The organism is Paraburkholderia unamae, assembly GCF_003268775.1.
In the GTDB taxonomy this organism is placed as follows: domain Bacteria; phylum Pseudomonadota; class Gammaproteobacteria; order Burkholderiales; family Burkholderiaceae; genus Paraburkholderia; species Paraburkholderia unamae.
Window position 1 is genome coordinate 1 of the sequence record NZ_QLSU01000035.1, and the last position, 57,198, is coordinate 57,198.

49 protein-coding genes are annotated in these 57,198 nt (G+C 65.2%); 22 read left to right on the forward strand and 27 right to left on the reverse strand.

All coding sequences use genetic code 11. The features are described 5' to 3' along the window. Positions 1–488: 488 nt before the first annotated feature. From hutC to C7401_RS37025, 3 genes are all read right to left on the reverse strand, one after another. On the reverse strand, positions 489–1,202 hold the full coding sequence (hutC, locus tag C7401_RS37015) for a histidine utilization transcriptional repressor HutC (protein WP_224039368.1): 714 nt from the start codon (positions 1,200–1,202) through the stop codon (positions 489–491). Between the two features lie 381 nt (positions 1,203–1,583). Then, positions 1,584–2,999, reverse strand: a complete 1,416-nt coding sequence (locus C7401_RS37020; protein WP_112177003.1) for a sensor histidine kinase — start codon at positions 2,997–2,999, stop codon at positions 1,584–1,586. Positions 3,000–3,017: 18 nt separating this feature from the next. After that, positions 3,018–3,695 carry a response regulator gene (locus tag C7401_RS37025; protein WP_112177004.1) on the reverse strand — a complete coding sequence of 226 codons (678 nt, stop codon included), beginning with the start codon at positions 3,693–3,695 and terminating at the stop codon, positions 3,018–3,020. Positions 3,696–3,907: 212 nt separating this feature from the next. Between C7401_RS37025 and C7401_RS37030 the strand changes: the two genes are divergently transcribed. From C7401_RS37030 to C7401_RS37040, 3 genes are read left to right on the forward strand one after another with little or no spacing between them, the layout of a single operon-like run. Further along, positions 3,908–4,927: an ABC transporter substrate-binding protein gene (locus C7401_RS37030; RefSeq protein WP_112177005.1), complete on the forward strand. Its 1,020-nt coding sequence runs from the start codon at positions 3,908–3,910 to the stop codon at positions 4,925–4,927. A 37-nt stretch (positions 4,928–4,964) separates the two neighbouring features. After that, a complete protein-coding gene (locus C7401_RS37035) occupies positions 4,965–5,759 on the forward strand; it encodes an ABC transporter ATP-binding protein (RefSeq protein WP_112177006.1) in 795 nt (264 codons plus the stop codon). A gap of 14 nt (positions 5,760–5,773) precedes the next feature. Next, positions 5,774–6,637, forward strand: a complete 864-nt coding sequence (locus C7401_RS37040; RefSeq protein ID WP_112177007.1) for an ABC transporter permease — start codon at positions 5,774–5,776, stop codon at positions 6,635–6,637. A 110-nt stretch (positions 6,638–6,747) separates the two neighbouring features. On the opposite strand, the gene C7401_RS37045 is transcribed toward C7401_RS37040, so the two are convergent. Continuing rightward, positions 6,748–7,404, reverse strand: a complete 657-nt coding sequence (locus C7401_RS37045) for a peroxiredoxin (RefSeq protein WP_112177008.1) — start codon at positions 7,402–7,404, stop codon at positions 6,748–6,750. A gap of 502 nt (positions 7,405–7,906) precedes the next feature. On the opposite strand from C7401_RS37045, the gene C7401_RS37050 reads away from it, so the two are divergent. From C7401_RS37050 to C7401_RS37065, 4 genes are all read left to right on the forward strand, one after another. Then, positions 7,907–9,298, forward strand: coding sequence for a short-chain fatty acid transporter (locus C7401_RS37050; protein ID WP_112177009.1), 1,392 nt, complete (start codon positions 7,907–7,909; stop codon positions 9,296–9,298). A gap of 170 nt (positions 9,299–9,468) precedes the next feature. Further along, positions 9,469–10,050 (forward strand): ankyrin repeat domain-containing protein, encoded by a 582-nt coding sequence (locus C7401_RS37055; RefSeq protein WP_112177010.1) that lies wholly within the window; start codon positions 9,469–9,471, stop codon positions 10,048–10,050. Positions 10,051–10,343: 293 nt separating this feature from the next. Beyond that, positions 10,344–10,709 carry a hypothetical protein gene (locus tag C7401_RS37060; RefSeq protein ID WP_112177011.1) on the forward strand — a complete coding sequence of 122 codons (366 nt, stop codon included), beginning with the start codon at positions 10,344–10,346 and terminating at the stop codon, positions 10,707–10,709. Positions 10,710–10,887: 178 nt separating this feature from the next. Continuing rightward, positions 10,888–11,112, forward strand: coding sequence for a hypothetical protein (locus C7401_RS37065; RefSeq protein WP_112177012.1), 225 nt, complete (start codon positions 10,888–10,890; stop codon positions 11,110–11,112). A 112-nt stretch (positions 11,113–11,224) separates the two neighbouring features. Here C7401_RS37065 and C7401_RS37070 read toward each other — a convergent pair whose 3' ends face one another. The 6 genes from C7401_RS37070 to C7401_RS37095 all read right to left on the reverse strand — a co-directional run bounded on the left by C7401_RS37070 (position 11,225) and on the right by C7401_RS37095 (position 20,997). Then, positions 11,225–12,667, reverse strand: a complete 1,443-nt coding sequence (locus C7401_RS37070) for an efflux transporter outer membrane subunit (protein ID WP_181565786.1) — start codon at positions 12,665–12,667, stop codon at positions 11,225–11,227. Positions 12,668–12,670: 3 nt separating this feature from the next. Then, positions 12,671–15,835 carry an efflux RND transporter permease subunit gene (locus C7401_RS37075; RefSeq protein WP_112177013.1) on the reverse strand — a complete coding sequence of 1,055 codons (3,165 nt, stop codon included), beginning with the start codon at positions 15,833–15,835 and terminating at the stop codon, positions 12,671–12,673. Positions 15,836–15,838: 3 nt separating this feature from the next. Further along, positions 15,839–17,497 (reverse strand): efflux RND transporter periplasmic adaptor subunit, encoded by a 1,659-nt coding sequence (locus tag C7401_RS46015; protein WP_112177014.1) that lies wholly within the window; start codon positions 17,495–17,497, stop codon positions 15,839–15,841. A gap of 358 nt (positions 17,498–17,855) precedes the next feature. Continuing rightward, complete coding sequence (locus C7401_RS37085) at positions 17,856–18,176, reverse strand: hypothetical protein (protein WP_112177015.1); 321 nt, start codon at positions 18,174–18,176, stop codon at positions 17,856–17,858. A gap of 248 nt (positions 18,177–18,424) precedes the next feature. Next, on the reverse strand, positions 18,425–19,750 hold the full coding sequence (locus C7401_RS37090) for an MFS transporter (RefSeq protein WP_112177016.1): 1,326 nt from the start codon (positions 19,748–19,750) through the stop codon (positions 18,425–18,427). Positions 19,751–19,821: 71 nt separating this feature from the next. After that, the gene (locus C7401_RS37095) at positions 19,822–20,997 is read right to left on the reverse strand and encodes a M20 aminoacylase family protein (protein WP_112177017.1); all 1,176 of its coding nucleotides are present in this window, start codon (positions 20,995–20,997) and stop codon (positions 19,822–19,824) included. Positions 20,998–21,127: 130 nt separating this feature from the next. On the opposite strand from C7401_RS37095, the gene C7401_RS37100 reads away from it, so the two are divergent. After that, positions 21,128–22,078 (forward strand): LysR substrate-binding domain-containing protein, encoded by a 951-nt coding sequence (locus C7401_RS37100; protein WP_112177018.1) that lies wholly within the window; start codon positions 21,128–21,130, stop codon positions 22,076–22,078. A 592-nt stretch (positions 22,079–22,670) separates the two neighbouring features. On the opposite strand, the gene bamA is transcribed toward C7401_RS37100, so the two are convergent. From bamA to C7401_RS37115, 3 genes are all read right to left on the reverse strand, one after another. Next, positions 22,671–24,986 carry an outer membrane protein assembly factor BamA gene (bamA, locus tag C7401_RS37105; RefSeq protein WP_112177019.1) on the reverse strand — a complete coding sequence of 772 codons (2,316 nt, stop codon included), beginning with the start codon at positions 24,984–24,986 and terminating at the stop codon, positions 22,671–22,673. 162 nt (positions 24,987–25,148) lie between these two features. Further along, on the reverse strand, positions 25,149–25,547 hold the full coding sequence (locus C7401_RS37110) for a hypothetical protein (protein WP_112177020.1): 399 nt from the start codon (positions 25,545–25,547) through the stop codon (positions 25,149–25,151). 287 nt (positions 25,548–25,834) lie between these two features. After that, positions 25,835–26,587 carry a hypothetical protein gene (locus C7401_RS37115; RefSeq protein ID WP_112177021.1) on the reverse strand — a complete coding sequence of 251 codons (753 nt, stop codon included), beginning with the start codon at positions 26,585–26,587 and terminating at the stop codon, positions 25,835–25,837. Between the two features lie 71 nt (positions 26,588–26,658). Between C7401_RS37115 and C7401_RS37120 the strand changes: the two genes are divergently transcribed. After that, positions 26,659–27,714, forward strand: a complete 1,056-nt coding sequence (locus C7401_RS37120) for a phytoene/squalene synthase family protein (protein ID WP_112177078.1) — start codon at positions 26,659–26,661, stop codon at positions 27,712–27,714. A gap of 67 nt (positions 27,715–27,781) precedes the next feature. On the opposite strand, the gene mmsB is transcribed toward C7401_RS37120, so the two are convergent. Together mmsB and C7401_RS37130 are read right to left on the reverse strand one after the other, a co-directional pair. Then, the gene (mmsB, locus tag C7401_RS37125) at positions 27,782–28,672 is read right to left on the reverse strand and encodes a 3-hydroxyisobutyrate dehydrogenase (protein WP_112177022.1); all 891 of its coding nucleotides are present in this window, start codon (positions 28,670–28,672) and stop codon (positions 27,782–27,784) included. Between the two features lie 52 nt (positions 28,673–28,724). Then, positions 28,725–30,251, reverse strand: a complete 1,527-nt coding sequence (locus C7401_RS37130; protein ID WP_112177023.1) for a CoA-acylating methylmalonate-semialdehyde dehydrogenase — start codon at positions 30,249–30,251, stop codon at positions 28,725–28,727. 314 nt (positions 30,252–30,565) lie between these two features. On the opposite strand from C7401_RS37130, the gene C7401_RS37135 reads away from it, so the two are divergent. Continuing rightward, positions 30,566–31,519, forward strand: a complete 954-nt coding sequence (locus C7401_RS37135) for a LysR family transcriptional regulator (RefSeq protein WP_112177024.1) — start codon at positions 30,566–30,568, stop codon at positions 31,517–31,519. Between the two features lie 196 nt (positions 31,520–31,715). On the opposite strand, the gene C7401_RS37140 is transcribed toward C7401_RS37135, so the two are convergent. Continuing rightward, positions 31,716–32,123, reverse strand: a complete 408-nt coding sequence (locus C7401_RS37140) for a BON domain-containing protein (RefSeq protein WP_112177025.1) — start codon at positions 32,121–32,123, stop codon at positions 31,716–31,718. A gap of 514 nt (positions 32,124–32,637) precedes the next feature. After that, entirely contained in the window at positions 32,638–33,519 is an 882-nt protein-coding gene (locus tag C7401_RS37145; RefSeq protein WP_112177026.1) for a LysR substrate-binding domain-containing protein, read from the reverse strand. 112 nt (positions 33,520–33,631) lie between these two features. On the opposite strand from C7401_RS37145, the gene C7401_RS37150 reads away from it, so the two are divergent. From C7401_RS37150 to C7401_RS45190, 7 genes are all read left to right on the forward strand, one after another. Beyond that, positions 33,632–34,879 carry an MFS transporter gene (locus C7401_RS37150; RefSeq protein ID WP_112177027.1) on the forward strand — a complete coding sequence of 416 codons (1,248 nt, stop codon included), beginning with the start codon at positions 33,632–33,634 and terminating at the stop codon, positions 34,877–34,879. A 266-nt stretch (positions 34,880–35,145) separates the two neighbouring features. Further along, entirely contained in the window at positions 35,146–36,210 is a 1,065-nt protein-coding gene (locus tag C7401_RS37155) for an ABC transporter substrate-binding protein (RefSeq protein ID WP_112177028.1), read from the forward strand. A 21-nt stretch (positions 36,211–36,231) separates the two neighbouring features. After that, positions 36,232–37,107: an ABC transporter permease gene (locus C7401_RS37160; RefSeq protein ID WP_112177029.1), complete on the forward strand. Its 876-nt coding sequence runs from the start codon at positions 36,232–36,234 to the stop codon at positions 37,105–37,107. A gap of 37 nt (positions 37,108–37,144) precedes the next feature. Further along, on the forward strand, positions 37,145–37,975 hold the full coding sequence (locus C7401_RS37165) for an ABC transporter permease (protein ID WP_112177030.1): 831 nt from the start codon (positions 37,145–37,147) through the stop codon (positions 37,973–37,975). A 40-nt stretch (positions 37,976–38,015) separates the two neighbouring features. Beyond that, the gene (locus C7401_RS37170) at positions 38,016–38,846 is read left to right on the forward strand and encodes an ABC transporter ATP-binding protein (protein WP_112177031.1); all 831 of its coding nucleotides are present in this window, start codon (positions 38,016–38,018) and stop codon (positions 38,844–38,846) included. 349 nt (positions 38,847–39,195) lie between these two features. Further along, positions 39,196–39,897 carry a carbonic anhydrase gene (locus tag C7401_RS37175; RefSeq protein WP_112177032.1) on the forward strand — a complete coding sequence of 234 codons (702 nt, stop codon included), beginning with the start codon at positions 39,196–39,198 and terminating at the stop codon, positions 39,895–39,897. Between the two features lie 572 nt (positions 39,898–40,469). Beyond that, complete coding sequence (locus C7401_RS45190; RefSeq protein ID WP_165841885.1) at positions 40,470–40,646, forward strand: hypothetical protein; 177 nt, start codon at positions 40,470–40,472, stop codon at positions 40,644–40,646. Between the two features lie 47 nt (positions 40,647–40,693). On the opposite strand, the gene C7401_RS37180 is transcribed toward C7401_RS45190, so the two are convergent. Next, on the reverse strand, positions 40,694–41,719 hold the full coding sequence (locus tag C7401_RS37180) for an aldo/keto reductase (protein WP_112177033.1): 1,026 nt from the start codon (positions 41,717–41,719) through the stop codon (positions 40,694–40,696). 296 nt (positions 41,720–42,015) lie between these two features. Between C7401_RS37180 and C7401_RS37185 the strand changes: the two genes are divergently transcribed. Then, positions 42,016–43,443: a DHA2 family efflux MFS transporter permease subunit gene (locus tag C7401_RS37185; RefSeq protein ID WP_112177034.1), complete on the forward strand. Its 1,428-nt coding sequence runs from the start codon at positions 42,016–42,018 to the stop codon at positions 43,441–43,443. Positions 43,444–43,506: 63 nt separating this feature from the next. On the opposite strand, the gene C7401_RS37190 is transcribed toward C7401_RS37185, so the two are convergent. Then, positions 43,507–44,535, reverse strand: a complete 1,029-nt coding sequence (locus C7401_RS37190; protein ID WP_112177035.1) for a VTT domain-containing protein — start codon at positions 44,533–44,535, stop codon at positions 43,507–43,509. Between the two features lie 227 nt (positions 44,536–44,762). Between C7401_RS37190 and C7401_RS37195 the strand changes: the two genes are divergently transcribed. From C7401_RS37195 to C7401_RS37205, 3 genes are all read left to right on the forward strand, one after another. Beyond that, a complete protein-coding gene (locus C7401_RS37195) occupies positions 44,763–45,584 on the forward strand; it encodes a helix-turn-helix transcriptional regulator (RefSeq protein ID WP_112177036.1) in 822 nt (273 codons plus the stop codon). Positions 45,585–45,860: 276 nt separating this feature from the next. After that, the gene (locus tag C7401_RS37200; RefSeq protein ID WP_112177037.1) at positions 45,861–47,573 is read left to right on the forward strand and encodes an FAD-dependent oxidoreductase; all 1,713 of its coding nucleotides are present in this window, start codon (positions 45,861–45,863) and stop codon (positions 47,571–47,573) included. A gap of 33 nt (positions 47,574–47,606) precedes the next feature. Then, complete coding sequence (locus tag C7401_RS37205; RefSeq protein WP_112177038.1) at positions 47,607–47,798, forward strand: hypothetical protein; 192 nt, start codon at positions 47,607–47,609, stop codon at positions 47,796–47,798. A gap of 42 nt (positions 47,799–47,840) precedes the next feature. Here C7401_RS37205 and C7401_RS37210 read toward each other — a convergent pair whose 3' ends face one another. From C7401_RS37210 to C7401_RS37240, 7 genes are all read right to left on the reverse strand, one after another. Further along, on the reverse strand, positions 47,841–48,374 hold the full coding sequence (locus tag C7401_RS37210) for a helix-turn-helix transcriptional regulator (RefSeq protein WP_112177039.1): 534 nt from the start codon (positions 48,372–48,374) through the stop codon (positions 47,841–47,843). A gap of 327 nt (positions 48,375–48,701) precedes the next feature. After that, complete coding sequence (ggt, locus tag C7401_RS37215; protein ID WP_112177040.1) at positions 48,702–50,435, reverse strand: gamma-glutamyltransferase; 1,734 nt, start codon at positions 50,433–50,435, stop codon at positions 48,702–48,704. A gap of 66 nt (positions 50,436–50,501) precedes the next feature. Next, positions 50,502–51,905: an MFS transporter gene (locus C7401_RS37220; RefSeq protein WP_112177041.1), complete on the reverse strand. Its 1,404-nt coding sequence runs from the start codon at positions 51,903–51,905 to the stop codon at positions 50,502–50,504. Between the two features lie 197 nt (positions 51,906–52,102). Next, positions 52,103–52,882, reverse strand: coding sequence for a phosphocholine cytidylyltransferase family protein (locus C7401_RS37225; protein WP_112177042.1), 780 nt, complete (start codon positions 52,880–52,882; stop codon positions 52,103–52,105). Positions 52,883–52,910: 28 nt separating this feature from the next. Beyond that, complete coding sequence (locus C7401_RS37230) at positions 52,911–53,921, reverse strand: flippase-like domain-containing protein (RefSeq protein WP_112177043.1); 1,011 nt, start codon at positions 53,919–53,921, stop codon at positions 52,911–52,913. After that, positions 53,918–54,727, reverse strand: coding sequence for a HalD/BesD family halogenase (locus C7401_RS37235; protein ID WP_112177044.1), 810 nt, complete (start codon positions 54,725–54,727; stop codon positions 53,918–53,920). Before C7401_RS37235 ends, C7401_RS37230 begins: the two co-directional genes overlap by 4 nt. After that, positions 54,724–55,425, reverse strand: a complete 702-nt coding sequence (locus tag C7401_RS37240) for a CDP-alcohol phosphatidyltransferase family protein (RefSeq protein ID WP_112177045.1) — start codon at positions 55,423–55,425, stop codon at positions 54,724–54,726. Before C7401_RS37240 ends, C7401_RS37235 begins: the two co-directional genes overlap by 4 nt. 220 nt (positions 55,426–55,645) lie before the next feature. On the opposite strand from C7401_RS37240, the gene C7401_RS37245 reads away from it, so the two are divergent. Further along, positions 55,646–56,080, forward strand: a complete 435-nt coding sequence (locus C7401_RS37245) for a hypothetical protein (RefSeq protein WP_112177046.1) — start codon at positions 55,646–55,648, stop codon at positions 56,078–56,080. A 72-nt stretch (positions 56,081–56,152) separates the two neighbouring features. On the opposite strand, the gene C7401_RS37250 is transcribed toward C7401_RS37245, so the two are convergent. Further along, entirely contained in the window at positions 56,153–56,680 is a 528-nt protein-coding gene (locus C7401_RS37250; RefSeq protein ID WP_181565787.1) for a hypothetical protein, read from the reverse strand. Positions 56,681–57,198 lie beyond the last annotated feature (518 nt).

A 57,198-nucleotide genomic window follows, 5' to 3' on the forward strand; every position in this document is an offset into this window, starting at 1 on the left:
GCGAGCCAGGTCTTGCAGACCTTCTCCGGACCGCGCGGCGCGCGGATCGTGCGGGTCGGGTCGAGGCGGGGATCGGTGAAGTTCGGGTGGTTCATGGCGTTCGTTCGAGTCGGAATGGCTTAAAGGACGGCGCTCGCACCCGCGTATTGCCCCTGAGGCGATGAGCGCTGCAACGTGGACTAAGTCTAACGCTGCCAAGTTGTATATACAACTCGTTTCGATCAAAGCAAGGTTAGTAGTTACCCTGGACAAATTTCGGGGATTTTCCCGGCTAACGCGATGCGTTTGGGAACATGACGCACGAAATCTTGACTAGACAAGAAAGCGCCAATCGAGCAAAGGCGTGACGAACCGCGCGCACGTGCGCGCGGGCTCAAGGGACGGGGGAATCGGGGAAGGGAAACGAAACGTTTCGCGCTACGCGGCGAAACGCCCGCCAGAGGCAGGAGGCAAAACGTGGATCGAGGCAACGAGCGGCGCGCGCCCCGTCAAACCGTGCCCGCCAGGTGAAACCGCGAAGCCGGATGCCACAGGCGCACCGACGTCGCCACATGACGCCCCACCCACGTGCGCCGCAGCAACAGCAGGCACGGCTCGCCGATCTCCATCTCCAGATATTGCCGCACCCGGGCGTCGGGCTTTTGAGCGTAGATGCGGAACTCCGCGCGCTGGATCGGCGCGAGTCGCACCATGTAGTGATTGGGTGTTTCGGCCGTGAAATCCTGTGCGAGATACTCCGGAAAGACCTCGGGGTTCACATAGCGGTCTTCGTACTGGATCGGCTCGCCTTCTTCGCTATGCACGATACGCGAGTGAAACACCGGGCCCGTGCCCAGTTCCAGCGCGGCGATCGCGTTCGGATCGTCGCTCGCCTCCAGCGCCAGCACGCGCGCCGAGTGGCGATGGCCGCGCGCCGCGATTTCATCGGCGATATTGCGGATTTGCAGCACGGTGGATTCGTACTGACGCGGCGCCACGTAGGTGCCCGAGCCGCGCACGCGGTTGAGCACGCCTTCGGCCATCAGTTCGCGCAGCGCGCGCGACACGGTCATGCGCGCCACGCCGAATTCCTTCACCAGCTCCGTTTCGGAGGGCACCACGTCGCCGGGCCGCAAGGCGCCGCTTTCGATCTGCGCGAGCACGTGGCGCTTGATCTGCTCATAGGCCGGCATCGGGGCACTGCGGACCGTCTTCTTTTGCATGGTCTCGATCTTCGAATGAACGGGAAGTTGCCGAAGCGACGCCCGCCTGGCGCCGCGCGGCCGTCCGCCTTGGCGGCGGCCCACATTGTACCGCCCCTTAAAGCGCGTCCGGACCGGGGCCTTGCGCAGGTCACCCGTCACAGGCCGAGTCCGCCCCGATGCGGCGAACGCACAAGGCTCGCGCGTGAGCCTCGAAAACGGCGGCGCGCGCGACCTCGCCGTCATGCACACGAGCACACCGCTTTCAGGCGGCCAAGCGCACCAACGGGTTCGGACTCGTGGGCATCGAAGCGGAATCGCAAGGCTATACCGCGGGAAAGGCACAGGTCGGCGTGAAGCAGCGCGGATAGGCGCGGTGCACCGAAGCCCACACCGGGGCGCTCACGCCAGGGCCGCGGCCTCGGCAAGCGCGCCTTGCCAGCGCGCGAGCGCCACGCATGCGCGCACGCCCCGCCCATCCGCGCCGGGGCTCAGGCTCACCACGCCGCGATGCGACTGCGCGATCTCGCGCACGATCGCGAGGCCCAGGCCCGTGCCTTCGGTGTCGACGGCAGCGCGGAAAAACGGCTCGAACACGCGCGCGCGCGTTTCCGCGGGAATGCCGCGGCCGTTGTCGAGCACTTCGAGCGTGACCGCCTCGTCGCTCGCCCGCACCGACACCGTCACGTGGCCGCCGGCCGGCGTATAGCGCAGCGCGTTGTCCACGAGGTTGCTGACCATCGCGCGCAGCAGTTCGCGATGCCCCGCCACGACCGCCACGCCCTGCTCCCCCGGCAGTTCCGCACCGAGATCGATGCCACGCGTCTGCGCGAGCAGCGCGAGCACCTCGACCACTTCGCGCGCGAGTTGCGCCATATCGACGGGCGCGGCCGGCACGCGCGCCGGGTCGAGCGCTTCGGCCTGCGCGAGCAGCAGCAACTGGTTCGTGAGCGCGACCATCGAGCGGTTGCTCACATGCATGGCCGCCAGCACTTCGTCGAGCACGGGATCGACGGCCTTTTGCTGGCGCGCGTACTGGAGTTGCGTGCCGAGCAGCGTGAGCGGCGTGCGTAGCTGGTGCGCGGCATCCGCGATAAAGCGGCGCTGCGCCGCCGCCTGCGCCGAGAGCCGCGCAATGCATTGATTGATGGCCTCCACCACGGGCCGCAGTTCGGCGTGCAGCCCTTCGGCGCGAACGGGTTCGAGGTGCGAAGGATCGCGGTCGGCCACGTCGTTCTTGAGCTTCATGAGCGGACGCAGCTCGAACGTCAGGCCGATGCACGCCAGCGCCACCGCGAGCATGACCATGCCGATCTGGCGCAGCAGTTGCGGGCGCCACAGCGCCGTGGCCATCGCGTCGCGCGAGCGCTCGGTCTTGCCCACCGACACGCGCACGCGCCATACGCGGCCGTTGTCGTACATGGAGCGCACCACGCTCCCGACGCGCACGGCCTGGTCGCGCAGCGCGGCGTCATACCACACGGGCGCATCGACGGCGGGCGGCGAGCCCGCATGCGGGAAATCGGGCATGCCTGCGAGCAGCGAGCCACCCTCCACGCGCACGTTGTAGAACACCTGGTCCTGTTGCGGCGAGGCGAAGAGTTCGAGCGCCGCGGGCGGCACGTCGGCGCGCAACGCGCCGTCGGCCCATTGCACGGAACCGGCGATCATGCGCGCGGACGACAGCAGCAGCCCGTCCTGCACGAGATCGGCGGTATGGCGCGCGGCGCGATACTCGGAGGTCGCCGTGAGGCTCACATAGAGCGCGAGCGGCACGAGCATCCACCACAGCAGGCGAATCCGCAGGCTACCCGTCATGGCGGCACGCGCTCGTCGTCATAGCGTTTCGTCCTTGCGGCGCAAAAGATAACCCAGGCCGCGCAACGTGACGATCACGGCCGAACTGCCCTCCAGCTTCTTGCGCAGCCGCGAGACGTAGATCTCGATGGCGTCCTCGCTCGGTTCGTCGGCGAGCGTGAAGATCGCATCGACGAGCGCGGCCTTCGAAACCGTCTGCCCGAGGCGCAGCGCCAGCGTTTCGAGCACCGTGCGCTCGCGCGGCGTCACGTTCAGCGGCGCGCCCTTGAGCGCGAACTGGCGCGTGTTCAGATCGAACACGAGGTCGCCGCAACCGATTTCGTTCGCGCGCGCGGGCGTCTGCCGCCGGATCAGCACCTTGATGCGCGCCACCAGTTCGCGCACCTCGAAGGGCTTGACGAGATAGTCGTCGGCGCCCGCGCCGAGCAGTTCCACCTTCTCGTCGATCGAGCCGCTCGCCGTGAGCACCATCACGGGCGTCGCGTCGCCGCGCTGGCGCAGCCGGCGCAGCACGTTCTTGCCCGAGAGCTTCGGCAGATTGAGGTCGAGCAGCACAACGTCGTAACGACTGGCTTGCAGCAACTGGTCGGCGGCCTCGCCGTCCTGCACGGCGTCGAAGGCGAACGCCTGCTCCTCCAGCGTCTTGACGAGCCAGTGCGCGAGCGTGGGATTGTCTTCGATCAGCAGCAACTTCATGGGCGGTGAGCGGGGCCGGTGTGCGGCCAGTATGGGGCGAAGGTTTCGGGGAGTCGATTGTGCCGTCGCAAACGTGACGCCGCCCTGCGGGTTAACACGGACGATTTTGCAAGGTGTTAGAAGGCTGGCAGAAGGCTTACGGTTTTTATAATCGGCTCCATTCACCAAAAAGCGCCCGCATGCACGGCGCACCACCTTCAGGAGACTCCACCATGCCTACCCTGCGCCAGATCGCCGCTGTATCGAGTGTCGCGTTCGCCCTTGCCGCCGGTTCCACGGCCGCTCACGCGGAAAAGATCACGATCATGGTTGGCGGCGCCACCAAGATCATCTATCTCCCCGCCAAACTGACCGAACAGCTCGGCTACTTCAAGGACGAAGGCCTCGACGTCGAAATCCAGTCGCAGCCGGCCGGCGTGGACGCGGAGAACGAGCTGCTCGCGGGCGCGGTGCAAGGCGTGGTGGGCTTCTACGATCACACCATCGACCTTCAGAGCAAGGGCAAGGAAATCCAGACGCTCGTGGTGTTCGGCCAGGTGCCGGGCGAAGTGGAAATGGTGTCGAACGCGGCGGCGGCCACGGTGAAGAGCATGGCCGACGTGAAGGGCAAGACGCTCGGCGTGACGGGCCTCGGCTCCTCCACGAGCTTCCTCACGCAATACCTCGCGCAACGCGCGGGCGTGCCCTCGAACCAGTACACGCTGCTGCCCGTGGGCGCGGACAACACCTTTATCGCGGCGATCAAGCAGAACCGCATCGACGCGGGCATGACCACGGAGCCGACCGTCTCGCGCCTGCTGCAAACCGGCGACGCCAAGGTGCTCGTGGACATGCGCACGCTCGAAGGCACGCGCGCGGCGCTCGGCGGCACCTACCCCGCTTCGAGCTTCTACGTGCAGCGCGCCTGGGCGCAGTCGCACAAGGACGACGCGACGAAACTGGCGCACGCGTTCTCGCGCACGCTCAATTTCATCGCCACGCATAGCGCCGAGGAAATCGCCGCGAAGATGCCGAAGGACTACTACGGCAACAACAAGGATCTCTACGTGGCCGCGCTGAAGTCCTCGCTGCCGATGTTCACGAAGGACGGCCGCATGCCCGCGGACGGCCCGGATACGGTGCTCAAGGTGCTCTCGGCGTTCAATCCTTCGGTGAAGGGCAAGCACATCGACCTCGCCAAGACGTACTCGAACGACTACTTGCCGGCCGCGACCGCCACGGCGTCGAAGTAAGCATCAGGATCGGCCCCACGTTCAGCCCAACGAGACCATGACTTCCTCCTACACCCAAGGCACGCCGGCCATCGAGCTGCGCAACGTTTCGTGCCGCTTCATCTCGCCCGACGGCAAGGCGACCGTCGCCCTGCGCGACTTCAGCATGTCGGTCGCGCGCGGCGAGTTCGTCGCGATCGTCGGGCCCACGGGCTGCGGCAAATCCACCACGCTCAGCATGATCACGGGCCTGCTCAAACCCACCACGGGCGAAGTGCGCGTGATGGGCGCGCCCGTGAACGGCATCGACCCGCGCATCGGCTTCGTGTTCCAGGCCGACGCCGTGTTCCCGTGGCGTTCGGTCCTCGACAACGTGGCGGCCGGTCCGCTCTATCGCGGCCGCTCGAAGTCGGCGGCCTACGACGAAGCCAACGAATGGCTGCGCCGCGTGGGCCTCGCCAACTTCGGCAAGCATTACCCGCATCAGCTTTCGGGCGGCATGCGCAAGCGCGTGGCGCTCGCGCAGACCTTCATCAACAAGCCCGAAATCTTGCTGATGGACGAGCCGTTTTCGGCGCTCGACATGCAAACGCGCACGCTCATGCAGGACGAGTTGCTGCAACTGTGGGGCGGCACCGGGTCGGTCGTGTTCGTCACGCACGATCTCGAAGAAGCCATTGCGCTCGCCGACCGCGTGTTCGTGCTCACCGCGCGCCCGGCCACGCTCAAGAAGGTCTACGAGATCGATCTGCCGCGCCCGCGCGTGACGTCCGAAATCCGCTATGCACCGCACTTCGTCGAACTGTCGCGCCAGATCTGGCACGACCTGCGCGAAGAAGTGCAGATCGCCTGACACCGGAGTTGAATATGTCCACCCCGCAACAAACCTTGCCGCAAGGCCTCGATACCGCCTCGCTCGACGCCGTCGAGCGCGCCGCGCAAAAGCGCATTCGTCAGCGCAATCTGCTCGTCATCGCGCTGCGCATTCTCGTGCTCGTCGTCGTGCTCGGCGGCTGGGAACTCGCCGCGCGCCTCAAATGGATCGACCCGTTCTTCTTCTCGATGCCCACGGCCATCTTCGACCAGATCATCGACTGGTTCGTGAACGGCACCTCGCAAGGGCCGCTGCTCACGCAGGTGTGGGTCACGCTGGAGGAAACCGGCCTCGGCTTCATCATCGGTTCGGTGGCCGGCGTGTTCTGCGGCATCGTGCTCGGCCGCAACAAGCTGCTCTCCGACGTGTTCAGCCTCTACATCAAGATCGCCAACTCGATTCCGCGCGTGGTGCTCGGCTCGGTGTTCGTGATCGCGCTGGGTCTCGGCATGGCGTCGAAAGTGGCGCTCGCCGTGGTGATGGTGTTCTTCGTGGTGTTCGCCAATGCGTTCCAGGGCGTGCGCGAAGCCGACCGCTACATGATCGCCAATGCGCAGATTCTCGGCGCGTCGCGCCGCCAGGTGACCACTTCGGTCGTGATTCCCTCGGCGCTTTCGTGGATTCTCGCAAGCCTGCACGTGAGCTTCGGCTTCGCGCTGGTCGGCGCCGTGGTGGGCGAATTCCTCGGCTCGAAGCAAGGCATCGGTCTCTTGATTTCGACGGCGCAAGGCGCGTTCAACGCGAGCGGCGTGTTCGCCGCGATGATCGTGCTGGCCGTGGTCGCGCTCGCCGCCGACTATCTGCTCACGGCGCTCGAGCATCGTCTGCTCAAGTGGCGGCCCACGCCTTCGAACTGATTCAGCCGGCTTCCCCTGTCCGGACCGCGTGAGACGCGAGAGCTTGCCTGGTCCGTGATCCGCGGCGCACTGCCAGTGCGCCGCGTTTTTTTTGCCTGGCGCGCCAAAATTTACTTCGGCTGCTCGACCGTGCGCAGATACGGCTTGAGCGTCTTGAAGCCCTGCGGATACTTCTGCTTCGCCGCCTCGTCGGAAACCGAAGTCGGGATAATGACGTCGTCGCCCGGCTTCCAGTTCACCGGCGTCGCCACCGTGTGCTTCGCGGTGAGTTGCAACGAATCGAGCAGGCGCAGCACCTCGTCGAAGTTACGGCCCGAACTCATCGGGTAGACGAACATCGCCTTCACCTTCTTGTCCGGCCCGATGAGGAACACCGCGCGTATCGTGGCGTTGTCGACCGCCGTGCGCGGGCTCGCGCCGCTCGCGTTCGGGTGAATCATGTCGTAGAGCTTGGCGACGTTCAGGTCCTTGTCTCCAATCATCGGATAGTTGACGGCGCTACCCTGCGTTTCCTCGATGTCCTTCGCCCACCTCGCATGATCGTCCACCGGGTCGATGCTCAGGCCGATGATCTTCGTGTTGCGCTTGTCGAATTCCGGCTTGAGCTTCGCCATATAGCCGAGTTCCGTCGTGCAGACGGGCGTGAAGTCTTTCGGGTGCGAAAACAGAATGGCCCAGTGGTCGCCAATCCATTCGTGGAAGTTGATCTTGCCTTCGGTGGTCTCCGCGGTGAAATCGGGTGCCTCTTCTCCAATTCGAATCGTCATCTTCAGTCTCCTGAATGCAGTGATTTACAGATCGAGAGGGTCTGCGTGCGTGCGAAAAGTGCGACTCGCTTTTGCATTTTAGGTAGTTCGCGTGAAGCTTTCGGTATTTCTTTCTGATTTCATAAAAATTACAAATATCATACATACCACCCTTATTTTCTGCGAAAAGGCCGGCATCGCCGCGCTATTGCATCCTTGACATCCACGGAGCATGAAGCGAATAATGCGTCGTTCGATAAACGAAACCGTGTTCGTGTATAGAACACGAGAATAATGAGAACGGGCTGGCCGTCCGAGCACGCAAGCTGCGCGCGAGGGCGTGATATGAACCCGCTGCGCCGGGGCGGCACCGCCTCTCGCACATGGAGGAGCGCCGCACCTGCCTTCCCGTGCCCTGCTCGAGCTGCCCGCCAGCCGCGCGGCGCCGGGCGCATTCGCAAGCCACGCCTCCTGTCCGCTCCGGCCAGCCCGTAGCCGCACGCTACGAACACGCTGAAAGAGCATGAAAAGAGACCTCCAGAATCAAGCGCACGACTCCCGCCAGGGCGTCGTCGGCGCCCTCGTGTATGTGTTCGAACGGGTCATGCCCGACCCCTTCGTCCTGTCCATCTGCCTCACCTTCTTCGTTGCGGTGCTCGCGCTGCTGATCGCGCCGCACGGCAACATCCCCACGGTGCTCAGTTCCTGGTACGAGGGCACCTTCGGCATTCTCGGCTTCGCGCTGCAAATGATCCTGATCCTCGCCACCGGCTACGCCATTGCCGAGGCGCCCGTGATCCAGCGCGTGCTGCGCGCGCTCGCGGCCAAGGCGCAAACGCCGGCGCGCGCCGCGCTGCTGGTGTTTCCCGTGGTTGCCGTCGCCGCGTGGCTGAACTGGGGCCTGGGCCTGATCGTGGGCGCGCTGCTCTCGCGCGAAATCGCGCGGCGCGTGAACGTGGATTTCGCATGGCTCGTGGCGGGCAGCTATTCGGCGTGGTCGATCTGCAATAGCGGGCTCTCCAGCTCCATCGCCCTCTCGCAGGCTTCGCCCGGCAATGCGCTCAATCTCGTGGAAAAAGCCACCGGCCACGTGATCCCGCTCAGCCAGACCGTGTTCGCGCCGTTCGTCTTTATCCCCACCGTGCTCGTGGTGGTCGTGATGACGTTCATCTTCATCCGCATGCATCCGAAGCCGGAGCACGTGGCGGCCTTCAGCCAGGCGGCCGAAGCCGAAGCCAGCGACGCCGGCGCCGGCGACGACCCGCACGCGCGCATCGGCGACGGCTCGCCCTCGTTCGCCTCGCGCCTCGAACAATCGATGCTCGGCACGCTGTTGCTGATCGTGCTCGGCGCGGGCTACCTCGCGATGGAATGGAGCGAAAAGGGTTTCGATCTCGACATCAACACGACGATCCTGATCTTCCTGCTGATCGGCCTCGCGCTCCAGCGCACGCCCATCGCCTACGCGAACGCCATTCGCCGCGCCGCGCGCCAGACCGGCTCGATGCTGCTCCAGTACCCCGTGTACGGCGGCATCATGGGCATGATGAAGGGCACCGGCCTCGCCTCGATGATCGCCAAGGCCTTCGTGACGATCGCCACGCCGCTCTCGCTGCCGATCTGGAGCTATCTGAGCTCGCTCATCATCACGCTGCTGGTGCCGAGCGCGGGCGGCCACTGGGCCGTGCAGGGGCCGTTCGTGCTGCCCGCCGCGCTGAGCCTGCACGCCTCCGTGCCGCGCACCGCCATGGGCGTGGCGATGGCCGAGAACGTCTCGAACATGCTGCAACCGTTCTGGGCCGTGCCGATCGTCGCGATCGCAGGCATCCGCATTCAACGCGTGATGGGTTATACCGCCGTCACGTTCGCCGTTTCGCTCGTGATCTACGCCGTCGCGCTCTGGCTCGTGCCCTGAGCGTCCGCACATTCGCGGTCGGGAAAGGCGCTGCTCAGGCAGCGCTTTTTTTTTGCCCGGCACGCAACAGCGCACTAAGCTCGCGATTCACGAAGATCGGCGACAATGAGCGGGCCTCGACGGCGGCACGCCGCCCCGATTCTGTGTGCGATTCCAATCCGGAGACTGCCATGACCGCCAGCGCGCCGCCTTCCTCAACCTCCTCTTCGTCGTTTTCCGCATCGTCCGGAAGCGGCGGCGACGACGTCGATCCGCGCCTCGTCGAATTCGCGCGCCAGGTGTTCGACACCGCGCGCCGCGGCGAAGCGGCCACGCTCGCCACGCTCATCGACCAGGGCCTGCCGCCCAACCTGCGCAACGAAAAAGGCGACAGCCTCGTGATGCTCGCGAGCTATCACGGCCACGCCGCCGCCGTGCGCGCGCTCGTGCAGCGCGGCGCGGACCCCAACCTGCGCAACGACAACGGCCAGACGCCGCTCGCAGGCGCGGCGTTCAAGGGCTACGCCGAGGTGGTCGCCGCCCTGCTCGAAAACGGCGCCGATGTGGAAGGCGCCTCGCCCGACGGCCGCACGGCGCTGATGGTCGCCGCCATGTTCAACCGCGGCGACATCGTGGAACTGCTGCTCGCGCGAGGCGCGAACGCCGCGGCGCGCGACGCCTCGGGCAACAGCGCACTCGACGTGGCTCACGCCATGGGCGCGGCCGACACGGCCGCCCGCCTCGCCCAACTCGCAGGCGGCAAAGGCGCGTAGTTCACACGCCCCTTCACACGCCCCTTCGCACGCCCCCGCGAATGCCCACCCGAACAGGGCGCGATCCGCGCCCTCGTTTCCGCAAAGCGCATAACAACGTGCGCCTTCCTGGTGTCACTCCTGGTTTGCATACGACGCGCCGCCAGGCGACTCTATTCATGCAGGTATAACTTGTGCGTGCAACGCCGGTGCGGGGCAGGCGGTTTTCCGCAAGGCGTGATATCGTTTTGTCATCGGATTCGAAGCCTGCGAGCACCCGTCAATCGAACTCTGTTACTTTCGCGAGCGTCGCCATGAGTGATGTACGCCACCATCTGAGTCCGCGCGATCGCGTGGAAATGCTTTGCTGGCTCACCTGCGGGAGCCTCGGAGCCTACTATCTGAACGAGTCCTGGCCCAACGCGGCCTTTCACGTGCAGGCCGCGCACAAGTGGCTGGACCGTCACGCGCGCGAGGCCGACTGGCTTGCGATCGCGCGGCTCGCGGCCATGGCGCAGGACATCGCGCAGCAGCACGCGTGGTTCGTCGACGCCGTGTGGGCGCGCGACGCGGTGGAAGAGATTCTCGACACCGACGACCTGAACTACCAGGCCAAGCTCGTCCTGCAAGTGCTCAAGGACTGCGAACGAGCGCTCGCCGACCGTCGCCCCGCCGACTAATCACGCAACCGGTCGCCATCGGTCGCGTTCGATTGCATTCGTGAGTAGCGCGCGCGCCGGTTTGAACCGGCGCACGTTTCTCCATCACTTGATGGATGCGGCGCGCGTTTCATCCGAACATACTTCCGCTTGCAGCGCTGGCGCTTTGCCGGCCGCTCGTCCATGCGGGAGCGTTACGATGACTCGTTACCACGCCCTGACGTTCGCCGCCGCGCTGCTTGCGTTCGCGTCGGCGAGCCCCGTCGCGCTGGCGCAAGCCGGTGGCCATGCAACCGCCCTCAATGCCGCCCGGCCCATGCAGATGCAGAAAGTCGCGAAGAGCAATCAAAAAGGTGTGCAAACCGCGAAAGCCACGAAACCGGCGCCGCAATCGCTGCGCTGGCTGCTCTCCGATACACCCTGAAGTTGCCTCTAGGTTGCCCCGAAGTTTCCCCGCCATTGCCATGAAGCAAGCCGGCGCGTACGCGCCAGGCTCGCCCGCCGCCACTCCACCTCGCAACGAGGCCGCCGCGTCGTCAAGACTGCGGCGGCTTCGCGTTGTCCGCCGCGGGCGGCGGCGCCGGCGTCCAGCCGTAACCCAGCGCCTTGTAGAGGTTCACGATCTGCGCCAGCTCCTGGTCCTGGAGCGACGACTGCTGCAATTGCGCGTTGAAGAGACTGCGCTCGGCGTCGAGCACTTCCAGGTAGCTCGTATAGCCGCCCTCGTAGAGGTCGCGCGCCACCGATGAATATTCGGTGAGCGCCCCCACCTGGCGCGTCGTCGAGTCCAGTTGATCGCGTGTGCGCGCCACGCCCACGAGCGCGTTTTCGACATCGGCGAAGGCCTGCTGGATCGTCTGCTCGTAGCTGAAGAGGGCTTCCTGCTGCACCGCCTCCGCCTGATGGACGCCGCCCGCGATCGCACCGCCCTGGAAAATCGGCTGCGTGATCGCGCCCGCGAACGACCAGACGCGCGCGGGACCGGTCCACAACCCGGAGAGCGCCGTGCTCGCCGCGCCGAACAGGCCCGTGAGCGAGATCTGCGGGAAATACAGCGCGCGCGCCGCGCCGATCGACGCATTGGCCGAGATGAGCGTTTGTTCGGCTTGCAGAATATCGGGGCGGCGCTCCAGCAAAGTCGAGGGCAGACCGGCCGGGATGGCGGGCGCGGTCAGTTCCGTGATCGACTTGCCGCGCGGAATCGGCCCCGGATTCTGCCCCAGCAGCAGCGAGATTGCGTCTTCCTGCGTCGCGATTTGCTGCTGGATCGAAAACACGGAAGTCTGCGCCGATTCGTACTCCGATTGCGCCTGGCTCACCTGGAGTCTCGACACGACGCCGCCCGCATAACGCTCGTTGAAGAGATCGAGCGCGCCCTTGCGGCTTTCGAGCGTGGCCTGCGCGATGAGGAGCTGGTTGTCGAAGTCGCGCAGTTGCAGATAGGACGTCGCCACGTTCGCGATGATGGCGATGCGCGTGGCCTGCTGCGCGGACTGCGTGGCCAGATAATCGGCGCGTGCGGCTTCGGTGAGGCGCCGCAGGTGGCCGAACAGATCGAGCTCCCAGGACACCGCGCCATTGAGTTGCACCTGGTTGCCGACCGACGGCGGATAACCCGGCGCGATGGCGCCCCGGCTACGCGACGCGCCGAAATTCGCCGAGACCTGCGGGAACAGGCCCGCGCGCGTGACGACGTAACGCCCGTAGAACTCTTCGACCCGCGCGGCCGCGATGGCGAGATCCTTGTTCTGCGCGAGCGCCTTGGCAACGAGGTCGTTGAGCACCGGGTCGTTGAACTGCGTCCACCAGTCGAGCGAGGTGTCCACCGCCTCGGCTTGCGGCGAGGCGTAGCGGAACGACGAAGGCGTCTCGACCGCCGGGCGATGATAGTCGGGGCCGACCGCGCAGGCGCCAAGGAAGGCCGTGGCGGCGATCAGCGCGAGCGGGCGCAGCGTGCTGCAATGCAGACAGTTTTTCATCGCTTAGCCCTCCTGAGAAGGCGGCGCCGCGGGCGGCGTGCTGGCATCCGGCGTGGCGGCCGGCTTCTTGCGCGACGAAAGCGTTTCGAGTCCCCAGAAGAACATCGGGATAAAGAACAACGCGATCACGGTGGCGCCGAGCATGCCCGCGATCACCCCGGTGCCGAGCGAGCGCCGGCTCGCGGCGGAAGCGCCGCTGGCGATCGCAAGCGGCACGCAGCCCAGAATGAACGCGAGAGACGTCATGATAATCGGCCGCAGACGCAGCTTCGCCGCATGCAGCGCCGCTTCATACGGCGACATGTTCTCCTTCTCGCGCATCTCCACGGCAAACTCGAAGATCAGAATGGCGTTCTTCGCCGCGAGCGCGATCAGCACGGTCAAGCCGATCTGGAAGTACACGTCGTTTTCCATGCCCCGCAGCAAGATACCCACCAGCGCCCCGAAAATCGCGAACGGCACGGCCAGCAGCACGCCGATCGGCAGCGACCACTTCTCGTACTGCGCCGCGAGAATGAGGAACACCATCAGCAGCGCAAAGCCGAACACGAGCGCCGCCGTCGAGCCGGCCTTTTTCTCTTCGTACGCCTGCCCGCTCCATTCATAGCTGTAGCCTTCGCCCAGCACTTCCTTCGAAATCTCCTCCATCGCCGCGATGGCCTCGCCCGAGCTGTGGCCCGGTGCCGCGTCGCCGGTGATCTTCGCCGCCGGGAAGTTGTTGAAGCGGTTCACGATGTCAGGCCCCGGCACGAAGCGCGAGGTCGTCACGGCCTTGATCGGCACCATGTCGCCGCTGCGGTTGCGCACATAGATCTGCTGGATGTCGTCCGGGCTCAAGCGGTATTGCGGCTCCGCCTGGATGATCACCTGGAAGAGACGGCTGCCCTTCGGGAACTGGCTCACGTACAAGGACCCGAACATCGTCTGGAGTGCCGAATAGATGTCCTGAACCGGAACGCCGAGTGTTTCCGCGCGCTCGCGGTCCACTTCCACGAGCAACTGACGCGAATTCGTGTTGATGGTCGAATTCACGCCGCGCAGCGCCGGGTTCTGCCGCGCCTTCGCAATGACCTGGCGAACCTTGTCTTCGAGTTGCTGATAAGTGCCGTCGCCGGTGCTTTGCAACCAGAACTCGAAGCCGCCCGTCGTGCCGAGACCCGGAATGGATGGTGGATTGAGCGGCACGACCACGCCGTCCTTGAACTGGGAAAAGGCCTTGGTGGCGTCCCGGATCAAGTCTTGCGCAGTGCCGTTCTCGCCGCGATCCTTGAAGCCCTTGAGCGTGACGAACAACGTGCCTGCATTCGCCTTGTACTGCGAGTCGATCAGGCTGTAGCCGATCGGCGCCGCAACGGAACTCACGGCAGGCTGTTTCGAGAACCAGTCCTCAGCCTTCTTCGAGAGGTCGCCGGTGCGGTCCAGACTCGCCGCGTCGGGCATCACGACCGCGCCGAACAGATAGCCCTGATCCTCCACGGGCAGGAATGACGAGGGAATATGTTTGAAGAGGCCAACCGTCGCTATCAGCATCACCGCGATCAGGCCGATGGAGAGGATCACGCGGCGTATCGCCGTCTGCACCCAGCTGCCATAGCCGTTGGTCAGGCTCTCGAACTTCTCGTTGAACCAGCGGAAAAAGCGGTTCTTCTTCTGCTCGCCCGGCTTGAGCAGAATGGCCGCGAGCGCGGGCGAAAGCGTGAGCGCGACGATACCCGAGAGCACCACCGAGACCGCGATCGTCACGGCGAACTGCTTGTAGAGCTGCCCCGTGATGCCCGAGAGAAACGCCACGGGGATGAACACCGCGAGCAGCACCAGCACGATCGCCACCACCGGCCCGCTCACTTCGTCCATCGCGCGTTTGGCCGCCTCCTTCGGTGGCAGCTTGAACTCGCTCATGTTGCGCTCGACGTTTTCGATCACCACGATCGCGTCGTCCACCACGATACCGATCGCTAACACCATGCCGAACAAGGTGAGCATGTTGATCGAGAAGCCGAACGCCGACATGCCGATGAACGCGCCGATGATCGACACCGGCACCGCGAGCAGCGGCACGAGCGTCGCCCGGAAGCTCTGGAGGAAGATGTACACCACGATGATCACGAGAATCACCGCGTCGCGCAGCGTATGGACCACCTCGTTGATCGACTCGTGCACGAACTCGGTCGTATCGAGCGCGACTTCATACTTGAGGCCCGGCGGAAAGCTCTTGTTCAACTGCTCAAGGGTCTGCCGCACCTGCTTGGCCACTTGCAGCGCGTTCGCGCCCGGCTGCTGGTACACGGCGAGCAGTGTGGCCGTCTTGCCGTTGTAGCGGCCGCGCAGCGTGTAGTCTTTCGAGCCCAGTTCCGCATGCCCGATGTCCTTGATGCGCACGATCGCCGCATCGCCCGACGCCGCCTTCAGGATGATGTTGTCGAATTCGGACGGCTCCGTGAGACGCCCTTTCGTGGCCACCGGGAAGGTCTGGTTGACCGGCGCGTTGGTGGGCGCCTGACCCAGTCGGCCCGCCGAGAACTGCTGGTTCTGCTGCGCGATCGCGTTCTGCACGTCGGACACGGTAATGCCGAGCTTCGCCATGCGGTCGGGCTTGAGCCACACGCGCATCGCATAGTCAGCAGAACCGAAGATCGACGCCTGGTTCGCGCCCGGAATGCGCTTGAGCGCGTCGAGCACGTAGACGTTCGCGTAGTTCGCCACGTAAGCCGCATCGTAGGAGTTATCGGGCGAATAGATCGCGATCACCATCATGAACGCCGACGAGCGCTTCTGCACCGACACGCCTTGCGCCGTCACCGCATCGGGCAGGAACGGCAGCGCGAGGTTCACGCGGTTTTGCACGTCCACCTGGGCGAGCGACGGATCGGTGCCGATATTGAAGTACACCGTGAGCGTCATGTTGCCCGTCGAGGAGCTCGACGAGTTCATGTACATCATGTTGTCCGCGCCGTTGACCTGCTGTTCGATCGGCGCGGCCACGTTCTGCGCGACGATATCGGCGCTCGCGCCCGGATACGTGCCGCTCACCGTGATGGTAGGCGGCGCGATGTCCGGGAACTGGGCGATCGGCAGGTTGAACATCGCCACGAGACCCGCGACGACGAGCACGATCGAGACCACCGACGCGAAAATCGGCCGGTCAATGAAGAAGTGGGAGAACTTCATCGTTCAGCCTCCCGCAGCGGGCGAGAACGTGACGTCCACGCGGCGGGATTTCTCCGGCGGATCGGATGCGACGATCTGCGCCGGTTTGCGCATCTCGATGCGCTCGGTTTTCACGCCAGCCACGACCAGCGCGGCGCGCACGGTCTCCGCCCGCGCCTTGGCGAGGCGCGCGTTCGCGGCCTGCGAGCCGCTCGAATCGGTGTAGCCGGAAATCACCACGCGCACGCCCGGCTCGTCGACGAGACGGCGCGCCACGCCCGCGAGCGCATCCGCCGACTGGGCGTCGAGACTCGCGCTGCCCGTTGCGAAGTAAAGCGCGGTGTGCTCGCCCAGCACGTCGGGCGTACCCGAAGCGGCGGCCGCTTGAGCGCCGTTCGCGCCCGCCTTGGCTTGCGCGCCGGCTTGAGCGTCGGCTTGCGCATTCGCGTTCGCCGCAGCCGCGCCGGAAGCGCCGGAAGCGCCGGCCGCGCCCGCTTGCGCCGCGCCGCCTGCGCCGCCGTCAGCCGCGCCGAGATTCACGGTCGCGGGGGGCGTCTCCACGAGATTCGCCTTGACCGGCACGCCGGGCATGAGCCGCAGCGTATTGTCGATGACGACCTGATCGCCTGCATGCAAGCCCGACTTGATCACCCAGGCATTGCCGTTCCACTCGCCGGTTTCCACGGCGCGCTGCTGCGCCTTGTTGTCCTTGTCGACGGTCCACACGTACGCGCCGCGCGGGCCCTGCTGCACCGCCGACTGCGGCACGGCCACGGCGGAAGCGCGCTGCGCGCCCAGCAGCTTGATGCGCACGAACTGGCCCGGCCGCAGCGACCCGGTGGGGTTGGGCATGTCCGCGCGAATCAGGTACGTGCCCGTTTCCGAGCTGAGCGAGGCGTCGGTGAACGAGATATGGCCGCGTTGCGGGTAGATGCTGCCGTCGGCGAGCACGATCACCGCTTCGAGCTTGCCGACCGGCGGCAGCTTGAGCGTGCCGTTCTGCGTTTGCGTGCGCAGATCGAGCATCTCGTTCTCGGAGAGCGAGAAGTTGATCCACATGGGATCGAGCTTGGCGACGTAGGTCAGCAGGCTATTGGTTGCGTCGAGATACGAGCCGTCCTGCTTCTTCGCGAAGCTGGAGAGCCCGGTCACGGGCGCGACGATGGTCGTATAGCCGAGGTTGAGCGACGCGGTAATGACATTCGCGCGCGCGCCTTCCACGGCGGCGGCCGCCGCCTGCTCCTGCCCGACCGAATCGTCGAGATCCTTCTGGCTCAACGCGTTCTTCGCGACCAGCGGGCGCACGCGGTTCAGGTTGGCCTGCGCGGTTTGAAGCCGCGCCTTCTGCTGCGCCAGCTCGGCCTTCGCGGCATCGAGCTGGGCCTCGAAAGGCTTGCGGTCCATGACGAACATGACGTCGCCCTGATGGACCAGCGTGCCTTCCTGATACACGCGCTTTTCCAAAAAGCCGTTCACGCGCGAGCGGACTTCGACCTGCTGCGAACTTTGCGTCTGCCCGACGTACTCGAATACCACCGGCACGTCGCGCAGTGCGACTTTGATGACGTCGACGTTCGCCGCCGGGCGCGCCGCAGCCTCAGGTTTGTTTTCATTACATCCGACAACCACTGCGAACATCCACAACGACAGGCACAGACGGACTACCCGGTTTCCGCGTGTCATGCTCTTCTCCGTTATCGACGATCTGCGCTGGACCGACGAAACCAAGCCAGGCGCGCGTGCGATGGCGTTCATCGCAATACTGACTTGGTGCTCGATCAGATACTACTGTTTTTCGAGACAACGCAGAATCAGTGTGGCCGGAAATTTGTACGCGATGAGACAGTCTGCGTGCGCCTGGCAACAGTGGGCCGATTCGTTTCGATATCCGAAATGGTGAATGACGAATCGTTCGCTAACGTTATTCGTCAGCGCGGCGCGGCGGGAGAAAACGGAGGAAAAAAAAGCAACCGCCAGCGCGATGTGGCGGATGCAAAAAAATCATGACCGCAGCGTGTCAGGCGGCGTTTCAGGCGACATTTCAGGCGGCGCGTTCGAGCCGGCGCACGGCGCCGAATTCCGCGCACGAGAGCGTGCGCATGAGCAACGCCATGGCCTCGGCCACGCGGCGGCGATCGAGTTCGACGTGCAGGCAGGCGAGATCGCTACGGCGATCGATGTCGATCGTATGCACGCCGAGCGCGCCGCCAACGAGCGCATGCAGCGTGCATCGCGCGAGTTGCGCTTCGCGCGTCGGCACGCGCACGACCAGTTGCACGGTCGCGCGATGCGCCGTGGGTTGGCGCGCGTTGCGCAGGGAAAGAATGGGACGCGATTTGGGGGAATTCAGGGCGGCTTTCACCTCGGAAGTCGCGCCGGAAGCCGCGCTAGTGCGGGAACCTCGGGAAGACGAGCCTTGCGGGACGAGTGACGGCATACGTGTGGTGCGCAACGCCACCCTTTCGGGCGGCACGCTTGAGTGGGACACGAACCGATTCTAGGCAGCGCGGCGTAAACGATTCATCAATAAACGCGGTGGCCGCGCTAAAAGTGCATAGCGAGTGCATAGCGGCCACCGCGTCGTGCCGGGAGTTCCCGCAACGGCCGCGCTCAGTCGAGCGGACGGCCCGCCGGCTCGCGAATGAGCGGCAGCGCGAGCAGCGAGATCGCCCCGCAGCCGATCAGATACCACGCGGGCGCGAGCGGGTTGTCGAGCAGCTTGATGAGCCAGGTGGCGAAGAACTGCGCGAAGCCGCCGAAGATCGACACGCCCAAGCAATAGACGATGGACATGCCCGTCACGCGAATCGACTGAGGAAAGAGTTCGGGCAGCATCACGATGTTGGGCACTGCCGTGAACGCCACGATCGCGCCGAGCACGGCCACGACCGAGAGCACCGTCGCGACGGTCGGCGCGGCGTGGATGATCATGAATGCCGGATAGATCACGGCGATCAGCGCCACGCGCGAAACGCCCATGACCCACTTGCGGCCCAGGCGGTCGGACAGCATGCCCGCGAACGGCGAGCACACGGCCGTGACGAGCGCCGCGACCAGCGCCGCGCTCATGCCGACCGACATCGGCAGACCGAGAATCTTGATCGCGTAGGTCGACATATAGAACAGCACGATATAGTTCGCCGCCGTGCCGCCGATCGTCGTGACGACGCCCGCGACGAGCGCCGTGCGGTGACGCCCGAAAATCTCGCGCAGCGGGCGCGCCATGTCGGCCACGGGCTCGGTGTCTTCCACATCGACGGGATGCGCAAGCGTTTCGTCGAGATGGCGGCGGATATACACGCCCACGGGCACGACCAGCATGCCGATCACGAACGGCACACGCCAGCCCCAGCTTTCGAGCGCCGCCTGCGAGAGCGTGGTGGACAGCGCCACGCCGAGGAGTGCGCCGCACACCGTGTTGAGCCCCTGGCTCACGAACTGCCAGCTGCCGTAGAAGCCGCGCGAGCGGTCGTCGGCGTATTCGAGCAGCAGCGAGGTCGCGGCGCCCACTTCGCCGCCCACCGCGAAGCCCTGCACGAGACGCGCGAACAGGATCAGCGCGGGCGCGGCCAGGCCGATCTGCGCGTAGGTGGGCGCGAACGCGATGAGCGCCGAGCCGAGTGCCATGAGCCAGAGCGTGAGCGTCATGGCGGCCTTGCGGCCCACGCGGTCGGCGAACGCGCCGATCACCACGCCGCCTATCGGCCGCACCACGAAACCCACGCCGAAGCTGCCCACGGCGAGCATCAACTGGTTCAGCGACCCGTGCACCGGAAAATACAGCGAGCCGATGATCGAGGCGAAGAAGCTGTAGACGGTAAAGTCGAAGAACTCCAGCCCGTTGCCGAGCGTGATCGCAAAGATCGCCTTCGCGCGCGAACGGCGCGTTGGTATGGGGGCCGCCGCGGCTTGCGCCTGTATCGAGCTGGCGTTCATCGTCTGTCTCCTCGTGTCTCTCTCGTAGCGTATGAATCCGTGGCAAAGCGCGGATGCGCGGGTTGCAACCGTCAGCCGCGCAGGAAGCGCTCGGCGAGTTGCACCCAGTAGGCCGCGCCCGTGGCGAGGCAATCGTCGTTGAAGTCGTAACCGGGGTTGTGCACCATGCAGCCGCCCTCCCCGTCGCCGTTGCCGATGATGAGGTAGCTGCCGGGGCAGCGCTCCAGCAGGAACGAAAAGTCCTCGCTGCCGGTGAGCGGGTCCATGTTGTGGATCAGGCCTTCGTCGCCCAGCCAGTCGCGCGCGACCTCCTGCGCGAACGCGGTCATGGCCTCGTCGTTCACGAGCACCGGATAGCGGCGCTGGTAGTCGATGCGGGCCGTCGCGCCATAAGCGCTTGCCTGCGCGTGCACGAGCGCCGTGATGCGCTCCTGCAACAGGTCGCGCACTTCGGGGCGCAGCGCGCGCACCGAGAGCCGCATTTGCGCGGTTTGCGGAATCACGTTGGGAGCGTCGCCCGAATGGATCGCGCCCACGGTGACGATCGCCATGTCGAGCGGCGGCACGTTGCGCGACACGATGGTCTGCAAGGCGAGCACGACGTTCGCGCACACCACGACCGGGTCGATCGCCTTGTGCGGCACCGCGCCATGGCCGCCGCGCCCGTCGATGTCGATGATGACGGTGTCCGACGACGCCATGAACGGCCCCGCGCGAAAACCGAGCTTGCCCGTGGGAAAGCCGGGCATGTTGTGCATCGCGAAAACCGCGTCGCAGGGAAAACGCTCGAACAGGCCTTCGTCGAGCATGCGCTTCGCGCCGCCCAGACCTTCTTCGGCGGGCTGGAACAGCAGATGCAGCGTGCCGTTGAAGTTGCGCGACTGCGCAAGATGCTTCGCCGCCGCGAGCAGCATGGCGGTGTGACCATCGTGGCCGCACGCGTGCATCTTGCCGGGAATGCGGCTCTCGTAGTCGAGGCCGGTGGCCTCCTGAATGGGCAGCGCGTCCATATCGGCGCGCAGGCCGAGACGGCGCGCGCCGTCGCCCACCTTGAGCGTGCCCACGACGCCCGTGCCGCCCAAACCACGATGCACCTCGTAGCCCCATTCCTTGAGCCGCTGCGCGACGAGGTCGCTCGTGACGAACTCTTCGAAGCCCAGTTCGGGGTGCGCGTGGATCTCGTGGCGCAGCGCGATCATCTCTTCTTCGATCGCGGCGATTGCGGCCGGGATTGCCATCGTGTTCATGCATCGTCTCCAGAGCAAAAGGCAATATGCGGGATTGCCGAATCGCTTGAGGATAATGACGTCGCTTTTACACGGACAGCCCTAAAATGGTTGGCCCGCCAACCAGAAGTGCGCACTCGGGTTATCCCTTATGAAGTTCCACCAGTTCCGGGCGCTCGTCGCCATGGCCGATACCGGCAGCATTCGGGCGGCCGCGCGTCAGCTCGGCATCTCGCCCGCGGCGGCAACCAAGGCGGTGCGCGAACTGGAAGCCGAGCAGCAGATCGCACTCGTCACGCGCAACGCGAACGGCATTGCGTTCACGGAAGCGGGCCAGGCGCTGCTCGTGCATGCGCGGCTGATCGTGCACCAGATGTCGCGTGCCCAGGACGAACTCGACGCGCGGCGGGGGCGCGGTGGCGGCAAGCTCGCGATCGGCGTGACGCCGTGGCTCGCGCTCTCCTTCCTGCCCGACGCCGTCACGCTGTTTCGCGAGCGCATGCCCGAGATGCAACTGGAGTTCTACGAAGGCTTGCTCAACATCGTGATGCCGCGCCTGCGCGACGGCTCGCTCGACTTCTCGCTGGGCAAGCCCGGCCCCGCCTCGCTGCATGCCGAGTTCACGCAAACGCCGATCTTCGCCACGGAATCGGCCGTGGTCGTGCGCAAGGACCACCCGCTCTCGCACGCCCAGTCGCTGCGCGAACTTCAGGATTGCGAATGGTTGCTCAACTGGGACCCCGCGAGCAAGGACATGATCGCCGACGATGTGTTCCGCCGCCACGGCCTGCCGCTACCGCACAACGTGCACCTCGCGCACTCGTTCGTGGTGGCTATGGGGCTTATCATGAATACGGACATGGTGAGTATCTTTCCGTGGCCGCTCGTGGAGACGCGCTTTGCGCGGGAGAACCTGCGAGCGCTCACGCTCCATGAGGAAGTGGATCGGACGGTGGTGAGCGTGGTCGCGCGGCGTGGTGTGCCGCTATCAGCCGCGGCCGAGTGCTTTCTCGACTGCCTCAAGGAGGCGATTCACGCCGGCGAGGCCTCGGAGAACCCCGAGCGGCGGCGGCTTTATCATTCGCTCGAATTGTTGATTTGAGTTTTGTTTGGATTGCTGGTGATTTCGTGTTTTCTTGTTTTCGTGTCGGTATGCCAGCGTTGCCCCTGTGCGGGGCGGCACCTACTTTTCTTTGCAGCGGCAAAGAAAAGTAGGCAAAAGAAAGCCGCTCAAACCGCCAATGCCCGCCACCGTTCACCCCGCACCACGCCAGCTAGTGGCTCCGGAGCGTCTGTTACCTCGCACCTTTGAACTGAGTGACAAGGCAGTCATACTTCCCGCCGCTCGCTTCGCGCGCTGCGGAAAGGTCTGCAAGGGAAACCCGCCTTGCCTACGCGGGGTTTGTGGTTTTGGTTATGCCCTTCGGGGCGCGTAGCGCCGCCGGAAGGATGAGCCCTTTGTCACTACGTTCAAAGGTGCGAGGTAACAGACGCTCCGGAGCCACTAGCTGGCGTGGTGCGGGGTGAACGGTGGCAGGCACTGGCGGTTTGAGCGGCTTTCTTTTGCCTACTTTTCTTTGCCGCTGCAAAGAAAAGTAGGTGCCGCCCCGCACAGGGGCAACGCTGGCATACCGACACGAAAACAAGGAAACACGAAAGCCCAAAAAACCACGATTCAAGCCTCAAACAACCACCTAGAACGACGTCCCGATCTGAAACTGGAACTTCTGATACTGATCGCCCGCATGCTTCACGATCGGGAAGCCCACATCGAGCTTGAGCGGCCCGATCGGCGAGATCCACTCCAGACCTGCACCATAGCTGTAACGCAGACCGTTCGCGCCAGTGCTGCTGCCCTCCGAGCCCCAGACGTTGCCGCCATCGACGAACGTGAACACCCGCAGCGTGCGGTCGTACCCCGTACCGGGCAGCGGAAACGTCAGTTCGATATTACCGACCACCATTTTCGAGCCACCGATCGGATCGTTGGTCGTGGCATCGCGCGGGCCGAGCGAACCGGACTCGTAGCCACGCACCGAGCCGATGCCGCCCGCATAGTAGTTCTTGAAGATCGGATAAGGCTTGCCGTCAAGACCATTGCCATAGCCGCCCTGGAAGTTAAACCCCAGCACGAAGCCGCGCGCGAATGAATAGTAGTACTGCATTTGCGCATCTGCCTTGTAGTACTGCGTTCCCGCCGGTGTCCCGTATTCGGCATTCGCCTGGGCATAATAACCGCGGCTCGGCACCAATGCGCTGTCGCGGTTGTCACGCGACCATCCCACCGTGAGCGGCACGGTATTCGAAACACGCCCGAAATCGTTGACATAATCCTTGTAGGTCTGCGGCGTGTTCGCGTCGATGTCGAGACGGTCCTGCTCGATGCCAAGACCGAAGTACACCATGTCCGTTTCGGAAAACGGAATACCGAACTTCATATCCGCACCGTACGAAATGATGCGAAAGCTCGTGTCATTGGTGCTCGAATAGTAAAGCGGCTCGGTCGTGCGGTAATAGACATCGGTAATGCGCTTGATACCGTCCACGGTGAAATACGGATCGACCTGCGTCACCGAGAGCGTGCGATACGTCGAGGCCGTATTCACGTTGAGCGAGAGGCTGTTGCCCGAGCCGAACACGTTGTCCTGCGAAATGCCCGCCGAGATGATGGGCCCCTCACCCGAGCCATAGCCCACGCCGAGCGACAGCGTGCCGGTGGGCTTCTCGGCCACCTTCACGTTCACATCCACTTCGTCCTGGGTGCCCTCCACGGGCACCGTGGTCACGTCGACGTCGGTGAAGTAGCCGAGCCGGTTGATGCGGTCCTTCGAAAGCGCGAGGCGGTTCGAGTCGAACCACGCGCTTTCGAGCTGGCGCATTTCACGGCGAATCACTTCGTCGCGCGTGCGCGTGTTGCCGGTGATGTTCACGTGGCGCACATACACGCGGCGGCTCGGGTCCACTTGCAGCGTGAGCGCGACCGTGTGGTCCTTCTGGTCGATTTCGGGCAATGCGTTCACGGTGGCGAACGCGTAACCGTATTCGCCGAGCTTGTCGACGATCGCCTTGGTCGTGTCCTTGAGCTTCTGCGCCGAAAACCGCTGCCCCGGCTTGATGCCGACAAGCTTTCGCAACTCCGCTTCGCGGTCGAGCAGATTGCCGGCCATCTTGACGCTCGAAATCGTATAGGGCTCGCCTTCGTGTATCCCGACCGTGAGGTACATGTCCTTCTTGTCGGGCGAAAGCGATACCTGCGTCGAATCGATATTGAATTCCAGGTAACCGCGGTCGAGATAGTACGAGCGCACGTTCTCCAGGTCGCCGGTGAGCTTTTCCTTCGAGTAGAGATCGTTCTTCGTGTACCACGAGAACCAGTTCGGCGTGGAAAGCTGCATTTCGTCCAGCAGCGTGCCCTCGCTGAACGTGCTGTTGCCGATGAAGTTGATCTGGCGAATCTTCGCGCTCGGCCCCTCGACAACCGAGAACAGCAGGCCCACGCGGTCGCGGTCGATCGGCGTGACCGTGGTGGTGACTTCGGCTGCGTAGTAGCCGCGCGTGAGGTACTGGCGCTTGAGCTCCTGCTCCGCCTTGTCGACGAGCGCCTTGTCGAAGCTTTGCCCAGGCGCCAGGCCGACCGACTTGAGCGCCTTCGTGAGATTGTCCTTGTCGAACTCGTGAATGCCCGCGAAGTCGATCGTGCCGATGGCGGGACGCTCCTGCACCTGCACGACCACCGTGCGGCCTTGCGCGGAAATTTTCACGTCGCTGAAGAAGCCTGTGGCATAGAGCGCGCGAATTGCATCGGAGGCCTTATCATCAGTGAAAGTGTCGCCCTGCTTGATCGGCAGATACGCGAACACGGTGCCCGGCTCGATGCGCGTGAGCCCGTCGATGCGGATGTCCTGGACCACGAAGGGCTCGGTGGCGTGCGCCGCCGCGCTCACGCCGAGGCCAAGCCCGGCGAAGGTCAGCGCGCGGGCGTAGCGCGCGGTGTGAGTTGATGCCGTCATGCGGGAGGTTGAATGTGAGGCCAACGAGTGAGACCAACGATGGAAACCAGCGAATGACGCCGACGCAACCGCCGCGCAAGCTGCGCCGCCCGGCTGCGCGGCATCAGCCACGGAAGCAGGGGTGCAACAAATGCGGCTGAGCGCGCGGCGAACGATCCGCGCCTATTGCATGCTGACGCCGCCGGGGCGGCGCAATTTCGCCAGTCCCGTGGCGAACGACATCACCTCGGTCATGTGCGCCGCTTGCGCGGGATGCAGCCGGAACGACAGTTCGGCGCCGCCCGGCAAGCGAAAGCTCACGACGAGATGCGGCACGTCGCCCGATTCGCGGCCGATCTCCCAGGCCTCACAAGGCATGGTGAATTTCACGCTTGCGGTTTTCTGGCGAATGCGCTCGGAGCGGCCAATCGCGTTCGAGAGCGCCGCGAGCAGTTCGTGCATCACCGAGCAATGCAGCGCGACGCTGTTCGGCTGATTGCCGTTCACCATCAGATACTGGCCGTCCGCAGTCAGCTCGAAATCGTGCAGGGAATGAATGGCGAGAGCCGGGGACGAAGACATGAGCAGCGCTCCGTGACAAAAGCATCGGCGGAGTCTAGTGCCGCGGGCGCGGCGCGGGCGTTACCCACGCGTTACACGAATTACTTTCATCAATATTGCGTGCGTGTGGAATGCTGACGCTTCGGGCGCGCGCGGCTAATGCCGTACGCACGTGAAGCGGCTTACGACCGGCGGCCTTCGGCCCGATGAACGCGATGACGTGAAAATTTTTCGTAACCGGAGCGGTTACGCGTGCTTTCGATAAGCAGACAAGTTTCCTGACACTGTGCCGCTTCGAAAGCGGCGCGCTACACGGTGAAATCCGCACGAAACGCCGAAACGGGGGCATGCACCGCAAGCGCTTGCACAGGAAAGCACTGCACGAGGCGAGCAAAATCGCGTTCGCGTTCGGCCTGGGCGAGCAACTTCGCAGCGCTGTCCTTGCGGACACACCCATGACGGTCGAGAAATTGCCCCCAGAGCGAAAGCGCGCGCAAACGGGCCACCGGTTGCGCGCTTGCCACATACACAGCAGGAAAGAGCCGCCGATACGCAGGCAGGTTGTAAAGCCACGATGTGCCGTGCACAAGCGGGTCGCGCGACGCGTCGCCGCTCTCATACAGATGCGCGCGCAAATGATCGATCAGGCGGCGCAGTTCGTCGCGCCGCGCGTCGAAGCGCCGGATGTCTAGCGGCGACAGGCCGTTGTCGGCCTGGGCGTTGAAGTGCAGGCGCAGGCCGCCGTGCGGCTCGCGCGCATAAGAAAAGCAGCCGAACGTTGCCACGACCGCCGGGCCCGCCCGGTGCGTCTCGTACGCCTGGCAGCGCTGCACATGGCGCCAGGTCCACTCGCACTGCCCGGCCTCGCTTGCATATCTGTTGATGCCGCTGAGATAGGCTTCCCAGAGGGGATGCGCGGCGTCGAAACCCCGCCCCGCGCCAAAGCGCACGTACAGGTTCGTGCAGTCGAGCAGCGCCGCGCCAAGCGGCATGTCCGCCAGGCGCGCCGCCGCGCGCGCGAAGCGCACCTGGAGGTCGTAGAACGCGCGTTCGGGTCTCACCAGGCCTCGTCTCCCTCGTCCACGATACAATGCGGCTGCGTCCGATCCGTCCCTCGCTGCCTCTATCCAACATGCAGAATTCTACCCGGGCCTTCCTTCTGGGCCCGTTGCTCAAAGGCGTTTCCCGTTCGTTCTACCTCACCATGCGCGTGCTGCCCGGCGGCATGCGCGACCCGGTGGGCGAAGCCTATCTGCTCGCGCGCGCCGCCGACACCATCGCCGACACCGCGCTCATTCCGCCACCACGGCGGCTCGCGCTGCTGCTCGCGCTGCGCGAGCGCGTGAACGGCACGACGAACGACGACAGCTTGCTCGCCGATCTCGCGGGCGAGGTCGCGGGCCAGCAAACGCAATCGGACGAGAAATTGCTGCTCGAGTCGCTGGGCGGCGCGCTCGACGTGCTCGCGCAACTCGACGACGCCGACCGCCAGGCCGTGCGCGAGATCGTCACGACGCTCACCGAGGGCATGGAATTCGATCTGCGCACCTTCCCCGACGAGCGCTCGGGCCAGGTGGCCGCGCTGCGCACGTGGGACGAACTGGACCGCTATACATACCTCGTGGCGGGCTGCGTGGGCGAGTTCTGGACGAAGATGACTTACATGCATCTGCCCGGCACGCTCGCGCCCGCACTGGAGCAAACCATGCACGCGCGCGGCATCCGCTTCGGCAAGGCCTTGCAGATGGTGAACGTGCTGCGCGACTGCGGCAAGGACCTGCGTATCGGGCGCTGCTACCTGCCCGCCTCGATGCTGGCCCAGGCCGGTCTCAGCGCGCAGGATCTGATGCAGCCCGGCGCCTGCGCACGCGCCCGGCCGATCATGCTCGAACTCGTGCGCATCGCGCTCGACCACTTCCGCGCGGCCATCGACTATACGTTCGCGCTGCCGCGCCTTTCGGTGCGCCTGCGGCTCGCGTGCCTCTGGCCCATCCTGATCGGCCTCGAAACGCTCGATCGGCTCGTGGACAACCACGACTGGCTCGATCCCGCGAAAACCTCCAAGGTCACGCGCAACGACGTCTACCGCATCCTGGCCTGCTCGACGGCGCTCGCGCCTTCAAACGCACTGCTCGGTGTCTGGTTCAAACGCCTGATCACGCGCATCGAGGTGCGCCTGAAGGCCTGAGCGACTGAGCACGCGCCCATAAAAAAGGCGCGCCACGCGGCGCGCCTTGTGCGACTCACAACGACACTCAGCCCTTTTCGCCGCGATAGAGCTTGATGATCGCGGAAAAGTCGAGCTTGCCGTCGCCACGGCTGCTCATGGCCTGGTAGAGCTGCTGCGCGAGCGCGCCCATGTAGGCTGGCTGATGCACGCCCTTCGCGGCGTCGGTGGCGAGGCCGAGATCCTTGAGCATGAGATCGGTGCCGAAGCCGCCCGTATAGCCGCGCGTGGAAGGCGCGGTCTCGATCACGCCAGGGAACGGGTTATACGTGTCCGAACTCCAGCAACGCCCCGTGGACGTGTTCATGATGCCGCCCAGCACCTTGGGGTCGATGCCGAGCGACTCGCCCAGCGCCATCGCCTCGGCCACGCCCGCCATCGTGATGCCCAGCACGAGGTTGTTGCAGATCTTCGCGACCTGCCCCGTGCCCGTCTCGCCGCAATGGACGATGTTCTTGCCCATGCCCGTGAGCACGGGCTTCACGCTCTCGTAGTCCGCCGCGCTGCCGCCCACCATGAACGTGAGCGTGCCCGCCGCCGCGCCGCCCGTGCCGCCCGAAACGGGCGCGTCGACGAATGCGTTACCCTGAGCCGCGGCCAGCTTCGCGAACGCCTTCACGCTCGCCGGGTCGATCGTGCTCGAATCGATGATCGTCACGCCCTTCGCGATGCCCGCGAGCACGCCGTCCTCGGCGGTGAGCGCGCTGTGCACGTGCGCGGCCGCGGGCAGCATGGTGATGACGCATTCGGCGCCGCTCGCCGCCGCCTTCGCCGACGCGGCCTTCTGCGCGCCCGCATCGGCGAGCGCCTGCATGGCGCTTGCGCTCAGGTCGAACACCGACACCGCATGTCCCGCCTTGAGCAGATTGAGCGCCATCGGCGCGCCCATGTGGCCCAACCCGATGAATCCGATTTTCATGCGCCTGTCTCCGTTATTGTTCAGGATCCCAAATCTCCATCAGGACCGTATCTCAGCGCAGGCTGATCGTGGTGTTCACGCCGTCGCTCACGGTCGCGTCGTCGAACCAGCGCGCCGTAACCGTCTTGGTCTGCGTGTAGAACTGCACGACCTGCTTGCCGTAGGGCCCAAGGTCGCCGAGCTTCGAGCCGCGCGAGCCCGTGAAGCTGAAATACGGCACCGGCACCGGAATCGGAATATTGATGCCGACCTGGCCGATATCGATCTCGCTCTGGAACTTGCGCGCCGCCGCACCGCTTTGCGTGAAGAGGCCCACGCCGTTGCCGAACGGATTCGCGTTGACGAGCGCGATGGCCTCGTCGAGCGTGTTCGCCGTGAGCACCACGAGCACCGGCCCGAAGATTTCGTTCGTGTAGATGTCCATGTCGGTCTTCACGTCCGTGAACACCGTGGGGCCGACGAAGTTGCCGCTCTCGTAGCCCGGCACCTTCACGTCGCGGCCGTCGAGCGCAAGCGTCGCGCCCTGCTTCACGCCCGATTCGATCAGGCTGAGAATGCGCGTCTTCGCCGTGCGCGAAACCACGGGCCCGACGTCCGTCTTCGGTTCGTGGCCTGCGTTGACCTTGAGCGTTTTCGCCTTTTCCACGAGTTCGTCCACCCACTGCTGCGCGGAACCCACGAACACCGCCACCGACGTCGCCATGCAGCGCTGGCCCGCCGCGCCGAACGCCGCGCCGACCAGCGCGTTGAGCGCCTGCTCGCGATTCGCATCGGGCAGCACGACGGCGTGGTTCTTCGCGCCCATCATCGACTGCACGCGCTTGCCGTGCTCGCTGCCCAGACGGTAGACGTGCGTGCCCACGGCGGTCGAGCCGACGAACGAAATGGCCTTCACATGCTCGTGCGTGCAGATCGCGTCGACGACTTCCTTGCCGCCGTGCACCACGTTGAGCACGCCCTTCGGAATGCCGGCTTCGATTGCGAGCTCAACGAGTTGCATCGTCGAAAGCGGGTCCTGCTCCGAAGGCTTGAGCACGAAGGTGTTGCCGCACACGATCGCCATCGGGAACATCCACAGCGGGATCATGGCCGGGAAGTTGAACGGCGTGATGCCGGCGCACACGCCCAGCGGCTGTTGCAGCGTGTAGGTGTCCACACCGCCCGCCACGTTCTCGGCAAAGCCGCCCTGTTGCAGCGTGCCGATCGAGCACGCGTGCTCGACCACTTCGAGGCCGCGGAAGATGTCGCCTTCGGCGTCGGGCAGCGTCTTGCCCTGCTCGGCGGTGAGCGTCTGTGCGATGCGCGGCATGTTCTCGCGAATCAGCGCCTGCAACTTGAGCATGATGCGCAGACGCGTGCCGATGGACGTGTTCTTCCACGTCGCGAACGCAGCGTGCGCGGCCTTCACGGCGCGGTCCACTTCCTCGACGGTCGCGAACGGCACGCGCGCCAGCACTTCCTGGGTGGCCGGGTTGACGATGTCGCGCCATTCGCTGGTTTTGGACTCCACGAACTCGCCGTCGATCAGAAGCTTGACGGTCGAGACATGAGCATTGGATGCCTGGGTCACTGCATTCATCTTGAACTCTCCCTGATGGATTCGAACGGGCCGGCCTGGGCCGGACAAAACGGAATAACCGAAATCTTCAATGGCGGCGCGCACGAGCGCCTGCACACGAAGACAGGCGCGGCGTGCGTCACAGGAATGGAGGCGTGCGAGGGAACGAAAGTCGCGTTGAAGGCGAGCGTGTTGCGCTGCCGCCGGGCGTGGCGGTCGACTGCATGGGCATCGTCTGTCTCCATCCTTGTTGTACGTGACCGTATATGTTGCGGTCTGCAACGAGTATAGTTACTCGAATATCCACGGCATATAGATGAAAAAGCCCATCCGATATGCAAAAAAACACAACGAGCAAAATGGAGACACTGAACTGGGACGATTTGCGCTACTTCCTCGAAGTCGCGCGCACGCAACGCGCGAGCGGGGCGGCAAAGCGCCTGGGCGTGGATCACACCACGGTCGCGCGCCGGGTGCGTGAGCTGGAGGCGGCGCTCGGCACGGTCCTGTTCGACAAGTCGCGCTCAGGCGGCTTCGTGCTGACGGCCGAAGGCCAGCGCCTGCTGGCCTATGCCGACGCAGTGGAAACCACGGTGCAGTCGGCCAGCGAGCAGTTCGCGCTGGGCGCGCAGTCGCTCTCGGGCCATGTGCGCGTGGGCTCGACGGAGGGGTTCGGCTGCTTTTTTCTCGCGCCGCAACTGGCGCGCTTCACGGGCCAGCATCCCGACATGTCGATCGACCTGTTGCCGGTGCCGCATTTCGTGAGCCTGTCAAAGCGCGAGGCCGACCTCGCGATCATGCTGGAGCGGCCCGAGCGCGGGCAGTATGTCTACACGAAGCTGTGCGACTACCGGTTGCGCCTGTACGGCACGCCGGCTTATCTGGAGCGCCACGAGCGCATCCGTTCGCCCGTCGACCTGCGCAATCACGCGTTTATCAGCTATGTCGCCGATCTGGCGTTCAGCCACGAACTGCTCTATCTCGAACGAACGGCGCCGAACGTGACCGCGAACCTGTGCAGCACCAGCGTGATCGCGCAATACCATGCTGCATTGCAGGGTAGCGCGCTCGCTATCCTGCCTTGCTTCATGGCGGCGCCCGACCCGCGCCTGGTGGCCATCCTGCCCGACGAGATCGTCGTGACGCGGCGCTTCTGGCTGTGCAGCCGCGAGGACCTGCGCAAGTTGCGGCGCATCACGTCGCTGTGGGACTACCTGCGCGCGGCGGCCGACGCCAACCGTCCGCTGCTGATGGGCGAATCGCCGCACATGCACTACGTAGAGCCCTGACTCGCCCTAATCCACTCTGAGCCGCCCTGAGCTGCCCTGAGCCGCGCCCGGCGGGCAATAAAAAAGCCGCACATGCCATCCACCAGGGGATGGCATGTGCGGCCTTCGGGACGAACCCGGAGCTTATCGGTTCCGGCGTTGCCTCCCGCACCTTCAGGGGCGCGAGGCGAGTGCCGGCACGCGATACGCGGATCGATCAGGTCCCAACCGGGCGGATCGTCAGCGCGTTACGCACCGACGTCACGCCTTGAACGCCCTTGGCGACGTCCGTTGCGCGATCGACCTGCGACTGCTCGGGCACCGTGCCTTGCAGGATGACGGCGCCGTCTTTCGCGCGCACGGTGATGTTGGAGACGCTGATTTGCTTGTCACGGGCGAGGGCCGAGCGGACCTTGCGGCCGAGCGCGCGGTTGGCGGCGCGGGCTTGCTTCAGCGCAGCCTTCGACTGGTTGACGTCGTGCTGGGCGGCAGCGGTCGGACCGCTGGCCGTGGCGGCTGCCGCGGGCGCTGCGGGTGCGGAGGCCGCATCTTGTGCGTAGACCTGGAACGAAGCCGCCACGAGAACCGTGGTTGCCGCCAGCTTGAATACCTGAATTGCCTTCATGCAGTTTCTCCTGTTGTCACAGTCTTATTGCTGACCCGGAACGGGTCGGTTCACTACACACATTCACCACAAAACATTCGCGCGCCAAAACGCGTTGGGGAGTAACAATACTCCAACAATTTCATTCTTGATGCGAAGCGTGCCAGATCCGTGATTCCACGCCACACTCTGGCATTCTTTTCAGCAGACAAATCGCTTTCCGTGTTCGAATGGGGCGTTTGACCTGTTTGCCCAAATAGTGAAGCGCGTTGCGTAAATGCATTTGTAAAGCGTTCAAGCGTCATTTCGCCGGCGCTGCATTGCATCCAACATTGCGGCTATTAAGCATTTCGGCGCAATGCGTTAAAGCGTGTTCCGCCTTGGTGCATGCCACATGAATACGGACGCTAATGGCGCTTTGCGGCGTATTCGGCCTCTCTATTGAAGGAGCAACGCGCATCGCACTCGCAGCGTTGACAACGCGAGCACAGGTTTACCCCGAATAGCCAATTGGCAATGCGAGTGCATGGCCGCTTCAATTGGCCAATTGCGCCTTGATCCATCGATAGAACTGCTGGATGGCCGCTTCGCGTGGATGGCCTTCGCGCCATGTGAAGTAATAGTCGAGCGACGCGGGAATGCGCACCTGGCCGAGTTGCACCAGGGCGCCGCGCTCGATGAAACCGCGCGCCAGTTGCAGGCGCGCCGTGGCCGCGCCCTGCCCGGCCACCGTGGCTTGCAGCAGCAAGCCCGCGTCGTCGAACACGGGGCCCCGCTCGGGCTCCTCGCCCGCCACGCCCGCGGCGTCGAAGAAGTCGCGCCACGAACGGCGCGAAAAGCGCAGCAGCGGCATCTTCGCGAGATCCTCCATGCGAAAGTCCGGATAGCGGGCAAGCAAGGCCGGGCTGCAAACGGCCACGACCTGGTCGTCCAGCAGCTTGCGGATCTGGAAACCGGGTTCCTCGACCCGGCGGTGCCAGATGCCCATGTCGAACGGATACGGGTCGGGCGGCGTGATGTCGGCGTGCATGCGCAACGACAGATCGACCATCGGATAGCGGTCGTAGAAGTCGCCGAGCCGCGGAATCAGCCAGACGGACGCAAAATCGGACATCACGCTCAGTTCGAGCCGCGTCACGCCGCTCACGCCGGGGCGCGTGGCGTCGAGCGCCTCGCGCAGGTCGTCGAGACTGCGGCGCACGCGCTCGGCGAGTTGCGCGCCCGCCGCCGTGGGAATCATGCGGCTGCCGGTGCGCCGGAACAGTGCAACGCCAAGCTCCGTTTCGAGCGCACGCAGATGGTGGCTCACGGCGCTGTGCGTCAAATGCAATTCTTCCGCGGCGCGGCTGAAACTGCGCCGCCGCGCGGCGGCTTCTAGGGCGCGCAGCGCCTGCAAGGGGGGGAGGGATCGGGCCATGACGTCAAATTCTACTCACAATGCCGTTTGAAATCTCTCTCTGGCCTCATGCACCACAATCGCCAATAATCGAGCCCAGGCATTCAATCCGCTTTCGGGCTTCCCCCGTACCATGACCTCACTCAGACTGCGCGTGTTCGCCGTATTCGCGCTCGGCTACTTCATTTCGTACCTGTTTCGGGGCGTCAATCTCGGCTTTGCGCCTTTTCTCTCACACGAACTGGGCTTTACCGCCACCGACCTCGGCACGCTCACGAGCGTCTATTTCCTCGGCTTCGCGGGTGCCCAGATTCCGGGCGGCGTGCTGCTCGACCACTATGGGCCGCGCCGCGTCACCGCGTGCGTCATGCTCGTGGCCGCGGCGGGCGCGGTGATTTTCGGGGTTTCGCACAACCTGGCCGCGATGATGGTCGGCCGCCTGCTGATCGGCGTGGGCGTCTCGGTGTGCCTGGGCGGCGCGTTCAAGGCCACCGCGCAGCACTTTCCCGTCGCGCAGCTCACGCTCGTGAACGGCCTCGTGATGGCCGTGGGGGGGCTGGGCGGCGTGGCCGTGGGCGCGCCGCTCTCGTGGCTGCTTTCCATTGCGCCGTGGCGCTCGGTGAGCCTCGGTCTGGCCGTGCTCACGGCCGTCGTGGCCGCCATCATCTGGATGGGCGGGCCGCGCACGCGCGACACCCACCACCAGGCGAGCGTGCTCGAACAGTTCAAGGGCACCGCCCACATCCTGCGCAGCCGGGCGTTCTGGAAAACGGCGACCTTCTCCAGCCTCACCCAGGCGGTGTTCTACGCCATGCAGTCCCTGTGGGTGGGCGCGTTCCTGCGCGATGTCGTGCCGGCCGGCACCGCCGATATCGGCACGCGCGCGGCCTCGCTCGTTTCCGTGCTGGGCGGCGCGTTCATTGCCGGCAACATCGGCTTCGGCGCGCTCGCACGCGGCTTCGAGCGGCGCGGCGTGAGCGTGCACCTCTTCTCCGGCGTGACGATGGCGCTCTTCGTGCTCGTGCAGGCCCTGCTCGCGGCGCGCGCGCCGCTGCCCGCCACGCTGCTGTGGGCGGCATATGGCGCGCTCGGCGGCACCGGCATCCTCACTTATGCGGTGCTCGCCGAATACTTTCCGCCACGCCTGATCGGCCGCGTGAACACCACCTTCACGCTCGTCATCTTCATCGGCATTTTCGTGTTGCAGATCGCGATCGGCGCCGCGCTCGCGCACTGGCCCGCACTCGACGGCCATTACCCCGCCGTCGCGCATCAAACCGTGTGGGCCATCCTTGTGGTACTGCAAGTGCTGTGCGCGGTGTGGTACTTCATGCCGGCGCGGCGCACCAGCGCGGCGCGCCACGCGATCGAAACGCAATAAAGCGCCTGCGTGGCGCGGCTTTGCGCCCGCGTTCATTTCGATAGCACGATTTCTTCCTTTGACGCGCGCCGCGCTCCACTAACATGGATGCGCGAGCGTCGCGCGCTGTACTCGTGCGATACAACATCCCGGTCGAGAAAAGCAAATCTCGATTCATTGGTTGTCCTGATCGCTGGGTCCGGAAAAGAATGACCCAAGGGCAACGACGGCCAGCCACGGCTCGCTGGAGTGCCCCCTCGTTTCGTCACTCCTGTCCGAACCTGCCCATGCGTTCCTATCGCGTCTTGCAGTACCTGCTTTGCGCCGCGCTTTCGCTCACGTCGCTGCACGCCGCCGCCGATCGGCCCAGCGTGATCCGTATCGGCGTCGCGCAGCAAGGCGCAGGCGATCCGCCCACCTTCGGCGGCTCCCCGGCCGCCACCGTGCAAAACCAGCAGTTGCTGGAAAAGGCCTTCGCCGCCGACGGCATCAAGGTCGAATGGCTGTTCTTCAAAGGCGCGGGCCCGGCCGTGAACGAGGCCATTGCCAACAATGCGCTCGACTTCGCGTTTCAGGGCGACCTGCCCGCCGTGCTAGCGCGCGCCAACGGGCTCAAGACCCGCATCCTGCTCGAATCCGGCGTGCGCTCGGGCGTGAAGATAGGCGTGCCGCCCGACTCGGACATCCATTCGATCAAGGACCTCAAGGGCCGTCGCGTCGCCATTTTTCGCGGCACGAATCTGCAACTCGTGGCCGACAATTCGCTCGCCGCCAACCAGCTCGACGAGCACGCGCTTCGCGTGATCAACCTCGACACCGCCAGCTCGCTCGCCGCGCTCGCCTCGAAGGGCATCGACGCTTCGGTGAACGACTATCACCTCTACCGGCTGCGCGACCAGGGGCTCGCGCGCATCGTCTACGAGTCGCAGCATGATGGCCCGCAGTTCACGCGTCAGTCGCATCTGCTCGTGCTCGACGGCTTCGAGAAAGCGCACCCCGACATCGTGCAGCGCGTGGTGGATGTGTTCGTGCAGGCGGCGCAATGGTCGTCCGACGAAGCGAATCGCGACGCGCTCTTCAAGCTCTGGGCGAAAAGCGGCGTGAGCTACGCGTCGTGGCAAGCCGAATTCGCCGACCAGCGTTTGAAAGACCGCAATTCGCCGCTCATCGATCCGTTCATCGTGGCGCGCTACAAGGCCGTCGCGCAGGACGCACTGCGCCTGAAGCTCATTCGCCAGCCCGTGGACGTGGATTCGTGGTTCGAGCCGCGCTACCTGGACAACGCGCTGCATGCGCAAAAGCTCGATCACTACTGGCCCCGCTACGACGCGGCGGGCAAACCGCTCGGCTGAGCACGCAAGGAAACAGGCGAGATGACCGACACCGCGATCACGATCTCATCCGACACGCCACGGGCCGTCGCTTCGCGCACCGACGCGACCGCTCCGCACGCGTATGCGAACTCGCGCTGGCGCAGCGCGCTGCGTGCCTGCGCGTGGCGTCTCGCGCCCTGGCTGCTGCCCGCGTTGCTGTTCCTGCTCTGGAGCGTGGGCAGCGCGCGCGGCTGGATCGCGCCGCAAATCCTGCCGGCGCCGCAGCGCGTGTACGAAACGCTCGTCGATCTCGCCCAAAGCGGCGAACTCGCGCGCAACACGCTGATCAGCCTGCAACGGGTATTGCTCGGCTTCGCGGGCGGCGCGTTGCTGGGATTCGCGATTGGCGCGGCGCTCGGACTCTCGCGCACGCTCGAAGCGTGGGTGCTGCCGAGCTTCAATGCGATCGTGCAGATTCCCGTGCTGGGCTGGCTGCCGTTTTTGCTGCTGCTGGTGGGCGTGGACGAGCCGCTCAAGTATCTGCTCATCGGCCACGCGGCGCTCGTGCCCGTGACGCTCAGCACGATGCAGGGCTTTCGGCAAACGCCTGCGGCGCTCGACGAAGTCGCGCGCGTGCTTGCCTATACGCGCTGGCAACGCATCGTGAAGGTCGTGCTGCCGGCCGCCGTGCCAACGCTCGCAACCGGTGTGCGCCTCGCGTTTACCAAGGCTTGGCTCGCACTCGTCGTGGTCGAGCTCGTCGCGTCGTCCGAAGGGCTCGGTTATCTGATCGTGTACGGGCGGCAACTTTTTCAGCTCGATCTCGTGATGGCCTCGGTGGTCGTGGTGGGCGCGGTCGGCTTTGTCATCAATCGGTTGCTCGACGCGCTGGAAAAGCGCTTGCGGCGCGGCACGCCTTCGGCGTTTCGCGGCTGACTGCCTTCGCTGCGCATGGTCGAAAGGAAGAATCGTCATGAGATTTTCGCTCGCGCGCAAAGACGCGCCCCCCGTTTGCTCCTGTGAAGCGACAGTCGAAACGCCACGGCGTCGCGTCGACTTTCGCGGCGCGGCGCTGCCCGTCGCGGCCATTGCGCTATGGTGGGCCGTGAGCGCCGCGCATCTCGTGAAGAGCGGCCTGCTCGTGAGTCCCGCCGACGTATTTCGCACTGCTTTGGAACAGATCGAGAGCGGCGCGCTGGTCCGCGCGCTGTCGGCCTCGCTCGCCCGCGAAGCGTGCGGGTTCGCCATCGGCGCTTCGGCGGGCTTGCTGCTGGGCGGCGCGCTCGGGCTTTCGCGCGTTGCCGCGCGCATCGTGGGTCCGAGCTTCGACACCTTCAAGCAAATCTCGTTGTTCGCGTGGATTCCGCTCATCTCCGTGTGGTTCGGACTGGGCGACGCCGCCAAGGTCGTGTTTCTTTCGCTCGCGGCCTTGCTGCCGGTCGCCGCGCACACCTGCGACGGCATTCACGCGGTGCCGCGCAAATATGTGGAACTCGCGCACGCGCTGCGCTATTCGCGGGTGCAGTTGATCCGCTACGTTCTGCTGCCCGCCGCGCTGCCCTCCATTTTCACGGGCCTCTATCTCGCGCTCATCTATTCGTGGCTCGCCACGCTCGGCGCGGAATATCTGCTCGTAGCGGGCAGCGGCATCGGCAATCTGCTGATCGACGGCAGCGAGCAGTTCCGCATGGACCTCGTGTTGTTCGGCATCGTCGTGGTGGGCGTCACGGGCTGGGCGCTCAACGCGCTCGCGCGGCTCGTGGAACGCGCCGTGCTGGCCCGCCTTCACGTCACCATTCAATGATTCGTACTGCCATTCAATTGATCCTGAGAGAGACCGCTCGATGAGTACCCTGGAACCCGAAGGAATCGACATCCTTCACGTGAGCAAACGCTATGGCGCGGGCGACTCGGCGCTCGTCGTGCTCGACGACGTGACGCTGCACGTGCGCCCCGGCGAATTCGTGAGCGTGCTCGGCGCGAGCGGTTGCGGCAAGTCCACGCTGCTGCGCCTCATTGCAGGCCTCGACGCCGGTTACAGCGGCGCGATCATGATGGGCGGCGAACGCGTGCGCGACACGTCGCTCGAACGCGGCATCGTGTTTCAGGATCACCGGCTGTTCCCGTGGCTCACCGCCGCGCAGAATATCCTCGCGGCGCTTCGCAATGCGCCGCTGTCCGCGCGCCAGAAGGACCAGGCGGTGGCCGAACACATCGCGCTCGTGAGGCTTAACGGTTTCGAACACGCTTATCCGCATCAGCTTTCGGGCGGCATGGCGCAGCGCGTGGCGATCGCGCGCGGGCTCGTGAACCGGCCGCGCGTGCTCCTGCTCGACGAGCCGTTCGGCGCGCTCGACGCACTCACGCGCAGCCGCCTGCAAAACGAGCTATTGCGTATCTGGGAACGCGAGCGCATCACGATGATCCTCGTCACACACGATGTTGACGAAGCGATTTACCTGGGCGACCGGGTCGTCACGATGGCGCCGCGTCCGGGGCGCATCCGGCGCATCGTGGAGGTCGGTTTGCCGCGCCCGCGCGAGCGCGCAGATCCGCGTTTCGCGCGGTTGCGCAACGAGATACTCGCTGAATTCTCCGAAGCGACGACGCTCGTCGGTAGCGAGACGGCTTCCAACCCCGCCATCCCCCCGGAACCGTGGCGCATGGCGTGGTGAGCGCACCGACCGACTGGCCGGTCGTGGCTTGCCCGTGACCCATGATCATGATGCCGGTTCAACCGGCGACACCCCGAATGTGCCAATCACGCGCGGCGTGAGAAAATGCGTCTTCGAACGGAAACGCATGTTGCGCCCGCGCTTCACGCTCCAGCCCACTTTCCCGTGCTTTGCGGCTTTTTCGGCCTGTTTGCCAACATATCCCGTCGGTTCGACGAATGGAGTGTGGGCGAGCCGGTGTCTCGCGTGGTGCGGCTGGCAGTTTTCCGATCCGCAAGGGGTCGCCTCAGCGTAAACTCACGCTGTTGCCATTCGATAGTGTCGATTCATGATAAAGAGAGAAACATCCATGCCAGACCACACTCATTCGCACGACGATCACTCCGACTCGTGCGGCTGCGATTTGCTACATCTGCTCGACGGCGTGGACGAATTCACTCATCACGTGTTCCCGGGCAACAAGGAGCTGTTTCACAGCCTCGCCCATAGCCAGGCGCCGCACACGCTGTTCATCACCTGCGCCGACTCGCGCGTCTCGCCGGAAATGATCACGCAGGCCAAGCCCGGCGACCTGTTCGTCTGCCGCAACATCGGCAATATCGTGCCGGCTTACGGCGAAATGCTGGGCGGCGTTTCCGCAGTCGTGGAGTTCGCGGTGCTCGCGCTCAACGTGAAGCAGATCGTGCTGTGCGGCCATACCGATTGCGGCGCGATGAAGGGGCTCGCCTCGGGCGCCGAAGCGACCGCCGACATGCCCACCGTGCAAGCCTGGCTGCGCAACGCCGAAGCCGCGCGCAGCGTGGTGAAAACGCGCGGCCTGGACGACGGCCAGGTCGTCCAGGCGCTCGTCGAAGAAAACGTCCGCCTGCAACTCACGCACTTGCGCACGCACCCCGCGGTGGCCGCGCGCGTGGCCCAGGGCCAGCTCGAACTGCAAGGCTGGGTGTACGACATCGGGCACGGCAAGGTCACCGTGCTGGACGAAGCGCACGGAAAATTCGAATCGCTCGGCCAGGCGCGCACGCGCCTGCGCAAGCGCGTCGAGGAATGACCGGGCGCTGACGCGCCCATTCATCACGGCGCCCTCACGGGGCGACGCCGGGGCGGCGGGTCTCGCCGCCCTGCCAATCCCTCTTTTATGCATTGCGCATGAATTGAAGCGCGTTCAACGGCGCGGCTCGCGCATTGCCGCGCGATTTTCTCAATTAAGACAACAATTCTTTTCATTTTAGGGGTTTTACCTAGGTGAAAACCCGAGTACACTTCCGCCCGTACTACATGCGGCGTCCTGCCGCACAAGAAAAATAATTCCGGAGGTTGGTCGCTCATGCCGTACGTTGCCACGCCGTATCCGCTACGCCACACGTCTCATCCCGGTTTCACCCGTACCACCCGTACTACCGACGCTTCACGTCGTACCGCGCTGCGCTAGTTCTGCACGCGTGTCCTGTTGTCGCGCACACGCGATGGCAGGCAAACCCAAGGCCCACTCCGCGTCATCGCCGTTTTCATGTCACCACTCGTGTGGCGTCAGACGGCGCGCGCCCTTGCGCGTATGGACGCCCGGTAATGGGCACTTCACCCGTCACGGGCCGAACGCCCGATTACCGAAGGAGCAAGTCCATGGAGTCCGCACAGAAGTCGCACGGCAAAATCGAAGTGAAGCTGTTCCTGCATCCGAACGATCATCACCGCGCGATGGTCGCCGCGAAGGCGCTCAATCTCGCCGAACGCGAGTTCTACGCGCTGGCGCTGCATCTGGGCTCGAACCAGATCCTGCGCCAGGCCGAAGACGTCTGAGCGCGCCGCGCCGCCAAATTCGCTGCGCGAGGCGCGCCCCGACGGCATCACACGGGCGAGGGATTGCGCTCCGCGAAACCCTGCTGATGCCAGTACGGGTAGGCCGGGCGCACCGCGCTCGCGGCATCGAGCTTCGCCACCTGCTCAGGCGTGAGATTCCAGCCCACCGCTCCGAGGTTCTGGCGCAACTGCGCCTCGTCGCGCGCGCCGATCAGCACCGTCGCGACCGTCGGGCGTTGCAGCAGCCAGTTCAGCGCGATCTGCGGCACGGTCTTGCCGGTTTCCTTCGCGATGTCGTCGATGGCGTCGATCACGCGAAAGAGGTATTCGTCCGGCACCGGCGGCCCCTGATCGGCGGTCTTGTGCAGGCGGCTTGTCCCGGGCAGCGGCTGGCCGCGCCGGATCTTGCCCGTGAGACGCCCCCAGCCCAGCGGGCTCCACACCACCGCGCCCACGCCCTGGTCGAGCCCGAGCGGCATCAGCTCCCATTCGTAGTCGCGCCCGATCAGCGAGTAGTAGGTCTGGTTCGCGACGTAACGCGGGTAGCCGTAGCGATCGGCCACGGCCTGCGATTTCATGAGATGCCAGCCCGAGAAGTTCGACACCCCGGTGTAGAGAATCTTGCCCGCGCGCACGAGTTCGTCGAGCGTGGACAGCACCTCTTCGGCCGGCGTCCTCGCGTCGAAGCCATGTAGCTGGAACAGGTCGATGTAATCGGTTTGCAGGCGCTTTAGCGCCGCGTCCACCGCGCGCTTCAAATGGAAGCGCGACGAGCCCACGTTGTTGGGTTCGTCGTCGAAGCGGAAGGTCGCCTTCGTGGAGATGATCACCTTGTCGCGGCGGCCCTTGAGCGCTTCGCCGAGCACCGACTCCGACGCCCCGCCCGAATAAATGTCGGCACTATCGAACATCGTGACGCCGGCTTCGAGACAGATATCGATCAGGCGGCGCGCCTCGGCGACATCGGTCGCCCCCCACGCCTCGAAAAACTCGCCCTTGCCGCCAAACGTGCCCGTGCCGAAACTCAGCACCGGCACCTTGAATCCCGACGCGCCCAGAAAACGGTGTTCCATTTCCGATTCTCCACATAGAGAGAGGTTGACGATGAAATGCAGTCAGCCGACGAGTCTACGCGCATCGATTCGAGCGTGGCGGCAGCCCCGCACCGCGCCCCCGCACAGCATCGCGGCTGTACATAAGCGTTTGCGTAACGGAAACTGTTGCCTTTGCGCGCGCGCTTTCTGCTTCACTATCCGGTCCGTCATGTTCCGATCGGCAACAAGCACTGCTCACTGCAAATGATCCTCTCCCCTTCGCACCGCCCACGCTCCCCCGTCACCCTTGCCCGCCGCGCGGGCGCGGAGGTCCGATGACCGCTCCCGCGCAACGCTCCGGCGGCATCGGCTGGCTGCCGTACGTCGTCGCCGCCACCTTCTTCATGGAGTATCTGGACACGACCGTCATCGCCACGGCGCTGCCGCAGATGGCGCGCTCGTTCGGCGTCGGCCCGAACAGCCTGAGTCTGGGCGTGACCGCCTACATGCTCGCGCTCGCCATCTTCATTCCGGCCAGCGGCTGGGTGGCGGACCGCTGCGGCTCGCGCACGGTCTTTTTCGGCGCCGTGGTCACGTTCACGCTGGCGTCCGTCTTGTGCGGGATCGCGCAGAACCTCGATGAGTTCGTGGCCGCGCGCATCCTGCAAGGCATAGGCGGCGCGATGATGGTGCCGGTCGGGCGCATGGTGGTCGTGCGCAGCACCGAGAAAAGCAAGCTCATGCAGGCGATCTCCACGATCACCTGGCCCGCCATTGCCGCGCCCGTGGTGGGGCCGCCCATTGGCGGTTTCATCACGACCTATGCGTCGTGGCGCTGGATCTTTCTGCTGAACGTGCCTTTCGGGCTCGCCGTGCTCGCGGCCATCGCCGCGCTGGTGCCGAACCTGCGCGGCGAGCATCGCCGTCCGCTCGACGTGACGGGCCTCGTGCTGAGCGGCGCGGCGCTCACCGCGATCCTCTACGGGGCCGAGCGCGCGAGCCAGCCGGGCGAGAATCCGTGGGTCGCGGTGGCGATCGTGGCCGCGGGCATCGCGATCGGCGTGATCGCGTTTGCGCATGCGAAACGCCATCCGCATCCGCTCATCGATGTGTCCACGCTAAAAATCCCGACGTTTTCCGTGACGGTCGTAACCGGCTCGGTCACGCGCATCGGCATCGGCGCCGCGCCTTATCTGATGCCGCTGCTGTTCCAGATCGGCTTCGGGCTCTCGGCGTTCAAGTCCGGCCTGCTGCTGCTCGCGAGCGCGCTCGGCAACCTCGGCATGAAGGCGCTGACCACGCGTATCCTGGAGCGCTGGGGCTTCCGGCTCGTTTCGGTCGTCGACGTGACGATTGCCGGCGTCTCGCTGATCGCGTGCGGCCTGCTCACGCCCGGCACGCCGATCGCCATCGTGCTGATCGTCGTGTTCGTTTATGGCATGACGCGCTCGATGCAGTTTTCCACGCTGGCCACACTCGCCTACGCCGATGTCGCGCAGCCGCAGATGAGCGCCGCCAGCACGCTCTGGAGCGCGGCGGCGCAGATGACCATTGGTCTCGGCATTGCGTTCGGCGCGCTCGCGCTGCGCGTGGCGGCGACGGCCAACGGCGAAACGACCGGCCACGTGTTCACGCTCGACGACTTCCGCCTGGCGTTCCTCGGCGCAGGCGTGCTCACGCTGCTTTCGGTGTGGGGTTATGCAAGGATGGCGCGCGATGCCGGCCAGAACGTGGGCGGCGGCTCGCGCAGTCAGCGCGCGTAGCGAAACGCGCGCGGAGAGGGAAAGAAGCGCCGGGCATCAGGCGAGGCCCGGCGCGGCGCAGCGTTATTTGGAAAGGCTCGCGCGCACGGTGTATTCCTCGTCGTTGCCCGCTTCGAGCGCCTCGGCATCGGCATAGGCGTGCGCGGCATGGAACTCGGTGGAGAGCGGCTCGACCGGATAGCCGTGGCGCTCCCAGGCGTCGAGACCGCCCCGCAGCGCGCGCGCGTGATAGATGTGCTTGTTGCGCAACTGGCTGACGATACGCTTGGCCGTCGCTTCGTTCGGGCACACGCAATACACCACGATCGGTCGCGAGAGCAACTCGGGCGAGAGCTCCTCGCTCGATTCGAGGTTGAGCGGGCGCGCGCCGGGAATGCGATACGACTCCTTCTCACGCACGGTTTGCGGGCGCGCGTCCAGCACGATGGGCGGCGCGCTCGACTTCATCATTTCGTCGAGCTGGTCGGGCGAAATACGGTGGGTGGCGAGCCAGTGGCGAAACTGCATGCGCCGCAGCAAGCGCCAGGCGAGGAACACCACGCCCGCCACGGCCAGCACGTCGAAAATGGTCATGCCGTTGGCGCGCACGAACGCCGCGAAGCGCACGATTTCCGCATGGAGCGCCGCGCCGCCGAGCAGCCAGGTGCCCGCCCACAGGGCCGCGCCAATCGAATCCCACAGCAGGAAAACATGCACGGCCACCGTGGTCGTGCCGAGCAGCGGCGCGGAAATGAGGCCGAGCCCCGGCACGAACTTGGCCACGGAGAGAATCGGCGCGCCGTAACGCTCGAAAACGTTGCGCGCGATCCGGATCGTCGTGTCGAGCGACAGGGAAAAACGCACGAGGCCGTTCAGCAGACGCCGGCCACGCATGCGGCCCGCCGCGAACCAGAGCGAATCGGCGAGCAGCGTGGCGATCACCGCCGCCGCCAGCAGGCTCGCATACGACGTTTCCCCGCCGGCCGCCATCGTGCCCGCGAGAATCAGCACCGGCGCGGCCGGCACGGGCACGCCCAGTTGCGTGACGAGCACGCTGAGAAAGACCGCTCCGGCGCCGAAATCGGGTGGAATCGCGGTGGGGAGCGTCAACATTTCGAGATATCCTGCGCGCAGCGTGGGTCAGGTAAGGAAACATGGCGCGCACGCGCCAGCCGAGGGTGGAGATTACAGCAAGGCGGGTTTCCTTGCTCACCTCGACGCCCGGGCCACGGCGGCATGGGACCTGGCGATCCGGCCCCGCCGTTGCCGCTTTCGCGCCGATGCGAAACGGTGCTACTCTCGTGGAAGTTGCTTTTTTCAGCCGCTTTCCGTTAAGAAACATGCGTTACTGGCATCTCGACCGACCGAGGCAGGCGGGTCAATTCGACCTCTCGCGCGTCACCAGCCTCGTTTCCGCCATCGGACGCGACGACGCCAACGCGCTCGCCGCCGAAGTGCTCAACATGCTCGGCCCGGCCACGTCGGTCACGCAGTGCACCGTGTTCGCCTACGAATTCGGCAACCGGCCGCGCACGGTATCCGTGGCCGACCATCGCGGCGGGCGCTTCCTGCGCGATGTCGCGGACACCTACGCCCGCCTCTTCTACGCACTCGACGGCAACCAGCAGATCGTCACCGGCGGCTCGGCCGACAAGCCCGGCTCGTCGTCGCTCGTGCTGCACTGGCAAAGCAGCGCGGACATCGCGCACGACGGCTACCGCGCCGCGTGCTACGCCGCCCCCAACGTCTCCGACCGGCTCTCGCTGCTTTTGCAGCCCGCCGCGGACATCTGGCTTTCGGTGAACCTCTACCGCGAGAGCGATGCGGGCAATTTCCAGCCTGCGGAAGTCGAACTGGTCGAATCGCTCGCCCCGTTGATCGGCGAGTCGGCGCGCCACCACTACACGATCCGCGGCCAGAGCCAGCTCGGCATTCCGCAGTTGATGCTCGCGCGGCTGCGCGGGCTGTGCCCCACGCTGTCCAAGCGCGAACTCGACGCCCTGCGCGGCGTGCTCGAAGGGCGCAGCGCGGTGGAAATCGCCGAGTGCATGGGCGTGAAGCCCAGCAGCGTCGTGACGTACCAGAAGCGCGCGTATCAGCGGCTCGGCATTTCGAGCCAGCGGCAGCTTTTTGCGTTGTGCCTCGCGACCGATCAGGGCTAAGCGCCCGAGCGTCGCTAACAACCCCGTCCGCACGCCCCCTCTCCCCGCTGTAAGCCCGCTGTACCCAAATTGAGGACAGCGGACCTCCCTGCTCGCTCCATACTGCCTCCATCGCCAGCGCTTTCCCAACGCCGCCGGCGCAGGCCCACGCACGGCATGCACGCCGCCCTGGGCCATCAAAAACAAGACTTTCGTATCGGAGACGCATTTCCCCATGCCCCCCTTCGCCCTTTCTTCTGAGGCCGGCGCACGCGCAGGCCGCGACAGGAACACACGATGAGCGCCGAATTCACCCCGTATCCGTTCGAGGCGAAGCAGTACGCCGCCCGCTTGCCCCAACTCGAAGGCGGCCGCGACATGGAGCGCCACGCCGTGACGATCGTTGGCGGCGGCCCGGTCGGCTTCGCCATCGCGCTCGGCCTTGCAAAGCACGGCGTGCGCTCGGTGCTGATCGAGGCGGACGAATCGGTCTGCTACGGCAGCCGTGCGATCTGCATTTCGCGGCGCAGCCTGGAGATCATCGAGCGCCTCGGCGCGCTCGACGGCTTCCTCTCGAAGGGTCTGCCGTGGACGGGGGGCCGCAGCTTCTATCGCGACGACGAAGTGCTGCACTTCACGATGCCGCAGGACGAAAACCAGAAGCTGCCGCCGATGGTCAATCTCGCGCAATACCACATCGAGCAGTTCCTGCTCGACGCCGCCGAACGCCACGCCGATCTCATCGACATCCGCTGGCGCACGAAGGTGACGGCCGTGCAGCAAGACGCGCACGGCGCGACGCTCGCGCTCTCCACGCCCGAAGGCGACTACACGGCGCAAACCGGCTGGCTCATCGCCGCCGACGGTGGCCGCAGCACGGTGCGCGAGGCGCTGGGCCTCAAGCTCCAGGGCACGAGCTACGAAGGCCGTTACGTGATCGTCGACATCCTGCTCGACAGCGCGCGGCCCACGGAGCGCCTGGCGTATTTCGACCCGGCCTCGAATCCCGGCTCGACCGTGCTCGTCCACAAGCAGCCCGACAACGTGTGGCGCATCGACTATCAACTGCGCGACGGCGAGGACGCCGACGAGGCGATCAAGCCCGAGAACGTCATGCCGCGCGTGCAGAGCCTGCTCGACATGATGGGCGAAAAGGCGTCGTGGTCGCCCATCTGGATCACGATCTACAAAGCCAACGCGCTCACGCTCGAACGCTACCGCCACGGCCGCGTGCTGTTCGCGGGCGACGCGGCGCACCTCGTGCCGATCTTCGGCGTGCGTGGCGCGAACTCGGGCATCGACGACGCCGACAACCTCGCGTGGAAAGTCGCGTTCGTCGTGAAGGGGCTCGCGAACGAGGCCTTGCTCGACAGCTATTCCGACGAGCGTGTTTTCGCGGCCCACGAGAACCTGAGCTACGGCACGAAGAGCACGGAGTTCATGGCGCCGCCGTCGTTCGCGTTCGACCTCATGCGCACCGCCGTGCTGAGCCTCGCGCGCGAGCACGCCGCCGTGCGCTCGCTGATCAATCCGCGGCAGACTTCGGCCATCGCTTATACGGCCTCGCCGATCAATGCCGTTTCCGATGCGCTCGCACTCGGTCCCGCGCCGGGCACGGTGCTGCCCGAATGTCCGCTTACGATCGTCGATCGGGAGGGCGCACGCGAAGGTCACGTGACCGATCTGCTCGCGCCGCGCTTCACGGCGCTCTACTTCAGCGAAGACGGCGCGACGCCCGCCCCCCTCGCCGCGCTGGAAGCGCAGCTTGGCGAGCGCGGTCTGCCGTTCGCACTCGTGCCGCTCGTACCGCTCGCTGCGCGCCGGCCCGCCGACGCGCAGCGCCCGAGCGGCTGGGATCACACGGGGCGCCTTTTCCCCCTGTACGGCGCGCAGCCGGGCACGCTGTATCTCGTGCGCCCGGACGGCCACGTGCTCGGCCGCTGGCACGGCGACGCCGCCCGTGCGGCCGAACAGGCGCTCGCCGCCCTCGACCACGCACTGCGCGCCTGAGCGCGGGCCCATCAAGTTCATCTGGAGAAAGCCATGACCGACAGCGAACTCGACACTGTCTACACGCAACTGTGCAGGACCATGACGGGACTGGGCGAAGCCAACGGCCCGCTCTTTCTCGCGCGCTTCGCGCTGCTCGCGATCGAGCGCATCGGCGACGCGCAAACCTGCCTGGGTTTGATCGAAGCCGCCGGCGAAAACATCGCCGCGCCGCAGCCCGAATAAAAGGAGGCGCTTCGTCCGCCTGCGCGGCGGCCGAAGCGCGCGTCAGCGCTGCGCCGACTGCACGAGCCGCGCGAGGCGCGAGCGGTTGCTGACGCCGAGTTTCTGAAACGAACGATCGAGATGCGTGCGCACGGTCGTATAGGAAATGCCCAACCGCTCGGCAATCTCCTTGTCGAGCAGCCCCTCCACCACCAGCGCCACCACGTCGCGCTCGCGACGCGTCAGGCGGCTGAAGGCTTCGCTCTCCCCGGCCGAGGCCTCGTCGGAATCCACCGGCGCATGCGCGCGCGAGCGCGCCAGCGCAGCCGCGAAAGCCGGACGCACCAGATCGAACAAGGCCAGTTCGCGCCCGGAAAGATGCTCGCGCTGCTTGCCGCGCCGGATGCGCAGATCGGCCAGATCCGCCTCGCCCGACCAGACGAATAGTTCCACGCCCGCATGCAGGCCGTCGGCGCGCAAGAGGTCGAGCAGGCGCCGGCCTACTTCGAGACGCAACACGTCCTCAGGCAAGGGATGATCGGCCAGCAGTCTGAAGACGTCGGCGATCTGCGCAAGTTCGCTGCTCGTCAGGTCCATGCGGCTTGGGGCGATGAGATGTTGGCGGGCGCGCCGGGCTCCTGGCGCAATCGTCAGAGCTTAATGATCTCGTCTCACGAACTCAATATGAAACGCTGATGCCGAAAAGAAAATGGGGCGGCAAACGCCGCCCCAACAAAAACACACGCCGGCAAAGGGCTGTCTTCCGCCGGAAGTTGCATACTACGCGATGAAAAACGAAGCTGCATCCCCAGAATTGAGGACAAACAATCATCACATGCAAACTTTCACAGCCTTACACGGCGTTGCCGATGCGAAACGCATGGCCGTCATTCGCGGCGCAAGGTTTCGTGCCGGCGGCGCGCTTTAAGGGATCACGCGCGACACGCCACGGCCGCGCGGATCGGAAACCGCTTCGGGCGTCTCGCCTTCGACACGGATGGCCTGAATATCGCCGCTGATGTCCTGCCCCTTGAGCACGTAGCCCTTCGCCTCCAGGGCTTTCGCGAGATCGCCTGTGATCGGGTGCGTCGGCTCCCAGAAAATCGTGTTCGGCGGCAGCAGTTGATGGTGGAATCGCATCGCCGCGACCGCGTCGGGCAACGGCATCCTGAAGTCATAGAGATTGGTGATGACCTGGAAGGTCATGGTGAAAATGCGCGAGCCGCCCGGCGTGCCCACCGCGAGCGCCACCTTGCCGTCCTTCGTCAGGATGGTCGGCGACATCGAGGAAAGCGGGCGTTTCTTCGGCGCAATCGCGTTCGCGTCGCTGCCCACCACGCCGAACATGTTCGGCACGCCGGGCTTCGACGAGAAGTCGTCCATTTCGTCGTTGAGCACGATGCCCGCGCCCGGCACGACCACGCCCGACCCGAAGTAACCGTTGATCGTGTAGGTGTTCGAAACGGCGTTGCCCCATTTGTCGACCACCGAGAAGTGCGTCGTTTCCGCTTTCTCGGGCATCGAGGTGCCGAGTCCGGGCTGCACGCTCTTCGTGTCCGAAGGCTTGTCGGGATCGACTTCGGCGGCGCGCTTCGCGAGATAGGCGTCGTCGGTCAGTTGCGCGACCGGCACCTTGTAGAAGTCGGGATCGCCGAGGTACTGCGCGCGATCCGCGAACACGCGTTTCTCGATCTCCGCGATCAGATGGATGTACTGCGCCGAATTGAGCGGCACGTCCTTGAACTGCGGCGCGAGCATCGCCTTCATCTTGAGCAGTTGCACGAGGCCGACACCGCCTGAACTCGGCGGCGGCGCGGTGATGACGTCGTAGCCGTTCCACTTCGCCTCCACGGGCTGACGCCACACGGCCTTGTATTCCCGCAGATCGCGCTTCGTCATGAGGCCGTGGTCCTTCTGCATGAGCGTGGCGATGAGGTCGGCGGTCTTGCCTTCGTAGAAGCCCTTCGGTCCTTGATTCGCAATGCGCGTGAGCGCGTCGGCAAGTTCGGGCTGCTTGAACGTCTCGCCCTCTTTGAGGTTGCCGAAGTACTTGTCGAAGTTGGTCTTGCCCGCGAAGTCCTTCTGCGCGGCCTCACGGCGCTTCTGGAGTTGTTCGTCCACGACGAAGCCGCTGCGCGCGTATTCGATGGCGGGCGCGAGCACCTGCTTCCACGGCAGCTTGCCGAAGCGCTTGTGCGCTTCCCACATGCCCGCCACCGTTCCCGGCACGCCCACCGCATCCACGCCGTACAGGCTCTTGCCGGGAATCACGTCGCCCTTCTCGTCGAGGTACATCGTGCGCGTGGCCGCGAGCGGCGCGCGTTCGCGATAGTCGAGAAAGTACGGCTTGCCGTTCATGTAGAGCGTCATGAAACCGCCGCCGCCGATATTGCCGGCTTCCGGGTAGGTCACGGCCAGCGAAAATGCGATCGCCACACTCGCATCGACCGCGTTGCCGCCTTCCTTGAAGATGCGTTCGGCCGTGTCAGCCGCGTATTGATCGGCAACGGCCACCGCCGATGCATTCAGAACCGCCGGGCGATGCTGAGTGTCTTTCGCGAAGGCCGGTGTGGCTTCGAGAAAACCCGTGGAAAACGTGCAAAGCGAGAATAGTGCGAGAGCCGCAGCGGAAACTTTTGTTTTTTCTACCAGCGCCATTGAGTGCACCCCCATGATTCGGTTTATCGGCCATGGCTGCACGCCTGCGCGTGCGTAGCGTTGAAGTCACGCCTTGCCACGCCGGCCACGCGCAATTTCCTCTCCCGCATTCGCGGGCAGGCGCATCGTCACCGGAATCGACGCCACCGAAAACAGCCCGACCACGAGGAACGCCGGCCAGAAGTCGGACCAGACGATGGACGAGTGCCCTTGTACCCGATGTGAAATTTGCAGCACGAGGCCCGCGATCGTCACGCCAAGACCGAGCGACACTTGCTGGATCACGCTCGCCACACTCGTGGCACGGCCGATGTCGCGCGTCGGAATATCGGCATAGGCGAGCGAATTGAGGCCGGTAAATTGCAGCGAAGGAAAGATCCCGCCCGCAAGCACGATGAGCCAGATCAGCCACACCGGCATGCCCGGCGAGAACGAACCGCAGATCGCGATGGCCGCGCCCGCAATCGCCGCGTTCACGACCAGCGTGCGGCGAAAGCCGTAGCGCCCGAGCACGCGCGAGACGATCGCCTTCATGAAGATCGAGCCGAACGCCGAGGCGCACGTGATGGCGCCCGAAGCGAACGCGGTCATCCCCAGGCCTTCCTGAAGCGTGAGCGGTAACAAGAACGGCACGGCACCGAGCCCGATGCGAAAGAGCGACCCGCCCGCCACGCTCGCGTTGAAGGTGGGAATGCGCAAGAACTTCAGGTCGAGCACGGGCCGCTCGACTCGTTGCGCATACAACCAGTAGGCCGCCAGCAGCAATGCGCCGATCACGCACATCGTCACGGCTTTACCGTTCGAAACGAGTTCGCCGCCCACGAGCGAAAGGCCGAGCATGAAGAGCGACGCCCCGCCCGCCGACAGCACGAAGCCCACCCAGTCGAGCCGCCCCGGATGCTCCTCGTGCATGTTCGCGATATGCCGGTTGGCGAGCCAGATGCCGAGCACGCCGATCGGAATATTGATGAAGAAAATCAACCGCCAGTGCAAATACGTGGTGATGAAACCGCCCAGCGGCGGCCCGACGACCGGCCCGAGCAACGCGGGCACGGTGAGATAGTTAACCGCACGGATGAAGTCCGACTTCGGCAGCGAGCGAAAGATGATGATGCGGCCCACGGGCACCATCATCGCGCCGCCGATGCCCTGCACGAAGCGCGCGGCCACGAACATGCCGAGCGAGGTGGAGGCCGCGCACAGCAGCGAGCCCGCCATGAAGATGCCGATGGCCGTGCGAAACACGTTGCGCGAGCCGAAGCGATCGGCCACCCAGCCGCAGATCGGAATGAACACGCCCAGGCCGATCACGTAGCTCGTGACGGCCAGCTTGAGTGTGATGGGGTCCTGGCCGAGATCGCGGGCCAGCGCGGGAAGCGAGGTGACGATGACCGTCCCGTCCACGTTCTCCATGAACATCGAGCACGCGACAATGAGCGGAACGATGAATGTGCCTAGGGCTAATGGCATGGGCAGAAACGGCGATCAGCGTGGCTGATGGCGTAAAGCTGCCATTATGGACCGTGTTGCGGAAAACAGGAACCCGGCAACAGATGAAGCCGCGCACGCATTTGCGCGGGCTGCAAAAGCGAAGGCCGCGCAGGCCGCCGCCGCGCATGCGCGGCGACGGGCCTCGCGGCCTCGTCATGCAAAACCCGACGCGTCGATCAGACTGCCGTCTGCTTCATGCGGCTCACCACGGGACGCAGTTGCGGCAGCACCTGTTCGGCGGCGCGCGTCACGTCATTGGGAAAGTCGATCTCGATCCACGGCGCGCCGGTCACGTCGGCCGTCTCGAACTCGTTGCCGCGTTCGAGCAGCAAGTCGCGCAGCGCCTCTTCGTGCGGCAGGTTCGCGCGGCCCGTATCGACGTAGCCCTCGACGATCTGCGCGAAGCGCTTCGCCGTCGCCTCGTTCAGACGGAAGAAGCCCACCGACTCGCCGATCGTGTCGTATTGCAGGCCGACCGCGAGTTGCTTGCGCAGCTCGACCGGCACGCCTTCGCGCAGGCACAGCTTCACGGGCTCGTCGCCGGCTTCGAAGTCGCGGTCGATCAGGAGACGATTGGCCGGCGCCTCGCCTGCCACGAGCGGGGCGAACACGCGCTCGTCGTAAAGCACGTCGGCGTCCATGAGCAGCACGTCGCCGCCGCGCGTGAGCGCCTCGGCCGTGCGATGCACCGTGAGCACGCTGCCCAGATCGAAGCGCGGATTCATCACGACCTCGACCTTGTGCGGCCAGCCGATGCGCTTGAGTTCGGCCTCGACCAGCTCAGGCTGGAAACCGAGCGCGAGCACGACCTCCGTGACGCCCGCCTCATCCAGCAGTTGCAGATGGCGTTCGAGCAGCGTCACGCCCTCGAATTGCAGCAGACATTTCGGAAACTGTTCTCCAGCGCGTTGCTGAAGGCGCAGGCCAAGGCCTGCCGCGAGAATGATGGCGCGCATGCGCAAGCGTTCCTTGGGAGAAAAAAGGTCAATCGGCGACTTCGACAGCGGGCACGCTCACGGCGCGCCGGCGTTGCCAGCTACGTTCGCTGAAATGCAGATACAGCAGGCCCGGCAAGCCGAGCAGGATTTCGCGCGCGCGCTTGGCGAGCGAGAGCGCGAGCGCCGCCTCGGGCGGCAGGCCCACGAGCGGCGCGAGCAGCAGATAGCCGCCCTCCTGCACGCCCAGCGAGCCGGGAATGGCGAAGGCCGCACCACGAATGGCCTGGCCGATGCTCTCTAGCAGCAGCGCGTCGATCCAGTCCACGGGATGGCCGAGAAAGTGCAGCGCGAGCCACACTTCCGCGGTGCCCACGAGCCAGCCCGCGAGACTCAGCGCGAAGCTGGCCGCCGCGCGGCCGCGCTGGTCGTAGAGCGACTTGACGGCGGCGTCGACGGCGTCGGCGCGCGTGGCAAGCGAAGACCAGTCGTGCTTGCCGAACACCTTCGAAGCGAGGCGCATCGCACGGCCGAACAGGCCGCGGCGCTGCGCGACATAAAACAAGGCGATCAGGCCGCCCAGAACGAACGTCGCGATGATCGCCGCAACGCCGAGATCGCGCGGCGCGCCGTTCGCGGCATAGGCCGAGAACAGCACGATGCCGAACACGGCGAACACGATCTGCGCGACGGCCTGGAGCGTGGTGCTCACGGTGATGGCCGCGGCCGCGTCGCGCATCGACATGCCGCGCTGCGCGAGCTGGCGCACCATCGCCACCGGGCCGCCGATCTGACCGGCCGGCAGCAGGCTGTTGACCGATTCGCCGGTCCAGCGCGCGAGCAGCGCGTCGCGCTGGTCGACCCGTGCGCCCTTGCCGAACAGCACGGCGATCGCGCCCGCGTCGAGCGCGAGCGGCACGACGTGGAACGCCGCGACGAGCGCAAGCCCCCAGCCGGCGGCCGCGAGCGCGCCCGTTACCGAGCCGAGGCCCTGCCACGCGAGCAGCGCGATGAAAAGTGCCGTGCCTATCGACAGCAGCAGGATGGCGGCACGACTCACACCTTGCCTCCGAACGCCTTGCGGAACACCTGACGGAAGCCGAAGTACGCAATCGCGTCCTTCATGTTCGAGATGAAACGCCGCCACGGACGCATATTCGGGTTCGTCACATATTCGAGCGTGAGCGAGACGCGCACTTCGCCGTCGAGGCTCGGCGTCACGCGGTGGCGCAGCTTGTCGCCGTCGAACACGATGAGCGAGCCCGGCGGATATTGCACCGAGCCCGGCAGGTCCGCCTTGTTCGGGTCTTTCGTGTGCAGCTCGTAGTCGAGCTTGCACGAGGACTCGTCGATCACGCCGAGCAGCACCGTATAGCGGCGGCCGTCGTAGTACGACGTGTCGTAATGCCAGCCGATATGGTCGCCCGCGCGCGTGTAGTAATAGAGCGCGTAAGCGTGCGGGTCGTCTTCGGGCGAAAGCTGGAGCCGGTCGCCCGTGATCTTTTCGAGCCACGCGATCAGTTGCGGCGAGCGGTACAGCTCGGCGATATACGGCGCGAGGCGGTCGATGGTGTGGCGGCTCACGCTGCCACCCGCCTTGTGGCCCGGCAGATAATTGCGGTTGACCTCGGGCAGCAGCGCATTGGCCGCGTCGATCAACTGCTGCGTGGCGTCCGCGGGCAGGAATTCGGAGAGATACAGGAACGAGCCCTGGCTCTGGTACTCCTCGCGCAGGCGGCCCGAATTCAACGGGCGCAGCGCGCGGCCAACCGCGCCCTCCGGGTCCCCGGCCGCGGCCCTCGAAAGGCCGGCTGACGACGGGATGGGAGACGCTACAACCTGTTCTTCTTCTGCTTGCACACTCATCGGCTGATCCACACCTGACTGGTTTCCTTGCCGGGACGCATGCGGCGCGTGACGCGCACATAGTCGAGCACCACCCAGACGGCGAACAACGGCGCCCCGATCGAAGCCGCGATGATGAACGGCGAGGCGACGCCCGTCAGCGTGACAAGGGGTAGCAGATACAGCACGTCCTCGGTCTCGAAGCCGCCCGCGAACGCCTGCTGCGTACCGGCCTTGCCGGCCATTTCCTCGATGCGCATGCGCAGGAAGAAGATCACGGCGACTGCCACACCCGCAACGCCGCCGAGCACGGCCGGCGGCACGCGCCAGTCGGCGCCCGTTGCGGCGGCCACGACGCCGAGGCCGTAACCCATGCCGAAGAACAGCAGGACGGTCACGAGCGCGTCGGCTGCGAGATCGTAGAAATGCCCGATACGGCTGGTTTTGCCGCTGATGCGCGCCAGTTCGCCGTCGGTATGATCAACAAAATTCGACAAAACGATCAGAAATGCGCCAATATTGGCGTGCAGAAAGTCGCCGCGCGCCAGATAGAAGGCACCGGCGAGTCCGATCAGCAGTCGCAGTGTGGTCAGGTGATTCGGGGTAACAGGCGTGGGGACGAGCGGCGTCACGAGCCAGCGTGCGGCCCGCGCGTCCCAGGTGCGCGGAAGCGGCACCGCGCGCGGGGCCGCTTTCTCAGGTTTGTCTTTTCCAGTCATAACCTCGCAATATATACGGCTTCCAGAAAACTTGCAGGTTTTCCGACGTTCAAGCCCCAATCACCTTACGCAATGTAATATTTGTGCCGAACCCCATTCCGCAGCGCCGCAAGCGAAATCGCCAGAACCCGCGTAGAGTGCATGCCTTCGCAGCGGACCGGGCATTGTGCGCTCGCCGCATTCCGGCATCCGCGCACGCACTTTTCGCGCCTTATTTGCAATGAAACGTTTCCCCGTCGCCGTCTTTTTCGCCACTGCTATCGCGTGCTTCGCGAACAACGCCCGCGCCGTCGTCATCGACGACTCCCTGACCTGCAAGGAGTCCGCGCACGACTTCATCTCGGCGCTCATCGACCAGAAACTGATCCAGCCGAAACCCATGCGGGTGGAAAGCAATTCGATCAACGCGTTCTGGCCCGCGCAGGGCCAGCATATGACGGCGTACGGCTTCAGCGTGTTCGCCGTGGTCGGCTTTCAGAAGGACGATCCGCTCTTTCGCACCGGCGACGGCAAGCCCATCGCGCCTTCGGCCTACGGCGCCGTCGTGGTCGCCACTCAGGCCAAGGTTCAGGCGGCGCTCACGGCGGCGGGCAACAACGCCATCGTCCACCACGCCGGCCCGCTGCTCACCGCGATTTTCTGCCAGCAGGACTGAGCGCCCGGCGGCGCGCGCCGATCCGGTTTCGGGGCGCCGCCGTTTGACTCTTCTCGTTGACGCTATTCGTCGTTATTCGATGCGCCCGAAGCCGCCCTCGGCCCAGGCTTCGGCGCGCGCCTTCGTGAGCTTGAAGTTCGGCGCGACGCGCGCCTCGGCCAGTTTCTCGCCGAACACGTCGAATGCGCCGAGCAGTGCATAAGGTTCGTACTCGTCGGGGACGATGTCGAGCGTCACGTCCACGTCGCCCTCCCCGGTCTGCACGCTCACGCGCTTGTGCAGCAGCGCGCGCAGTTGCTGCTCGTGCCGGCGCAGCACCTCCGAGGCGGTCTTGACGAGCGTATTGAATGCGCCCGTGTCGAGCGGCTTGGGATTCTTCTTGTCGCGGCCCATGGTCCAGGGGCCCACGAGCGCGGGCTCCGGCTCGCCGTCCTTGATCATTTCGACGGCCCAGCCGTCGTCGTCCTCGTTCTTGATCACGCGCGCCGTCCAGCCGTCCTTGCGCCACAGGCGCGGCTCCTGGATCACCTCGGCTTCGGCTTCGGCGGCGGGGTCATCGGCAGGGAAATCGGGATCGACAGCGGGCGAGGAATCGGTCATGGCGGGTTTTTCATCGGGTTCTGCGAGGCCTGCCCGTTGCCGGGCAAGGGCAAGATTTTACCCCCATCGCGCCGCGCACCGGACATTGCGCCCGCACGCGCCCTCGATGCCGATTATCGCGCCGTGGAATTTTCATTCCGGCGCAATACCCGACTCATATTCGCATCACGGTTTAATCATTGCGAATTTTGCAATTCACCATTCCGCAAGATGCGATTAATTGAAGCGATTTTCTCGGGAGCAAAAAAAACGCGGCCCGAGAGCCGCGTAAAAACAGATGAAAAAAGACCACCCTTGGTCGAGGGCTGCGCAAATTGTAGCGCCACACCGCATCGGTGTTCAGCGCTTAATCTGGAACAGTACCTTCCAGAAAATTACCAGAATCGAACTTGAAAACGACGCGAAACCGCGCTATGGCCCGCCCCGTGCGGCTTTGTCGCACCGTCGCAAGCGTACAACGGATTTTTAAGAACGCACATTTTGTCGCAGCCGTTAATCACAAGAAAAATCCCTTTATA

What these genes read in the sequence shown, in the direction of transcription:
- hutC (WP_224039368.1), bottom strand. Translation starts at nt 1,202, where the DNA reads ATGCAAAAGAAGACGGTCCGCAGTGCCCCGATGCCGGCCTATGAGCAG.
- C7401_RS37020 (WP_112177003.1), bottom strand. Translation starts at nt 2,999, where the DNA reads ATGACGGGTAGCCTGCGGATTCGCCTGCTGTGGTGGATGCTCGTGCCG.
- C7401_RS37025 (WP_112177004.1), bottom strand. Translation starts at nt 3,695, where the DNA reads ATGAAGTTGCTGCTGATCGAAGACAATCCCACGCTCGCGCACTGGCTC.
- C7401_RS37030 (WP_112177005.1), top strand. Translation starts at nt 3,908, where the DNA reads ATGCCTACCCTGCGCCAGATCGCCGCTGTATCGAGTGTCGCGTTCGCC.
- C7401_RS37035 (WP_112177006.1), top strand. Translation starts at nt 4,965, where the DNA reads ATGACTTCCTCCTACACCCAAGGCACGCCGGCCATCGAGCTGCGCAAC.
- C7401_RS37040 (WP_112177007.1), top strand. Translation starts at nt 5,774, where the DNA reads ATGTCCACCCCGCAACAAACCTTGCCGCAAGGCCTCGATACCGCCTCG.
- C7401_RS37045 (WP_112177008.1), bottom strand. Translation starts at nt 7,404, where the DNA reads ATGACGATTCGAATTGGAGAAGAGGCACCCGATTTCACCGCGGAGACC.
- C7401_RS37050 (WP_112177009.1), top strand. Translation starts at nt 7,907, where the DNA reads ATGAAAAGAGACCTCCAGAATCAAGCGCACGACTCCCGCCAGGGCGTC.
- C7401_RS37055 (WP_112177010.1), top strand. Translation starts at nt 9,469, where the DNA reads ATGACCGCCAGCGCGCCGCCTTCCTCAACCTCCTCTTCGTCGTTTTCC.
- C7401_RS37060 (WP_112177011.1), top strand. Translation starts at nt 10,344, where the DNA reads ATGAGTGATGTACGCCACCATCTGAGTCCGCGCGATCGCGTGGAAATG.
- C7401_RS37065 (WP_112177012.1), top strand. Translation starts at nt 10,888, where the DNA reads ATGACTCGTTACCACGCCCTGACGTTCGCCGCCGCGCTGCTTGCGTTC.
- C7401_RS37070 (WP_181565786.1), bottom strand. Translation starts at nt 12,667, where the DNA reads ATGAAAAACTGTCTGCATTGCAGCACGCTGCGCCCGCTCGCGCTGATC.
- C7401_RS37075 (WP_112177013.1), bottom strand. Translation starts at nt 15,835, where the DNA reads ATGAAGTTCTCCCACTTCTTCATTGACCGGCCGATTTTCGCGTCGGTG.
- C7401_RS46015 (WP_112177014.1), bottom strand. Translation starts at nt 17,497, where the DNA reads ATGACACGCGGAAACCGGGTAGTCCGTCTGTGCCTGTCGTTGTGGATG.
- C7401_RS37090 (WP_112177016.1), bottom strand. Translation starts at nt 19,750, where the DNA reads ATGAACGCCAGCTCGATACAGGCGCAAGCCGCGGCGGCCCCCATACCA.
- C7401_RS37095 (WP_112177017.1), bottom strand. Translation starts at nt 20,997, where the DNA reads ATGAACACGATGGCAATCCCGGCCGCAATCGCCGCGATCGAAGAAGAG.
- C7401_RS37100 (WP_112177018.1), top strand. Translation starts at nt 21,128, where the DNA reads ATGAAGTTCCACCAGTTCCGGGCGCTCGTCGCCATGGCCGATACCGGC.
- bamA (WP_112177019.1), bottom strand. Translation starts at nt 24,986, where the DNA reads ATGACGGCATCAACTCACACCGCGCGCTACGCCCGCGCGCTGACCTTC.
- C7401_RS37110 (WP_112177020.1), bottom strand. Translation starts at nt 25,547, where the DNA reads ATGTCTTCGTCCCCGGCTCTCGCCATTCATTCCCTGCACGATTTCGAG.
- C7401_RS37120 (WP_112177078.1), top strand. Translation starts at nt 26,659, where the DNA reads ATGCAGAATTCTACCCGGGCCTTCCTTCTGGGCCCGTTGCTCAAAGGC.
- mmsB (WP_112177022.1), bottom strand. Translation starts at nt 28,672, where the DNA reads ATGAAAATCGGATTCATCGGGTTGGGCCACATGGGCGCGCCGATGGCG.
- C7401_RS37130 (WP_112177023.1), bottom strand. Translation starts at nt 30,251, where the DNA reads ATGAATGCAGTGACCCAGGCATCCAATGCTCATGTCTCGACCGTCAAG.
- C7401_RS37135 (WP_112177024.1), top strand. Translation starts at nt 30,566, where the DNA reads ATGCAAAAAAACACAACGAGCAAAATGGAGACACTGAACTGGGACGAT.
- C7401_RS37140 (WP_112177025.1), bottom strand. Translation starts at nt 32,123, where the DNA reads ATGAAGGCAATTCAGGTATTCAAGCTGGCGGCAACCACGGTTCTCGTG.
- C7401_RS37145 (WP_112177026.1), bottom strand. Translation starts at nt 33,519, where the DNA reads ATGGCCCGATCCCTCCCCCCCTTGCAGGCGCTGCGCGCCCTAGAAGCC.
- C7401_RS37150 (WP_112177027.1), top strand. Translation starts at nt 33,632, where the DNA reads ATGACCTCACTCAGACTGCGCGTGTTCGCCGTATTCGCGCTCGGCTAC.
- C7401_RS37155 (WP_112177028.1), top strand. Translation starts at nt 35,146, where the DNA reads ATGCGTTCCTATCGCGTCTTGCAGTACCTGCTTTGCGCCGCGCTTTCG.
- C7401_RS37160 (WP_112177029.1), top strand. Translation starts at nt 36,232, where the DNA reads ATGACCGACACCGCGATCACGATCTCATCCGACACGCCACGGGCCGTC.
- C7401_RS37165 (WP_112177030.1), top strand. Translation starts at nt 37,145, where the DNA reads ATGAGATTTTCGCTCGCGCGCAAAGACGCGCCCCCCGTTTGCTCCTGT.
- C7401_RS37170 (WP_112177031.1), top strand. Translation starts at nt 38,016, where the DNA reads ATGAGTACCCTGGAACCCGAAGGAATCGACATCCTTCACGTGAGCAAA.
- C7401_RS37175 (WP_112177032.1), top strand. Translation starts at nt 39,196, where the DNA reads ATGCCAGACCACACTCATTCGCACGACGATCACTCCGACTCGTGCGGC.
- C7401_RS45190 (WP_165841885.1), top strand. Translation starts at nt 40,470, where the DNA reads ATGGAGTCCGCACAGAAGTCGCACGGCAAAATCGAAGTGAAGCTGTTC.
- C7401_RS37180 (WP_112177033.1), bottom strand. Translation starts at nt 41,719, where the DNA reads ATGGAACACCGTTTTCTGGGCGCGTCGGGATTCAAGGTGCCGGTGCTG.
- C7401_RS37185 (WP_112177034.1), top strand. Translation starts at nt 42,016, where the DNA reads ATGACCGCTCCCGCGCAACGCTCCGGCGGCATCGGCTGGCTGCCGTAC.
- C7401_RS37190 (WP_112177035.1), bottom strand. Translation starts at nt 44,535, where the DNA reads ATGTTGACGCTCCCCACCGCGATTCCACCCGATTTCGGCGCCGGAGCG.
- C7401_RS37195 (WP_112177036.1), top strand. Translation starts at nt 44,763, where the DNA reads ATGCGTTACTGGCATCTCGACCGACCGAGGCAGGCGGGTCAATTCGAC.
- C7401_RS37200 (WP_112177037.1), top strand. Translation starts at nt 45,861, where the DNA reads ATGAGCGCCGAATTCACCCCGTATCCGTTCGAGGCGAAGCAGTACGCC.
- C7401_RS37205 (WP_112177038.1), top strand. Translation starts at nt 47,607, where the DNA reads ATGACCGACAGCGAACTCGACACTGTCTACACGCAACTGTGCAGGACC.
- C7401_RS37210 (WP_112177039.1), bottom strand. Translation starts at nt 48,374, where the DNA reads ATGGACCTGACGAGCAGCGAACTTGCGCAGATCGCCGACGTCTTCAGA.
- ggt (WP_112177040.1), bottom strand. Translation starts at nt 50,435, where the DNA reads ATGGCGCTGGTAGAAAAAACAAAAGTTTCCGCTGCGGCTCTCGCACTA.
- C7401_RS37220 (WP_112177041.1), bottom strand. Translation starts at nt 51,905, where the DNA reads ATGCCATTAGCCCTAGGCACATTCATCGTTCCGCTCATTGTCGCGTGC.
- C7401_RS37225 (WP_112177042.1), bottom strand. Translation starts at nt 52,882, where the DNA reads ATGCGCGCCATCATTCTCGCGGCAGGCCTTGGCCTGCGCCTTCAGCAA.
- C7401_RS37235 (WP_112177044.1), bottom strand. Translation starts at nt 54,727, where the DNA reads ATGAGTGTGCAAGCAGAAGAAGAACAGGTTGTAGCGTCTCCCATCCCG.
- C7401_RS37240 (WP_112177045.1), bottom strand. Translation starts at nt 55,425, where the DNA reads ATGACTGGAAAAGACAAACCTGAGAAAGCGGCCCCGCGCGCGGTGCCG.
- C7401_RS37245 (WP_112177046.1), top strand. Translation starts at nt 55,646, where the DNA reads ATGAAACGTTTCCCCGTCGCCGTCTTTTTCGCCACTGCTATCGCGTGC.
- C7401_RS37250 (WP_181565787.1), bottom strand. Translation starts at nt 56,680, where the DNA reads ATGACCGATTCCTCGCCCGCTGTCGATCCCGATTTCCCTGCCGATGAC.